55 protein-coding genes (1 of these 55 cut by a window edge) are annotated in these 57,193 nt (G+C 63.4%); 37 read left to right on the forward strand and 18 right to left on the reverse strand.

The annotated features are described in order from the left end of the window. The 4 genes from QMC96_05485 to QMC96_05500 all read left to right on the forward strand — a co-directional run. Nucleotides 1-922, forward strand: a 922-nt coding sequence (locus QMC96_05485; GenBank protein MDI6876207.1) for a PAS domain-containing protein, incomplete at its 5' end; no start/stop codon positions are given. A 339-nt stretch (nt 923-1,261) separates the two neighbouring features. After that, a complete protein-coding gene (locus tag QMC96_05490; protein ID MDI6876208.1) occupies nt 1,262-1,471 on the forward strand; it encodes a hypothetical protein in 210 nt (69 codons plus the stop codon). A 16-nt stretch (nt 1,472-1,487) separates the two neighbouring features. Further along, nucleotides 1,488-1,631 (forward strand): PAS domain-containing protein, encoded by a 144-nt coding sequence (locus QMC96_05495; protein ID MDI6876209.1) that lies wholly within the window; start codon nt 1,488-1,490, stop codon nt 1,629-1,631. Between the two features lie 283 nt (nt 1,632-1,914). After that, complete coding sequence (locus tag QMC96_05500; GenBank protein ID MDI6876210.1) at nt 1,915-2,169, forward strand: histidine kinase dimerization/phospho-acceptor domain-containing protein; 255 nt, start codon at nt 1,915-1,917, stop codon at nt 2,167-2,169. 653 nt (nt 2,170-2,822) lie between these two features. Here QMC96_05500 and QMC96_05505 read toward each other — a convergent pair. Further along, on the reverse strand, nt 2,823-3,767 hold the full coding sequence (locus QMC96_05505) for an MBL fold metallo-hydrolase (GenBank protein ID MDI6876211.1): 945 nt from the start codon (nt 3,765-3,767) through the stop codon (nt 2,823-2,825). Between the two features lie 509 nt (nt 3,768-4,276). Here QMC96_05505 and QMC96_05510 point away from each other — a divergent pair. From QMC96_05510 to QMC96_05520, 3 genes are all read left to right on the forward strand, one after another. Then, nucleotides 4,277-4,639: a hypothetical protein gene (locus QMC96_05510; GenBank protein ID MDI6876212.1), complete on the forward strand. Its 363-nt coding sequence runs from the start codon at nt 4,277-4,279 to the stop codon at nt 4,637-4,639. A gap of 178 nt (nt 4,640-4,817) precedes the next feature. Beyond that, nucleotides 4,818-5,354, forward strand: a complete 537-nt coding sequence (locus QMC96_05515) for a flavodoxin domain-containing protein (GenBank protein MDI6876213.1) — start codon at nt 4,818-4,820, stop codon at nt 5,352-5,354. A gap of 152 nt (nt 5,355-5,506) precedes the next feature. Continuing rightward, nucleotides 5,507-5,653: a hypothetical protein gene (locus QMC96_05520; protein MDI6876214.1), complete on the forward strand. Its 147-nt coding sequence runs from the start codon at nt 5,507-5,509 to the stop codon at nt 5,651-5,653. A gap of 10 nt (nt 5,654-5,663) precedes the next feature. On the opposite strand, the gene QMC96_05525 is transcribed toward QMC96_05520, so the two are convergent. Together QMC96_05525 and QMC96_05530 are read right to left on the reverse strand one after the other, a co-directional pair. Next, nucleotides 5,664-5,834: a hypothetical protein gene (locus QMC96_05525; protein ID MDI6876215.1), complete on the reverse strand. Its 171-nt coding sequence runs from the start codon at nt 5,832-5,834 to the stop codon at nt 5,664-5,666. Nucleotides 5,835-5,955: 121 nt separating this feature from the next. After that, nucleotides 5,956-6,390, reverse strand: a complete 435-nt coding sequence (locus QMC96_05530; GenBank protein ID MDI6876216.1) for a tetratricopeptide repeat protein — start codon at nt 6,388-6,390, stop codon at nt 5,956-5,958. Nucleotides 6,391-6,957: 567 nt separating this feature from the next. On the opposite strand from QMC96_05530, the gene QMC96_05535 reads away from it, so the two are divergent. The 4 genes from QMC96_05535 (at nt 6,958) to QMC96_05550 (ending at nt 9,376) form a co-directional block, all read left to right on the forward strand. Next, a complete protein-coding gene (locus QMC96_05535; GenBank protein ID MDI6876217.1) occupies nt 6,958-7,485 on the forward strand; it encodes a MarR family transcriptional regulator in 528 nt (175 codons plus the stop codon). 653 nt (nt 7,486-8,138) lie between these two features. Next, a complete protein-coding gene (locus tag QMC96_05540; protein ID MDI6876218.1) occupies nt 8,139-8,633 on the forward strand; it encodes a GNAT family N-acetyltransferase in 495 nt (164 codons plus the stop codon). 50 nt (nt 8,634-8,683) lie between these two features. Next, on the forward strand, nt 8,684-8,875 hold the full coding sequence (locus QMC96_05545; GenBank protein ID MDI6876219.1) for a hypothetical protein: 192 nt from the start codon (nt 8,684-8,686) through the stop codon (nt 8,873-8,875). Between the two features lie 201 nt (nt 8,876-9,076). Next, entirely contained in the window at nt 9,077-9,376 is a 300-nt protein-coding gene (locus tag QMC96_05550; protein ID MDI6876220.1) for an AIM24 family protein, read from the forward strand. Between the two features lie 169 nt (nt 9,377-9,545). On the opposite strand, the gene QMC96_05555 is transcribed toward QMC96_05550, so the two are convergent. The 5 genes from QMC96_05555 to QMC96_05575 form a co-directional block, all read right to left on the reverse strand. Further along, nucleotides 9,546-10,124: a YeeE/YedE thiosulfate transporter family protein gene (locus QMC96_05555; protein MDI6876221.1), complete on the reverse strand. Its 579-nt coding sequence runs from the start codon at nt 10,122-10,124 to the stop codon at nt 9,546-9,548. Continuing rightward, the gene (locus QMC96_05560; GenBank protein ID MDI6876222.1) at nt 10,121-10,624 is read right to left on the reverse strand and encodes a YeeE/YedE thiosulfate transporter family protein; all 504 of its coding nucleotides are present in this window, start codon (nt 10,622-10,624) and stop codon (nt 10,121-10,123) included. The genes QMC96_05555 and QMC96_05560 overlap by 4 nt, the downstream gene beginning before the upstream one ends. Before the next feature lie 13 nt (nt 10,625-10,637). Continuing rightward, nucleotides 10,638-11,999 carry a rhodanese-like domain-containing protein gene (locus tag QMC96_05565; protein MDI6876223.1) on the reverse strand — a complete coding sequence of 454 codons (1,362 nt, stop codon included), beginning with the start codon at nt 11,997-11,999 and terminating at the stop codon, nt 10,638-10,640. A gap of 34 nt (nt 12,000-12,033) precedes the next feature. Next, nucleotides 12,034-13,893, reverse strand: coding sequence for an SLC13 family permease (locus QMC96_05570; protein ID MDI6876224.1), 1,860 nt, complete (start codon nt 13,891-13,893; stop codon nt 12,034-12,036). A 139-nt stretch (nt 13,894-14,032) separates the two neighbouring features. Beyond that, entirely contained in the window at nt 14,033-14,587 is a 555-nt protein-coding gene (locus tag QMC96_05575) for a hypothetical protein (GenBank protein MDI6876225.1), read from the reverse strand. 1,032 nt (nt 14,588-15,619) lie between these two features. Between QMC96_05575 and QMC96_05580 the strand changes: the two genes are divergently transcribed. Next, a complete protein-coding gene (locus tag QMC96_05580; GenBank protein MDI6876226.1) occupies nt 15,620-16,207 on the forward strand; it encodes a hypothetical protein in 588 nt (195 codons plus the stop codon). Nucleotides 16,208-16,233: 26 nt separating this feature from the next. On the opposite strand, the gene QMC96_05585 is transcribed toward QMC96_05580, so the two are convergent. After that, a complete protein-coding gene (locus tag QMC96_05585; protein MDI6876227.1) occupies nt 16,234-16,626 on the reverse strand; it encodes a hypothetical protein in 393 nt (130 codons plus the stop codon). Between the two features lie 220 nt (nt 16,627-16,846). After that, nucleotides 16,847-17,014, reverse strand: coding sequence for a hypothetical protein (locus QMC96_05590; protein MDI6876228.1), 168 nt, complete (start codon nt 17,012-17,014; stop codon nt 16,847-16,849). Between the two features lie 761 nt (nt 17,015-17,775). On the opposite strand from QMC96_05590, the gene QMC96_05595 reads away from it, so the two are divergent. The 7 genes from QMC96_05595 (at nt 17,776) to QMC96_05625 (ending at nt 24,145) form a co-directional block, all read left to right on the forward strand. Further along, the gene (locus tag QMC96_05595) at nt 17,776-18,252 is read left to right on the forward strand and encodes a DUF2178 domain-containing protein (protein ID MDI6876229.1); all 477 of its coding nucleotides are present in this window, start codon (nt 17,776-17,778) and stop codon (nt 18,250-18,252) included. Further along, nucleotides 18,242-18,451 (forward strand): helix-turn-helix transcriptional regulator, encoded by a 210-nt coding sequence (locus QMC96_05600; protein ID MDI6876230.1) that lies wholly within the window; start codon nt 18,242-18,244, stop codon nt 18,449-18,451. The genes QMC96_05595 and QMC96_05600 overlap by 11 nt, the downstream gene beginning before the upstream one ends. Before the next feature lie 232 nt (nt 18,452-18,683). Then, the gene (locus tag QMC96_05605; protein MDI6876231.1) at nt 18,684-19,388 is read left to right on the forward strand and encodes a hypothetical protein; all 705 of its coding nucleotides are present in this window, start codon (nt 18,684-18,686) and stop codon (nt 19,386-19,388) included. Nucleotides 19,389-19,650: 262 nt separating this feature from the next. Further along, entirely contained in the window at nt 19,651-20,907 is a 1,257-nt protein-coding gene (locus tag QMC96_05610; GenBank protein MDI6876232.1) for a hypothetical protein, read from the forward strand. A gap of 16 nt (nt 20,908-20,923) precedes the next feature. Beyond that, nucleotides 20,924-21,595 carry an ABC transporter ATP-binding protein gene (locus QMC96_05615; GenBank protein MDI6876233.1) on the forward strand — a complete coding sequence of 224 codons (672 nt, stop codon included), beginning with the start codon at nt 20,924-20,926 and terminating at the stop codon, nt 21,593-21,595. A 1-nt stretch (nt 21,596) separates the two neighbouring features. Further along, on the forward strand, nt 21,597-22,820 hold the full coding sequence (locus QMC96_05620; protein MDI6876234.1) for an ABC transporter permease: 1,224 nt from the start codon (nt 21,597-21,599) through the stop codon (nt 22,818-22,820). Nucleotides 22,821-23,290: 470 nt separating this feature from the next. After that, nucleotides 23,291-24,145 carry a peptidase S16 gene (locus QMC96_05625; GenBank protein ID MDI6876235.1) on the forward strand — a complete coding sequence of 285 codons (855 nt, stop codon included), beginning with the start codon at nt 23,291-23,293 and terminating at the stop codon, nt 24,143-24,145. 23 nt (nt 24,146-24,168) lie between these two features. Here the strand turns inward: QMC96_05625 and QMC96_05630 are convergent, their stop codons facing one another. The 4 genes from QMC96_05630 to QMC96_05645 all read right to left on the reverse strand — a co-directional run bounded on the left by QMC96_05630 (nt 24,169) and on the right by QMC96_05645 (nt 28,535). Beyond that, nucleotides 24,169-24,504, reverse strand: coding sequence for a hypothetical protein (locus QMC96_05630; protein MDI6876236.1), 336 nt, complete (start codon nt 24,502-24,504; stop codon nt 24,169-24,171). Nucleotides 24,505-24,587: 83 nt separating this feature from the next. After that, on the reverse strand, nt 24,588-24,740 hold the full coding sequence (locus QMC96_05635) for a DUF2795 domain-containing protein (protein MDI6876237.1): 153 nt from the start codon (nt 24,738-24,740) through the stop codon (nt 24,588-24,590). A gap of 95 nt (nt 24,741-24,835) precedes the next feature. Further along, nucleotides 24,836-27,409, reverse strand: a complete 2,574-nt coding sequence (locus tag QMC96_05640; GenBank protein ID MDI6876238.1) for a PAS domain S-box protein — start codon at nt 27,407-27,409, stop codon at nt 24,836-24,838. A 622-nt stretch (nt 27,410-28,031) separates the two neighbouring features. Then, nucleotides 28,032-28,535, reverse strand: coding sequence for a restriction endonuclease (locus QMC96_05645; GenBank protein ID MDI6876239.1), 504 nt, complete (start codon nt 28,533-28,535; stop codon nt 28,032-28,034). Nucleotides 28,536-29,369: 834 nt separating this feature from the next. On the opposite strand from QMC96_05645, the gene QMC96_05650 reads away from it, so the two are divergent. The 12 genes from QMC96_05650 to QMC96_05705 all read left to right on the forward strand — a co-directional run bounded on the left by QMC96_05650 (nt 29,370) and on the right by QMC96_05705 (nt 43,148). Beyond that, the gene (locus QMC96_05650) at nt 29,370-30,770 is read left to right on the forward strand and encodes a PKD domain-containing protein (protein ID MDI6876240.1); all 1,401 of its coding nucleotides are present in this window, start codon (nt 29,370-29,372) and stop codon (nt 30,768-30,770) included. Between the two features lie 475 nt (nt 30,771-31,245). Further along, complete coding sequence (locus tag QMC96_05655; protein MDI6876241.1) at nt 31,246-31,956, forward strand: DUF6498-containing protein; 711 nt, start codon at nt 31,246-31,248, stop codon at nt 31,954-31,956. 328 nt (nt 31,957-32,284) lie between these two features. Then, nucleotides 32,285-33,727 carry a saccharopine dehydrogenase C-terminal domain-containing protein gene (locus QMC96_05660; protein MDI6876242.1) on the forward strand — a complete coding sequence of 481 codons (1,443 nt, stop codon included), beginning with the start codon at nt 32,285-32,287 and terminating at the stop codon, nt 33,725-33,727. Nucleotides 33,728-33,749: 22 nt separating this feature from the next. After that, nucleotides 33,750-34,952, forward strand: coding sequence for a type III PLP-dependent enzyme (locus QMC96_05665; GenBank protein MDI6876243.1), 1,203 nt, complete (start codon nt 33,750-33,752; stop codon nt 34,950-34,952). 175 nt (nt 34,953-35,127) lie between these two features. Then, entirely contained in the window at nt 35,128-35,919 is a 792-nt protein-coding gene (locus QMC96_05670) for a winged helix-turn-helix domain-containing protein (GenBank protein MDI6876244.1), read from the forward strand. Nucleotides 35,920-36,250: 331 nt separating this feature from the next. Further along, the gene (locus QMC96_05675) at nt 36,251-37,249 is read left to right on the forward strand and encodes a PAS domain S-box protein (GenBank protein MDI6876245.1); all 999 of its coding nucleotides are present in this window, start codon (nt 36,251-36,253) and stop codon (nt 37,247-37,249) included. After that, on the forward strand, nt 37,191-37,427 hold the full coding sequence (locus QMC96_05680) for an ATP-binding protein (GenBank protein MDI6876246.1): 237 nt from the start codon (nt 37,191-37,193) through the stop codon (nt 37,425-37,427). Before QMC96_05675 ends, QMC96_05680 begins: the two co-directional genes overlap by 59 nt. Before the next feature lie 108 nt (nt 37,428-37,535). After that, on the forward strand, nt 37,536-39,203 hold the full coding sequence (gene kaiC, locus QMC96_05685; GenBank protein ID MDI6876247.1) for a circadian clock protein KaiC: 1,668 nt from the start codon (nt 37,536-37,538) through the stop codon (nt 39,201-39,203). Further along, on the forward strand, nt 39,200-39,514 hold the full coding sequence (locus tag QMC96_05690) for a circadian clock KaiB family protein (protein MDI6876248.1): 315 nt from the start codon (nt 39,200-39,202) through the stop codon (nt 39,512-39,514). The genes kaiC and QMC96_05690 overlap by 4 nt, the downstream gene beginning before the upstream one ends. 18 nt (nt 39,515-39,532) lie before the next feature. After that, entirely contained in the window at nt 39,533-39,889 is a 357-nt protein-coding gene (locus QMC96_05695; protein MDI6876249.1) for a circadian clock KaiB family protein, read from the forward strand. A gap of 25 nt (nt 39,890-39,914) precedes the next feature. Beyond that, nucleotides 39,915-42,125, forward strand: coding sequence for a PAS domain S-box protein (locus QMC96_05700; GenBank protein ID MDI6876250.1), 2,211 nt, complete (start codon nt 39,915-39,917; stop codon nt 42,123-42,125). A 363-nt stretch (nt 42,126-42,488) separates the two neighbouring features. Beyond that, the gene (locus QMC96_05705) at nt 42,489-43,148 is read left to right on the forward strand and encodes an SdpI family protein (GenBank protein ID MDI6876251.1); all 660 of its coding nucleotides are present in this window, start codon (nt 42,489-42,491) and stop codon (nt 43,146-43,148) included. A gap of 176 nt (nt 43,149-43,324) precedes the next feature. Here QMC96_05705 and QMC96_05710 read toward each other — a convergent pair whose 3' ends face one another. Beyond that, on the reverse strand, nt 43,325-43,834 hold the full coding sequence (locus QMC96_05710; protein ID MDI6876252.1) for a YIP1 family protein: 510 nt from the start codon (nt 43,832-43,834) through the stop codon (nt 43,325-43,327). Between the two features lie 247 nt (nt 43,835-44,081). On the opposite strand from QMC96_05710, the gene QMC96_05715 reads away from it, so the two are divergent. After that, complete coding sequence (locus QMC96_05715; protein MDI6876253.1) at nt 44,082-44,246, forward strand: hypothetical protein; 165 nt, start codon at nt 44,082-44,084, stop codon at nt 44,244-44,246. Between the two features lie 240 nt (nt 44,247-44,486). Here the strand turns inward: QMC96_05715 and QMC96_05720 are convergent, their stop codons facing one another. Further along, nucleotides 44,487-45,788 carry a serpin family protein gene (locus tag QMC96_05720; protein ID MDI6876254.1) on the reverse strand — a complete coding sequence of 434 codons (1,302 nt, stop codon included), beginning with the start codon at nt 45,786-45,788 and terminating at the stop codon, nt 44,487-44,489. Nucleotides 45,789-46,603: 815 nt separating this feature from the next. Between QMC96_05720 and QMC96_05725 the strand changes: the two genes are divergently transcribed. The 4 genes from QMC96_05725 to QMC96_05740 all read left to right on the forward strand — a co-directional run bounded on the left by QMC96_05725 (nt 46,604) and on the right by QMC96_05740 (nt 51,417). Further along, the gene (locus QMC96_05725) at nt 46,604-47,515 is read left to right on the forward strand and encodes an ABC transporter ATP-binding protein (protein MDI6876255.1); all 912 of its coding nucleotides are present in this window, start codon (nt 46,604-46,606) and stop codon (nt 47,513-47,515) included. Further along, entirely contained in the window at nt 47,512-48,621 is a 1,110-nt protein-coding gene (locus tag QMC96_05730; GenBank protein ID MDI6876256.1) for an ABC transporter permease subunit, read from the forward strand. The genes QMC96_05725 and QMC96_05730 overlap by 4 nt, the downstream gene beginning before the upstream one ends. After that, entirely contained in the window at nt 48,618-50,045 is a 1,428-nt protein-coding gene (locus QMC96_05735) for an NEW3 domain-containing protein (protein MDI6876257.1), read from the forward strand. Before QMC96_05730 ends, QMC96_05735 begins: the two co-directional genes overlap by 4 nt. A gap of 301 nt (nt 50,046-50,346) precedes the next feature. Beyond that, nucleotides 50,347-51,417, forward strand: a complete 1,071-nt coding sequence (locus tag QMC96_05740; protein ID MDI6876258.1) for a glycosyltransferase family 39 protein — start codon at nt 50,347-50,349, stop codon at nt 51,415-51,417. A gap of 98 nt (nt 51,418-51,515) precedes the next feature. Here the strand turns inward: QMC96_05740 and QMC96_05745 are convergent, their stop codons facing one another. Continuing rightward, on the reverse strand, nt 51,516-52,205 hold the full coding sequence (locus QMC96_05745; GenBank protein ID MDI6876259.1) for an SOS response-associated peptidase: 690 nt from the start codon (nt 52,203-52,205) through the stop codon (nt 51,516-51,518). A gap of 707 nt (nt 52,206-52,912) precedes the next feature. On the opposite strand from QMC96_05745, the gene QMC96_05750 reads away from it, so the two are divergent. Continuing rightward, entirely contained in the window at nt 52,913-54,385 is a 1,473-nt protein-coding gene (locus tag QMC96_05750; GenBank protein MDI6876260.1) for an RNB domain-containing ribonuclease, read from the forward strand. A gap of 620 nt (nt 54,386-55,005) precedes the next feature. On the opposite strand, the gene QMC96_05755 is transcribed toward QMC96_05750, so the two are convergent. After that, nucleotides 55,006-57,193, reverse strand: the 3' portion of a protein-coding gene (locus QMC96_05755; GenBank protein MDI6876261.1) for a PAS domain S-box protein. The gene runs 401 nt beyond the window's last position; 2,188 of the gene's 2,589 nt are visible here — the last part of the coding sequence; its start codon lies off the right edge, out of view; it ends in the stop codon at nt 55,006-55,008.

A 57,193-nucleotide genomic window follows, 5' to 3' on the forward strand; every position in this document is an offset into this window, starting at 1 on the left:
CGCGATGGAACTGGTGGACATGCCCCCCGAGCAGGATATCCACCAGTATATCGCCGATCGGCTCTCCGAACTTATCCCCAGGACACTCATCCAGGTTGTATCCCACGATGAAGTCCAGCAGCAGTTCGCCGTACAGGCAATCCGTGACAGGGAAATTCGAGATGCATTGACGCAGATACTGGGGATAGATCCGGTTGGATTGGCGTATCCGATGACGGATATCTTCTCGCATCCCTCCGGGGGAGGAGCCCTGACCATACGGGATTGGGGCATGCGGAAGTACACTTTCTGGCCGGAGATCGGGCCGGAGGGGATGTCGCTCTACGAGATCTGTTTCCGGCAGATCCCCGAGGAGCTCTGCGACGAGATCTGCCGCACGCTTCCTATCGGAAAGGCTTACTTCGTCTTTCTGGTCTGGGGCGAGCAGCTCTTCGGCAACGTCGGGATCTTCCTGCCGCCGGATCGGGAGCTCGAGGATACACAGGTGGTCGAGTCTTTCCTGCGGCAGGCCTCGATAGCCCTCGCCCGGCGGCAGACTGCGGAGCGGCTCCGCCGCAGCGAGCGGCGGTTCACCGAGGTGATGGATGCGTCCCCGGTCCCGGCGGCCCTGCTCGATCCCGGGGGGCGGCACCTCTACCTCAACCGGGCGTTCACCGAGCGCTTCGGGTACACGCTCGCGGATATCCCCACGGGCCGGGACTGGTTCGAGAAGGCCTTCCCGGATCCCGACCGCCGCCAGGAGGCGATCGCCGTCTGGAAGGCGGACCTGGGGCAGGCGAGCACGGGACCGCTGCCGCCCCGCACCTGTCGGGTGCGGTGCAGGGACGGCGCGGAAAAGACGGTTCATTGCCACCCGGTCCGGCTCTCCGATGGAAACCAGTACGTCACGTACGACGAGATCGCCGCTGAAGCAATCCACTGACACTTAATAAGGGTCTCATGAGCTCTGTCGAAATCCTCCTCGAGGTTGACGGATTTCTGGTATTCTCGGGGGAGGCCGGGATCCATGTCGCACTCTCGAGCGATGGGGAGGATTCTGCGGTATCGGTATTCACAATCAAGACCGGCCTATCGCACATTTTCCCCTCACCACATGGTCGCCCGGGAACCGTCCCTCTGGTGCCGCCCTGCGTCCCCGGCGAGTGTCAAGACGCCTATCCTGTGACCGGGTCATGGTAAATCCAGCGCAGCGCCGCCTCCAGGGTACCGGGGCTGTCTATCGAAACGGCCTTCACGACGGACCGACAACCAAGCCTGCAGCATGGATTTCTTCGAGGAGGTCTACCACGGCACCCCGCCGTGGGATATCGGCAGGCCGCAGCGGGAGTTCGTGCGCCTGGAGGAGTCGGGACGGATCGGCGGCGCCGTGCTGGATCTCAGAAGCGGAGCAGCTCGCTCCGGAACGGATATCGGCGCGGGAGGCAGAAAACGACGCGCTTCAGCGGGAGGTCGCGACGCTCAAACAGGCTGATGCTGATCGCAGGGGAATGGAGGGGGTTCTGCAGAAGAGCGAAGGGAAGTACCGGAAGCTCTTTGAGGAGGATCTAACCGGGGACTCCATCACCACACCGGATGGGCGGATCCTCGCCTGCAACCCGGCGTTCGTGAATTTATTCGGGTTTCCTCCATAGGAGAGGTGTTGCAGACCAATATTGACGAGACCTTTCCCTCTCCCGATGACCGGCGGCTGCTCCTGAAGCTCCTTAACGGGAGGGGGGAAGGTGGAGAATTGTGGCCGACTACGAAAACGCAGTGACGGGAGTCTCATTTACGTTGTGGAGAACGCAGTCGGGGAGTTCGACGAAAGGGGGTTTGATCGAGATCCTCGGATACCTGTACGACGATTCAGCTCGGAACAGGAAGAGAGCGATCTGAAGAGCCTCTCGGGAGGCCCTCGAGCAGAGCAACGAGGATCTGGAGCGGTTCGCCCACGTCTCCAGCCACGGCCTCCAGGAACCCGTGCGGATGGTCACCAGTTATGCCCGGATGCTTGCGCGCCGGAACAGAGGAGAGCTCGACAGCGATGCCGATGAGTCCCCGGGATGCATCGAGCAGAGGGGAAAGCGGATGCACGAACTCATCAACGGTCTGCTGGAGTACTCCCGCATCGCCACCCGCCAGCAGCCCCCGGGCCGACGGATACCGGGCCAGTCCTGGGGGAGGACCTGAAAGACATCGCGATCCCTGTCCAGGAGCAGGGAGCCGCTACCAGCCCCGATCCCCCCGATGGTTTCGGAGATCCCGTTCAGATCGGGCAGGTCTTCCAGAACCTGATCACGAATGCGATTGAGTTCCGAAGGGAAGACCCACCCTGCATCCCCGTATCCAGCGAGATGAAGGCCGGGATGTGGCAATTTTCCGTGCGGGACAACGGCATCGGGGATCGAACCCCAGTACAGCGATCGAATCTTTGCGATCTTCCAGCGGCTGCGCGCACGGGACCGGTACGAGGGAACCGGGACCGCCCTCGCCATCGTCAAGCGGGTCGTCGAATGTTATGGGGTGGGCGGATCCGGGTCGAGTCGGAGCCCGGTGAAGGTTCGACGTTCTCCCTCACGCTGCCCGCTGTGCCATAGGTTGCGAGACAATCTGAAAGGGCATCGGTGCTTTATTACTCCCCGTCCTTCGCTCTCCTGCACGCCAATTGTCTTTTATGGGTAATCGGAACTCTTTTTCCGGCACAATAGTGTCCCCCGGGGAAATCCCATCCACTCTCGATCTGGGAGACCTCCAGAATCTTCTCCCGAATCTCCTCAGGATCCTGCCGCACAGTATCGCATCCAGGCCTGCGTCTTCTCTTCAACCTTCTACCCGCAGCTGACCTATGTCCCCTGGAACGTGCAGGTCGTCCCCACCGTGTTCAGGATGAACCGTTCCGGAAAGGCCCCCGCAAACCGCGTGATTGCGTTCCAGCCCGTGCAGTGCATCGGCACGATCCAGGCGGGGCCGATCGCCCGTATCCCTGCGATCGTCTGCGGGATCACCGGCTCGAAGAGGGGACCGGTGAGGTGAAAGCCCCCGAGAATCGCGTGGACCTGCTCTATCCCGCTCATCTGTTTTGCGTGCTCCACGGTGTTCACGATCCCGGCATGGGCGCAGCCGCTGATGACGACAAGACCCTTCCCTCGCAGGACCGCGACCAGGGCCTGGTCGTCCCGGAACGGATCGACGATCCACCTGCCGTCGATCTCGGCCTCCATCCAGGGGAATCCCTTCTCGTATGGGGTCTTGCGCTCGATCTCTCCCGTGAGGGAGAGGAGACCGCCGGCGAGGAGCGATGCATCCTCTGAAGCCCGTATCTCCGCTCCTGCGCCCTCGAGGGCGCCGCCGTCCAGTCGCGGCATCGGAACCGCTCTCCCGACCATGGGGATGTTCACCTGCCGTTTGAGAAACGCATCCGGGTGGAGAAACAGGGGTATGCTGCCTCCCATTCCCTGAAGCATGGGGATGAGCCCGCCAAAGTGGTCGAAGTGACCGTGGCTCAATGCGATGGCCTCGATATCACCCGGATTGACATTCAGGACTTCGGCATTATGGATGAGGCATACTGGGGATATACCGCCGTCCAGAAGGACAGAGTGTTTCTCGGTCCCGGCATACATCGTCACAAGGCATGCCAGCCCGTGTTCGGCATAGAGGGTCGTGGGTGGAGGGATCATTGCCCGCCTCAGGGTATCCGTCTGCTCCATCAGGAGAATGTCGGCATAATTATCCACAAGGACCGTGACATCGAACCGATCCGCCTCTCGCTGCGAAATCCCGTTCATATGGCACCAGGGCCGATCTCTATCCCGGAGATGATATAACTTTACGGGGCCTTTTCGCCTTTGCCGGGGATCCTGAGCGGCGTGTTCAGAATACTGGCGGATACGATGGGCATGTTTAATCAAAAACAGGAGGCGGATGCTTTTTTTTGCAGTTCTGCCAGCCTGCATGATTGAAAAGTCAGTTTTTCGGGGGCTATCGGTTTGTCTCGCGACGCAGGATTAGACCGCACTCGCCCTCATTGCTGACAACGATACTCCAGCACGCCATATATCCTCGGTCGCTGACAGTGCACGACTGGATCCCAAAAACCAGATCATGAAGTTTACCTACCAGGCTGCACTTTCATGGAGTTTTAGGTTCTTCCCCATACGCGTCCAGCGGCAGCAAGCCTGAAGATGCGGGCATGCTCTACACCTACCGTTCTGCCGGGTGTCTTCCGGGCGATGACTTTTTATGCTGCGGGAACACTGGCATCCCTGCACTCCGCATGGAACGGGAGGTGAGCGGCATGGCAACGCTGAGTCTGATGGTGCTGGATTTCCCCCCCGATGAAGTGGTCCGATTTCTGGAGGACCGGATCGGGGATGTCGGCATAAGGTTCCGTTCTACGGAAACGCCCCATGATGCGACCCTGGCAGGCAGGGTGCAGATCAGTGCCCCCGATGTCGAGGTCATCTACGAGACGGTACTCCCGGCGTTGCTCGCCTACCTGAAGACGAAAGAGAGCGGGCAGATGAGCATACTGGCCGAAGATGGAGCCTCATGCAACGTCGCCCGGGAAGCAGGCGATGAGGAGATCCGCACGGTCGTGGATATCGCCCGGAAGACCCTGGTCTGCTGCATCACCGTCCAGGCAAAGCCGGGAGTATGATGCCCTGTTCCTGCAGACAGATCTATCGCCCCGGGGGGCAGCTTCGGATCGTACAGCCCGCGTGCCGATGGCGACGGCATACACCAGTATCATTACCGCTCAACCCGTCCCATTCGTTAAGGTTATCAGGTGCGGAGGTTCAGATGACTCCGGGAAATATGCGTGAGGGTGACTGTGCATGAGAGCGATCGTCGTCTATGCGAGCAGATACGGTTCCACGAAGGAGATTGCGGAGTTCATCGCCGGGAAGCTCCGGGGGCAGGGAGTGGAGGCGGAGGCTTTCAGCGCCGATGCGGCCCCGAATCCCGGAAACTACGACGCCGTCGTGATCGGGAGTGCGGTCTACATGGAGCACTGGATGGGGGAGGCAACAGAGTACGTGCGGCGGAACCGCACCGCCCTTTCCGGCCGCCCGGTCTGGCTGTTCAGCAGCGGACCGCTGGAGCTCGGGACAGATACCTCGATCGAGGATCCGAAACTGGAGCCCAAAGAGATCGCCGGGTTCCGGGAGACGATCCACCCCCGGGGCCACCGGGTCTTCTTCGGGGCGCTGGATCCCGGCAAACTCGGGTTCATGCACCGCTCGCTGCGGAAACTGCCGGCCGCCCGGGCAATCCTCCCCGAGGGGGACTTCCGCAACTGGAGCGACATCGAGGCCTGGGCCAACGGCATCGCCCGGGAGCTGGCAGGTCATCAAGCCACGCCGCCCGCATGACCTCCTCCCGAAGGTGAGCAGCGCTGCCGCCCATTCCGGGCCTGCCAGAGATCGCGTCGATCCACATGTTTGACATGGACCAATTTATTGCGCAAGACGACGGTATCGAGCCCCGATACTTCGTAAAATATTCGTGATCTTCCAGCGGCTGCATGGCAGGGGCAGCGGTGCAGGAACAGGCATCGGCCTGGCCGTCGTCAACCGCATCCGTGACCGCCACGGAAGGGATCTGGGTAGAGTCCGAACCGTGGAGGGGCATCGACTTTTACTTCACCCTGCCGGAGGCGATTGCCCCCTGAACCCTGCCGCTCAGCGGATGCTGCAGGACTCCTCGTAGGACTGCCGGCAGCCCGGGCATAAGGTCCTGGCCTTCCGCAGTTCGGGATAATTCTCCTCGTCGATCTCCTCGCAGGCGGCCCCGCAGATCTCGCACCAGTACTCCTTTGTCTCCCGTTTATCTTCGCCTTTGATCGTCTTCATGGTCCATCTCCCGCCTGGTGCCGGCATCCAGGGTCAACGCTGCCGGTCTCGGCCGGCACCGTTCATCCCGCATGCCAGATATACCTTCGCCCGGAGAGACCCGGCATGACGGCTTCGTCCCCTAGACGGGGTAGCCTGCCCTTCGGGCCTCCTCGAAGCACTCGTCCGCCTTCGGGCCGTCTCCCAGCCTGCGGTAGATGGCGCCCATGCTGTACCAGGCATCTCCGTCCTGCGGATCGAGCCGGGTGACCTCCTCGTAGCAGGCGATCGCATCCTGATACCTTCCCAAGTAGTTCAATGCCAGGGCCTTGTTCCTCCAGGCATCGACATACCCGGGGTCCGCCGCGATGGCCCGATCGAAGTGCTCGATCGCCTCCTGGTACCGCCCCATGTTCGCCAGGGCCACGCCCCGGCTGGTGTTCGTCACCGCATCGTCGGGGGGAGGCGCGACCGCTGCCATCAGGCTCGGCGCTGACGGCACCCCCGGCACGAACCCGAACAGGTACAGCCCGCCGGCGACCAGAAGGATCAAAACAGCAAACCAGAGAATCCGCATACTAGATAATCTATTGCCATATATTAAACTATGTATATCCAAAAATTTAATTTAAATTTAGATATTTAAATTTCCAGATAATTGAATCGTTCAGTACATGGATAACCGAAGAACTGAGTGTTCCACGGATGCTTCTGCCACAGCTTCTATGCTCCACGACCTGATCTTCAAAGCGGGCTCTCCGCCCGGAACGCTGAGCAGCATCGAGTTCGATTCCCTTGCATCCGATTTCGGTCTTCGTGCCAGAAATGAAACAGGGATCGGAAGATTGCAGGAGACCTTCCCGGGGAAGAGTTGCAGGAGATCCCTGTTCCAATGGACTCTCCGCAACCGAGATGCAGTTCAAAGATACCAGGATCCAATGTCGGGGTAGGGGTGCATCGGATGTTGTCTACAGAGAAAGGCAGTCCTGCAACGATCGGGATCAGCTCTTCACGGGTCCCTGCGGCCATGCCCCGTTCTGGGATCTCAGGTCCCCCTATCCTCCAGGATCCGGCTGTTATAAGGTATCAGAACAGAGCTGGCGAAGATTCACGTAGCCCGGCAGCGAAACAGTTTAATGTATACATGCTAAACCATCACGGACCCCCCGAGGCAGATCCGGCCACCACCGAGATCCTGGACCGCATCATCCGCATCCTGAACCGGGCAGCCCGTATCGAGGCCGAACCCATCGACATCGGCCATGGCATCCTGCTCCACGCCTCCGAGGTGCACCTGATCGACATGGCGGGGCGCTACCCCGGGGAGAACGTGACCCGGATCGCCGCCCGCCTCGGCGTCACCAAGGGGGCGGTATCCCAGCTGGCCAGAAGGCTTGAGGAGAAGGGGTACCTGCAGCGGCTCAACCGGGAGGGAGACCAGAAGACCGTGCTGCTGTGCCTGACGGAGCGCGGGCGGGAGGCCTTCGAGTGGCACCGCAGCTACCACGCCCGGGTGAACCAGAGCATCGCCCGCGAGATCGCCCGCCTTCCTGCGGGAGAAGCGGAGAGCCTCGGGCGGGTCCTCGAACAGATCGAGGCCGTCCTGGAGAAATCCCCCCGCGTCCGTCAGGAACATACACGGGAGTTTGCAGAAGCACTCCGGCGCAGATAACTGCAACGGCATCGGTTTGAAGTTTTTGCGGAAGGGAGGAGGCAGGTACAACCCGGGACAGTTGTCGGCGTTCTTACGCTCCCCTACCATGAAGAATTGGCATACAAGGAGTATACGATCCCTGCACCATACGCTGCCGGCTACCGGAGCGCCCGGGAACGGGGATCTCCAAGCCCAATGGGTGCGTAGTATCGGGCTTGGAGAGAAGCAGGCAGAAGTCCTGGGTGAACGTACCCGGATCGGGTTGAGTCTCTCGCCGAGGGATAGGTTACAGGTCTCTCGGGTATCCCGTTGCCAGGCCTGTCACGCGGGGGTGAGGGGGGGGACGCACCACCCTCCCCCTGGTGCGATAGGGTTTAGAGAGGGGAAACGAAGATTGGCATCGTCCACGGCCCTGGCGGCCCTTTCGTGGTCGATGGGAAGGGATCTTTCGCGGAAACTGAAGCTCTCATGCAGGATAGATGAACCCGTGCACGTCACTGCCACCGTCCTCCTATCGCGCCTATCCCGCATGCGGTGGGGGAAGCCGGGGATACGGACGAACATCGGCTCTATTGCGTCCGAGGGTCGAGAACGGCAGCGATCCAGATCGCAGAACATTTTTATCTGGAGATGGTATAGATACTAAACAATATTCCGTATTGGAGGCTGCCATGCCCGATTACACCTGCACCCCGATCACCCCCGAAGACCGCACCGCCGTCATCGACATCTTCAACTACTACGTCGAGAACTCTTTTGCCGCCTTTCCCGAGCAGAAGGTCCCCTACGCGTTCTTCGATCTCTTCCTGCAGCAGGCGCACGACTATCCCACCGTCGCCGTGCGGGATGCAGAAGGCCGTCTGCTCGGCTTCGGGCTCCTCCACGCCCATAACCCGATGCCCGCGTTCGCCCACACGGCGGAGATCTCCTATTTCGTCCGCCCGGATCGGACGGGTATGGGCGTCGGGAGCCGCATGCTGGAGTATCTCGAGAAAGAAGGGCAGAGACGGGGCATCTCCTGTATCCTCGCCGCCATCTCCTCCAGGAACGAGGGCAGCATCCGATTCCACGCCCGGCACGGTTTCTCCGAGTGCGGCAGGTTCCGCAGCGTCGGGACGAAGAGAGGGGAGTTCTTCGATACCATCTGGATGCAGAAGTTCGTCTGATCTCCCGGGCAGCGTCACCTTCGTATGCCTCGGGTGCTCCTAGCCGCCCGGTGCATACGGATGAACTACGAGATCCTCTACCGCCCCTCCTATCCCATGCTCGTTGCAAACCTCAAGGCGAGAGCATCACGGCCGAGGGCGGGGCGCTGGCCTACATGACCGCGAACTTCGACGTGAAGACCCGGATGCGGGAAATGGGACTCCTCGGGACTCTGATGATCTTCGAGGAGCAGTCGTTGTGAACGACTATATCGCGCGGGACAGGCTGGGAAAGATCGCGTTTCCGCTCCTATCGGGGATGTATACGAACTGCAGCTATCCCCCGACCACGGCTACATCATCCAGAAGGGCGGCTACATCGCCTCGACCCCCGGTCTCGACCTGGACGTGCATGGGAAGGGTTCACAAAAGGGCTCTTCGGCCAGGGGCTCTTCACGATCCGGGTGCGGGGCGAGGGCACGCTGTTCATCAACGCCTTCGGGGCGACCGACAGGCACATCCTGGAGAAGGGGGAGTCCCTGATTGTGGACAACTACCACCTGGTGGCCTTCAGCGACACCTGCAGCTACCGTGTGCAGGAGTTCGGCCGCCGCAAGGGAACGGTGCTGAGCGGCGAGGATCTGGTTACAGAGATCAGCGGACCGGGAGACATCTACATCCAGACCAAAAACCTGCGGGAGTTCGTCGACTGGCTCCGGCCGCTCCTGGAGCCCCGCATTCAGGTGCGTTCGCAGGCCCGCTGAACGCCGGAGTGGGTGCGGGAGGCCCGGCTCTCACCTCTCCTAACAAGAATGCCCGGGGGAGTATCGGAATTCTGCCCGGGCTGCGTGCACGGTCAACTGGCCGGTTCCAGGCGACTCCGGAATCCCGCCAGACTACCGGTTCATCGACCAAAAATGATCCGGGGAACGCTCAGAATCCCAGGTACTCGATCCCCCAGAGCACGGCGACGATCAGGGCGACCATCGGAACAATCACCGCCCAGGGACGGACATTGAGCAGCTCGGGGATGGTCGCGTCGGGAAACGCACCCTTCTGCAGGAGCGATGCGTCCAGGCGCGGGTACAGCGCCGCAAAGATTCCGGCGCCGATGGTGATACCCACCGCTCCGCCGAACAGCGCGTCGAGCGCTCCGGAGCCGACAGCGCCGGCGACCGTTCCCGGACAGTAGCCGAGCACGGCAAATCCGCACCCGAACAGGATCCCGCCGAGCACCGTGGAGCCGACCGAACCGGATTTGGTGTGCAGGCTCGCCAGGCCCCGCCCTTTCAGGAAATAGACGCCCACCATGCCGACGGCCACGGCAGAGAGCATCACCTTAAGGACGGTGAAGTCGGTGAGGAGAAGCTGCCCGATGATGACGTCGTAGCGGGTGACGCCCCCCAGCTGCAGGAAGATGCCAAAAGCAATCCCCATCAGCAGCCCCAGGACCAGCTGCCGGGATCGTTTCCGGTGCAGGGCCTGCAGGGACCCGCTTCCCGTCCTTTTCATAGGCCGATCACCCCGTAGAGGAGAAAGGCGGTTAGGATCCCGCTGACGAAGAAGACGATCACGGCAACCCAGCTGGACACCGCCAGCTGGAGCGTCCCGGAGATCCCGTGCCCGCTGGTGCAGCCACCGGCCCAGCGCGCCCCGATGCCCATCAGGACGCCCCCGATGAGGGCGACCGCCAGCCGGAGCGCAACGCTCGACCCGAATGCCGCCTCGAAGGTGGAAGGGACCCAGACGATGGCGAACTCGCCCAGGAGAACCGCTGCGATAAAGGCCCCGATGACGATACCCAGCACCAGCATCCACTCCCAGTCGACCTGCGGGACGAACTTTCTGTAGTAGGGCTTATCCAGAACGGCATCCCCGCGGACCGCCCTCTCCAGCATGCCGCTCGTCCGCGCGTAGGCCGTCGAGCAGCCGAGAGGGCGGTCCGAGAGGAGGAATGCAAACCAGCTGAGGATGCCGATTCCCGCGCCGGCGATATAGGGCATCCAGTCCATGCGCGATCCCCCTTCAGGAGTATCCTGCGGCGAGGTATCCCGTGATGCCGCCTGCCGCGTTGTAGACCTCGGCAAATCCTTTCTGCTTGAGGATGCTGCAGCCCAGACTCGAGCGGTGCCCTGTGCGGCACATCAGGATGACCGGCTGCGCGGGATCCAGCTCGACATACCGCGTCCTGAGATCCGGGGCCATGATATGGATCGCCCCCGGGATGTGCTGCTCAGCATACTCCTCCGCTGACCGCACGTCGACGAGGGCCGTCTTCCCCTCGCGGAGCCGGGCGTGCGTCTCCTCGGGCGAGAGCTGGCAGACGTGATCGAGGGGGAAGCCCGCCATGGCCCAGGCATGGGTCCCCCCTTCGAGGTATCCGACGACGCGATCCAGCCCGACCCGGCGGAGCTGGACGACTGCATCCCGCACCTCCGCGGGATTGTCCGAGACGAGCAGGATATCCCTATCGGGGGGAAGCACCCAGCCTGCAAACGTGGCGAAGTTCCCGGCAATATCGATCTGGTAGCTGCCCGGGATGTGCTGCCCACCGAAGGCGGCGTAGTTCTGGATGGAGAGCACGATGGTGTCGCCATCTCCTCCCCTTGCCCGGATCTCGTCCGGCTGCATGGGGCGGGCCTCCGGCAGGCTGCGAACGAGGGGGGGACCCTGGCGGTTGATCTCGCTGCAGCGGCTGAAGTGGTCCGGTGCCGGGGGCATATTCTCGGTGAGCGAGCGGATGAACTCCTCGCGGCCGAGGTTCAGAGCCGGATTGAACCTCCGTTCGTAGCCGATGGTGGAGAACCGCATCGCACCCATCGCCCTGCCGCAGAGGGAGCCGGCGCCGTGAGCAGGGAAGAGCAGGCAGGAGTCGGGAAGGAGGAGGATCTTGCCATGCAGGCTCTCGTAGAGGCTTCCCGCCAGCTCGCGGGCTCTTCCGGGGAAGAGATCGGGCCTTCCTACGTCGCCGACGAACAGGGCGTCTCCCGTGAACACGGCGGCCGGTTCCTCGCCGCGGACGAGATCGGTCACGACATAGGTCACGCCGTCCGGCGTATGCCCGGGCGTATCAAAGACTTCGACGCCGATATTCTCGATGGCGAACCGCGTTCCATCTGAAACCGCCACGTGGTCGAAGGCAAGCCTTCCGGATGCCGGCCCGTATATTCTGGCGCCGGAGACCTCGGCAAGGTCTCGGTGTCCGGAGACGAAGTCTGCGTGCAGGTGCGTCTCCAGGATGTGCGTGATCTCGAGACCCAGGCTCCGGGCCGCATCGATGTAGCGATCGATGTCCCGCGCCGGGTCGACGATGGCGCACGTGCTGCCGGCGCCGATCAGATAGGAGCTGTGCGCGATCCCCGGGATGAAAAACTGCTGGACGAACATACTCGAGTCCCCCGGATCTTCGGTATGCTGATGATTACGCGAATACTAGATAAATCCATCCTGTAACAAGGAGAAGGAAGATGACCGTAAGGATGCTGCCGGCCCGCAGGTAGTCCGCATTGCGGTAGCCTCCGGACGACATGAGAAAGGCATTCACATGGTGTGTCGGCAGTATAAACGAGTTCGAGGCGGACAGCCCCACCAGGAGGGCGAGGCCTCGGGGATCGATGCCGCTCTGTGCCCCGACCAGGAGGGCGACGGGGACGAGGATGACGACGGCACCCACGTTGGACATGAAAAGGGTGAAAAAGGTCGTGAGCCCGCCGATGATCAGGATCAGCAGGAGGGGGTGCGCCCCCTCCAGGAACCGCAGCAGCCCATCGGCGATCAGCGCCGCCGTCCCCGTGTTGACCATCGCCGTGCCGAGCGGGATGAGCCCTGCAAGCAGGAAGACGACCTTCCAGTCGATCGAACGGTAGGCCTCGTCGATCTCCAGCACCCCGCCCAGGACCATGACGAGCGCCCCGGTAAAAAGCCCGATGGAGATCGGCACGCCTGTCAGGGTCAGCGCGATCCCGCCGATAAAGCAGAGGAGGGCAAGAGGCGCCTTCTCCTTTCGCACCGCCGCCTCGTCGACGGGAGTGTTGAGGGTGAAGTTCGGGTCGGCGGCCAGGGCGCGCACCCGCTCCCAGGGCCCGAAGCCGACGATGATGTCGGCGGTGGAGAGCGGGACGTCGGCATAGTCCTTCTGCATCTCGACTCCCCGCGAGACGAGCACGATGGGCTCGATGCCGTACTTTTTGCGGAATGCTATCTCGCGGAAGGTCTTGCCGATCACCTCGGCCCGCGGGCGAACCATGATCTCCGCAAAACCGGCACGCTCGCCGCCCACCTCGGCGGAGAACCGCTCCGGATCGGCAATCCGCTCGAGGGAGTAGTCCGCTGCGAACCGTTCCGCGTCGTCCTCTTCCCCGAGGAGCGTGATCACCTGGCCGGCACGGAAGGGCGTATGGCGCCAGGGCGCGTACAGGACGTCTCCGTTCTCCGTGATCGCCAGGAGATGGAGGGCGTACCGGGTCTTCATGTCCGCTTCGTTCCGCTCCAGCCCTGCGAGGGGGCTCGTGCCGGGGATGCGGTAGTGGTGCATGGCGGTGGGAAGCCGCCAGGCATCGGCCAGTATCTCCTGGGCTCCCGGCTTATACGCATCCGGCTTGGCCCTGGGGAGGACGTAGTTGCCCAGGACGATGAAGTAGGCAATGCCCGCCCCGAGGAGGAGAATGCCCAGCGGCGTCACGGCAAAGATGCCGAACGGCTCGAGATCGTTCGTCGCGATGAGGTCGTTGAGGACGATGAGGGCCCCCGACCCGATCATGGTGAGGGTGCCTCCCAGGATGGCGGCAAATCCAAGGGGCATGACGAGCCGCGGCGGGGGGATTCTCGTCTGCCGGGATACCCTCAACAGCGCCGGAAGGAAGAGGGCAACGGTCCCGATGTTCTGCATGAATGCGGAAAGAAAACCGACGATAGCGGAGAATGTTGCAAGGAGCCGCTTCTCGTTTTTCCCGGCAAACCCTACAATGGAGCGCGAGAGCCGGGCGGTGACCCCCGTCCGATCGATACCGGCGCCAAGGATCATGAGCGAGATGATCGCCAGCACCGCATTGCTGGCAAAGCCCGAGAACGCCTCCGCCGCGCTGACGAGACCGAACCAGAAGAGCAGGACGATGACGAGGAGGGCAACCACATCGGCCCGGAGCAGCTCCGTGACCAGGAGGACGATCGTGATCGCGAGAACCAGCAGCATCAGAATGATCTGAGTCTCCATCCCTCCACCCAGCGGCGCAGTGTCCCTATAGAATACCAATATCTGCACGTCCCCTTTAAATTGATGCATGCTGGACGGCAGAGATGCGGAGACCGCGGTCCCTGACGCTCCGCCAATACCCCGCCAGGAGTGCTGCCCGGTACAGGAGGGATCGGCCGCCCCGGTCGGGGGACCGCAGCAATACGTCGGCGGGCCTCGAGCCCTGCATTCAGGTGCGGTCCCGGGCCCGCTGGAAACCGGGCAGGGCCGACAGGGGAGGGAAGGAGACCGCGACGGCCGCATCCAGGTCCAGGGTCGTCTGCCCCGTCCTCTGCCGCAGGGGCGTATACCCCAAAAAGCAGTACACCCGGTCCGCCCTCCTCGCGATCCGGCGGAGGGAGCAGGTGATCCCGGGCGCGTAGAGGATGACGGCCGCGTTCCGGGCCGCCTCCCGCATCGCCATGGAGGCCGGAAAGATCAGCCGCCGCCCCTCCTCGCCCTCGTACAGGCCGGGATCGTGCTCGATGAAGAGGATGGTGTGGGGGGCCTCCTGGAGGATGGTCAGGAGCTGGTATCCCGTGAAGCCCCGCTGGACGTCCAGGTTCTGGCGGGTGCGGTGGATGCCCGAGAGGAGCTGGGAGTAGTTGCCGCTGATGTAGAGGGTGGCGTACTGCTGCAGGGCGTCGCACCCGTTCAGGGCCTCGAGCATCATGGGGAGCGGGGCCATGATCAGCGTGAACGTGCCCGTCTCGACGGCGATCCTGGGGTGCAGCTCGAACTCCATAACGGCATCCGGTAGATGGAGCGGGGGCGGCATATGAAGATACAAAATGGTGGCGCGAAAGTGCCGCTGTATCGCGGCCTGGCAACCCGATCAAAGGGGAGATAGGGCTCCGAGCGTCCATCTCTCCTGGCTCTCCCCTCTGGTATCGTGCTGCAGCAATAGAGGCATGAGGGAGTATAACCAGAGCAGGCCATCCTCACCCCGTTATTGTACGTTGTGGCTTGTCACGGGATCGCACAGACCATCCCCCGTATCATAAGGCTGCATGCAGTACCTCCTCGTGACCCCCTCCCTGAATTGCGATGCGGCCTGTCATAGGGGAATCGAGAGTTCGGGTTGGCATCCCCGCCCGGAGCAAACCGCCCTGACGCTACCGGCGGCGAGGAGATTCTCTTCGGCTAACCCCTGCAGGACCTATCATACTGGCGGGGTGGGGGTACGGGGGGAGGGGGCCCCCTCCCCCTTCGTGCGATAGGGACGTACGCAGATCGAATGCGGCTCTTCGTATCCCGTCCCGGCGATCAGGAGACGGGGCCCTCCGTGCCTCCCGCCAGCGCCAATATCCTGAAGCTGGAGGATGTGCCGTTCTGCAGAGTCGGATCCTTTAATCCCTCCGGCGGCTTTATTCACGTCGGCGGCGTCACTGTACCCCCCTGTCCGGCATCCGCTGAATGATCCCTTTGACCGGCTCGGGGGCATTGTTCCTGCCACCTTGAGGAGCTCCTGCCTGTCGGCGGGCTACTCCACCCCCTGGATCGAGTGCTGCAGTGAGGCGCCGTGACCGTTTGGGGCTCGTTGTTCATGCCTTTCTCGCCTGCTTCTTTTCGGTACGCCACCGTTTCTCCCCCTTGCCGTAATGGCAGCCCGCACCCGCTATATTCGATTTATCGCTTGGCATCCTGGAGAAAATCCGGACAACAAGGCGCTGAGGAGATGTCGGCAAGGGGTAAGAACCCTGCCAAAAAACCGGGTTCGATCGGGACGGCAACCTTAATGCACCTGCAGGGAGCCCGTCTCCCCGGGTGACCACGAATGCACCGCAGACATCTTCTCCTCCTGATCCTCGCCGCCCTCCTGCTGATCGCCGCCGATGCCTCCGCGGCGATCGAGATCGAACCGGAGGGCGGAAAAGTCGCCGGCGATCGGATCGTCATCAACGGCACGACCAACTTCGCGCCGGGCAACCGCGTCCTCGTGGAGGTGACTGCACTCTCCTTTGCCCCCGCCAACAAGACCGCGGCGACAGGAACTTCGGGAGCCTCCGGGATCGCGACCGTAGAGGCAGGGGAACCACGGAACACCTGGACGTTTGCGGTCGACACCACGGGCTTTGCGCCGGGGGAGTACCCGGTGCGGGCGGAGGTGCTCGATCGAAACGTGACGGAGACGGCGACCTTCAGCCTGCAGGAACCGGGAAATGGGACAGCCACGCCGGCACCGCAGACGACGACCGCGACAATCGCCCCCACCGCCAGCCCGACAACGACGGCTCCCGCCCCCACCCAGACACCGCAGGCGGGGATCGGCGCTGCCCGCCGCCGCGATTGTCGGGCTAATCATTCTCTGGGCGATTCGGCGGTGATGCGGGGGATCGAGGGGGCTCTCTCCCGCTCTTCTTAAAAAGGGATTATCCCCACCGCAAGGCGTTATGCCGCGCGTTCCGCCGCGTACTGCAGGCTGTAGCCCACCGCCAGGCTCATGAAGAGGATCATAAAGTAGCGGAGTCCGATCTGGACGACGTAATCGCCCGTTGCCTGCCGAGAGAGCGGGAGGAGGAGGACGAGGTCGAGCAGCCAGTTGATCGCCATCCAGCCGATCCCGGCGATCCATGCCTCGCGTACGTGCCGCTCCCGGATCACACGGAAGTACATGTACAGCAGTATGGCGCCGGTGCCGGATCCTACCACGACCATCAGGGTTTTAAAGAGGTCGTAGTCGATCAGCAGCACTCCCCCGGGGCCGTAGAAGATGAAGCTCACCAGGAACTGGGCGAGCCAGGAGAGGATGCCGTAGCCAATCAGCCTTATTTTGTCGGCCATCTGCTATTCCCTCCCTTCGCCGGAACCCGGCGGCATAGCGCTCCCGTGCCGGGACCCCGGCAGTGCATCGCCTGTCATCCGATACAGGGTTTTGTCTCCGCAGATATTAAGGATCGGAGCTTTCTCCGGGGGACGGCATCGCTTGAAGAGGGATCCCCGAAGATCCCCGGACAGAGGGGAGTCCCGCCGTTGCGATCTGCCTGGCATCCTCCGTCCTGTACTAGAGCGCCTCCAGCATCCTCTTGAGCATCGCCTCCTGGCTCTTGAGCTGTTCGCGGAAGTCCATGCGGTCGGTATTGGAGATCTCCATGCGCAGATCCCCGATATAATCTTCGAGCACACTCCGAAGCAGCGTCGCTTCCGCATCCGTGAGATTCAGCTGGGGCATCGTTCCTTCCTGCCGCTTGCGATCGGCAGGTTTCCATGCTTTCACAGGCTAATTAAACTTATCTCAGACGGCGATATCCGGCAGCGCCGTCATTCCTCCGATTACGGGTGTCTGCACCGCCTGCCAATGGTATGGGCTATTTATCAGTATGCCGGTCGAAAGCCCTGCGATATCGAGGAGAACGCGGCGTGCAGGACCGCTTCGACGGTCCAATGCCCTTAAGATAACGCACCCTTTGTATCCTGGAGGTATCGGCATGGCAGCGCAGGAGAAAGCGAGAATGGTTGTGATGCATATCCGGATCCCGGAAATTTTTCGTTGGGAATTGGCGGTGGATCCGATCGCATGCCGGGCATCTCTGGATGGCAGACGTAGGATCCGTTCCTGCTGGGCATCGCGGTAAGCCTGAGGCATTCGGTCTGCTCCCGAGGGCTGTCTCTCGCCTCTGCCGTTCGTTCCAATTCCCTGCTGCAGCTCGAGTGAAGGCACCATCGGCACGTCGCGGTCCGCTCCCCGCACTAATCGCCGGCATGGTGCCGGTACACGGGTGGGCCAGGAGGTATCCGGGTCCCGGCGATTGCGTGGCAATCCCGTTCCATTCTATCATGGGAAGGGGAGTTCGGCCGGGTGACACCCATTCGCCCCCTTTAACAGACGATCTCCTGCCACTGAAGCGCCTCCGTGCTCGTCTCCTGCTGCAGGCTGCAGAAGAAGTATTTTATCTCGAACAAAATGTACACTTATCCATACACGGGTTCCCGATGAAGCGAAACACGTTCTATATTCTCCTCGGCATCGTCGCGCTCCTCGAGGTCGTTGCCTTCTGGGTCGCGGTGCAGCTGGCGCGGCCGATCGTCATCCAGGTGGCCTTTATCCTCGGCGTTCTCCTGCTCTACGCGGCACGCAGGATGGTGGAAGAGCGGCTGGAAGATGAGCGGACGAACCTGATCACGCAGAAGGCCGCCCTCCGCACCCTCGAGGTCTTCTGGGTGATCTTCTTCGCCGTCAGCCTCGGGAGTGCGGTGCTCGGGTTCAGCCGCCCCCTCGGGCTCCGCGGTCCCCCTCCCCCTGATGGCCAGGTCGTCATCCGCGTGATCCAGGGCGACCCCGCCCTTCCCCACATCGGCTGGTTCGGGATCGGCCAGATGGCGCTGCTCGGGCTGATGATCCTCCTCTATGTCGGATTTCGGATCTACTATGGCCGTAAGTACGGCGGATGGGACTCCGATGAAGAATAGGATCAAGGTCTTTCGGGCGATGCAGGACATGACCCAGGAGGATCTGGCAAACGCCATCGGTGTCACCCGGCAGACGATCCTCGCCATCGAGAAGGGCAAGTACGATCCCTCGCTGGAACTGGCCTTCAAGATCGCCCGCTACTTCAACGTCAATATCGAGGAGATCTTCTTTTACGAGGGGAATGCCCGCCCAAAATAGGGTTCTGAACGCCAGGATTCGGTTCTGCGGCCTCCCCTCTCGCAGCAGGGCATAGACATCCCCCTGCCACGTCGGTATTGACAGTGAAGTGATGGCCAGCTGCCCCATATGTAAATGTGTTGCGACTATTAGAGAATTTTAAATAACAAAATGTAAAATAAATTTTACATGGTCGTCCCGTATGCCCGTCGGGATCGCGGATGACCATGTGGATTTGAGAGGGCTTGGAACCATGAGACCACACAGAATCGCCTTCGGAATCGCAGCAGCGCTCTGCGTTGCAGTATTCCTGGCAGGCCCTGTCAGCGCCGTCTTCGAGGAGCGGAGCTCCAGCGTCCGCGGTCCTGTTGACGGGGGCAGGATGACGGGGCTTCTCGACCGGCTCGAGGAGAAGGGCTATGACGTCAGCGCGGTCCGTGCTGCCATAGAGAACGGAGACAATGAGACCGCTCGTGCCCTGCTGCGGGAGTTCCTGGGGACAAATGAGCTTCCGATGCCCCCCGAGAGAGACCACAGCAGGATGCATGCATCCAGGCTGCTGGAGCGGCTCGAAGAGCAGGGCTTCGACGTGAGCGCGATCCGGGCCGCTGTCGAGAGCGGCGATCGGGAGACTGCCAGGACGCTCCTGCAGCAGTTCCTGGAAGAGCACAAAGACGCGCTCCCGGGGCCTTCGAGGCAAGGAGACCGCACGAGCAACATGACCGTGCTCCTGGACCGCCTGGAGGAACGTGGGCTGGATGTGAGCGAGATCCGCTCTGCCGTCGAGGGCGGCGATGCGGAGACCGCACGAACGCTCCTGCAGCAGGTCATGGAGGAGCGCCAGGTTAAGCCACCAGAGAGATTGCAGAACGGCTGCCGCGATCCGATCGGGAACCAGAGCATGAAGCGGATCGGGGAACGGCATGTCAGAGTTGGAGACCCGCAAAGACCTCGATGACACCCCACCTGCAGCATCCATGGGGAGGACCCCGCCCGGATTGCGGGCGGGATTCATGTCCGGGGCAGGGGCCGATGGCGGGTCTTTTCGCCAGCCAGGACTGCATGCCCCCACCTCACCGCATTCAACGCTGGGCAATGAGAGCCCCTTGCAGGCAAGAGACGAGGAACGAACATTCTACCGGACGGGCCAGGTGTTTTTCGGGAAAATGGCGGAGCGCCGCCCGATCACCCGCGTGTCCGGCCGTACAGCACCGATAACCATGAAACCAAGACTGGCGATTCTCATACTTCTCCTGGCCGCCCTGGGGGGCATCGCTGCTGCCGCGGACACGGCTGCGGCGGCGCAGGCGTCCCCGGACGGCCAGATCACCGTCACCGACTCCTCGGTGAGCCCCGAGGTGCTCATGCGCGGGGATACGGGCACGGTGACCGTCAGGATCATGAACAGCGGGACGGACAACGTGGTGATCAGCCGGGCCCGGCTATACTCGAACGATCTCGCCGTCCTGAACGCCCACACCTACGATGCGGTGGGGACCATCGGTCCGGGAAACACCCTGCAGTTCACCTTTGCTGTAAAAGCCAACAGCCCGGACGGCATCTACTACCCGATGTTCTACCTGGACTTCCGTGACGGCGGGTCGCTGCGCTACTATCTGCCCGTCAAAGTCGAGAGCACCGATCTCCGCATCTCCGTCGTCGACGCCCCGGACACCTTCCCGGCGAACTCGAAGGATACGGTCACGCTCTCGATCGGCAACCCCCGCGAGAACAGCGTGAACGGCGTCACCATCACGCCCCGGGGCGCCGGGATCACGTCGACCCAGTCGAGCATCTTTGTGGGCACCCTCGAGCCGGACGCGCAGAAGAACGTCTCGTTCGATATCGCCGCATCGCAGAATACGGAGCTCGAGTTCGACGTCAGCTACAGGAACGGCATCAACGAGCACCATATCACCCTGACCCTGCCCGTCGAGGTCGGGAAGCGGACGGTGGCGCCGGAGCCGGTGGTGAACAACATCGAGGTGACCCAGAGCGGGGGCGTCTACACGATAGAAGGGGACATCACGAACGCCGGCCTGAAAGAGGCGTATTCGATCCTGGTCAGCGTGGGCAGCCCGGCGAGGGGGGTCGATCCCTACCCGGTCTACGTGGTGGGGGCGCTCGAGCCCGACGACTTCTCCAGCTTCGAGGTCACCTGCACCGCCCCGGGAGCATCCTCGGTGCCGCTTCTCATCCGGTACAAGGACGAGAACGGGAAGGCATTTGAGGAGACCGTGACCGTATCGCTCTCGAACCCCGGATCCTTCGCCGGTAACGTCAGCGGGACTGCGATGATGCGATCCGGCTCGGCGAACCAGGGCATGCGATCGCCCGGCATGTTCGGCTCCTTCGGCAGCGGATTCTCGCGGATCCCGCTGCTGGAGATCGCGATCGTCGCCATCGGCGTTGTCGCGGTTGTCGTCGCCTGGCGTACGGGAGCGGTCGGAAGGATCCAGAAGCGGCTGAGGAGATGAAGCGGAGGCCGGATTCGTGAGCGGCCCGATAATCGAACTGGACGGTGTCAGCAAGATCTACCCCCTGGCGGCAGGGGATGTCGTGGCGCTGGACGCCGTATCCCTGACCATCGAGGAGGGGGAGTTCGTTGCCGTCATGGGAAAATCCGGATCGGGGAAGTCCACCCTGCTGAACCAGATCGGCTGCCTGGATCGCTCGACGGGCGGGAACCTCTACATCATGGGAAGGAACACCAAGGAGATGACGGATGTGGAGCTGACCAATCTGCGGCTCAACGCCATCGGCTACATCTTCCAGAGGTTCAACCTGATCCCCCTCCTGACCGCCTACGAGAACGTCGAGTACCCCTTCATCATGAAGCACCGCCGGAACGATGACACCGGAAGGGTCCGCGACCTCCTCCTCCAGGTGGGGATCGACGAGGCGATGGCCACCCACCGCCCGAACGAGCTCTCCGGCGGGCAGCAGCAGCGGGTGGCGATCGCACGGGCGCTGGTGAACGATCCGGCGATCCTGCTCTGCGACGAGCCGACGGGCAACCTGGACTCCCAGACCGGTGTCCAGATCATGGAGGTGCTCGCCGATCTGAACCGCCGGGGGCGCACGATCATCATGGTGACCCACGAACCGGAGATCGCCCGGTATGCGGAGCGGATCATCACCATCCGGGACGGGAAGGTGGCCTGATATGGGAAACATCACCTTCCAGCTCTCGCTGCGGAGCGTGCGGCTTCATTTCCTCCGCTCCGTCCTCGCCGCCCTCGGCATCGTGATCGGGGTCGTTGCCATCGCCGCGATGGGCATGATGGGCGCGAACATGACCCTCTCGGTCACCGACGAGCTCTCCGACATGGCGAACATCCTGGTCGTCCAGGCCTATACCGGCGGCGGCATGGGAGGCGGCTTCGGGGGGGGCGGCATCCGGATCGCTGGAAGCGCCTCCAGCAGCGACGATGAGAAATTGACCGACAAGCAGTTCCGCAGCATCGAGAAGGTCGTCGGGTCGTCCGGTACGGCGTACCCCGTCTACCGCAAGACCGACACCATCGAGATCGGGGACCGCCGGGGGAGAGCGACGGTGTACGGCCTCCCGACTGACGTGATGCCCCAGATCCTTCCCCTGGCGGACGGGGCCTACCCGAAGAGCACGACCTCGGTCGTCGTCGGGCCGAGACTCGCAGAACGCTTCGGCCTGAAGATAGGGAGCAAACTCGACATCGGGGACCCCGACGAGGGAACCACCACGACGGTGCGGGTCGTCGGCATCCTGGAGGAGCGGGGCATGTCGATGGACCTGAGCACGGACTCGGCGATCGTCGGGGGCGAGAAGCTCTACACGGGCATGTACGGCGGCGAAGGGCAGTACGACCAGGTCAACGTCGTGGTGAAGGATATCGCTGCCGTGGCGACGGTCAAGGGGGCGATCGAGGAGGAGCTGAACAGGAAGGCCGAGGCGGTCACCGTCCAGGACAGCAGCCGCATGCTGGAGTCCATCACGTCGACGCTCTCCACGATGACCGCGTTCGTGATGGCGATCGCCGGCATCTCGCTCGTGGTCGCGGCAGTCTCGATCTTCAACGTGATGATGATGTCCGTTACAGAACGGATCCGGGAGATCGGGATCCTGCGGAGCATCGGCACCCAGAAAAGGGAGATCCTGCTGATGTTCGTCTACGAGGCGGGCATCCTGGGGATCGTCGGGGCAGGCATCGGGGCGGCGCTCAGCCTGGCCATCGGCTATATCGTGGTGCTCGGCATGGTCGGGACGACGGAGTACTTCTTCACGGCAGACAGCCTGGCCTACGTGATCACCGCGATGCTCATCGGAATTGTCGTCTGTGTCGTCACCGGTGTGTATCCGGCCTGGCGAGCATCCAACCTGGATCCGATCGAAGCGCTGCGGGCGGAGTAGGAGGCAACCACTTTTTAAAGGAGCATACATATGGCAGGATCTGTCCGGCGCGGTGCGTCCAGCTCGGCACCACCATTGCCATCGTCATCCTCGCACTCACCGTCCCCTGCAGCTGCGCAGGTGCCCCATCGGGTGCGCCCGCGCCGGGATCGCCTCGGGACAGGAGAGGGCCCGAATCTGCCGCCGGCAGTTACTTCGCCGGGAGCGATCGAGGACGACCCCCCGCGCAGCCCGGCGTCTCTGGAGAGGCGCTGGTGGCTGGCTCAGGCATCCCACATCACGGCATGGCGGCACCAGGGCAACAGCAAGTACCTTAAGACGGAGAAGAACGATGAACATAACACGTCATTCCCGCGGGTTTGGGATTGTGCATGATACCGCCATATCGTGTTTCCCGTGCACCGGGCTGGTCGTTTAGGCCTCGGGATACGGGGTGCGGGCGCTGAGGCGCAGGAAGGGTTGTGATGCAGATGATGGACAGAAGAACCACCAGCACGATCGTTCTGGCAGTACTCCTGATCGCCTCCCTGACCGGCAATGTCTACCAGGCATTTCTGCAGCCGTCCTCTGAAGAGCAGACGATCGCGGACCTCCAGCGGAAGATCGACTCTCTGGACGCCCGTGTGCTCACTCTCCAGAATGCTGCGAACGGATCGCCGGCATCGCGTTCGGCCACCCTGCAGGGACCGGCGGTGCTGCAGAGCATCCAGGCGGACGAGCGCTACCCTTACTGGATGGGGGAAGTCGTCACCCGCGGCGCCATGCTGGACATCTCCGTCGAGATCCAGCCGGGCCAGGGAAGAGTGCTCGTCGAGACCGAGCCCCTCATGGGTATCGTCTTCCAGGACGCGGCCAACACCGCCGTGCGGGTGGCGGAGAACGTGACGGACCGATCGCTGTCTGCAAGCGACGTAATCTTCAGCATCCGCGCTGATGCGGAGGTGCCGGCCGTCGACGGGCCGAGCGCCGGCGCCCTCATGGCAGCGCTCGCTATCGCGGCTCTGAACGGGGAGACGCCGGACTCCTCCGTCACGCTGACGGGGACCATCGATGCGGGCGGGCACGTCGGGGCCATCGGGGGGGTGCTGGAGAAGTCGCAGGCGGCAAAGGAGAGCGGAAAAAGGATCATTCTGCTGCCGCGGGAGAACGCGGAACTGGTGCAGCTTGTGGAGACCACGCAACGGTTCGGGAGGTTCACCCGCGTCTACCAGCAGCCCGTCGTGGTAGACGCAAAGGAGTACATCGAGAGCGAGGTCGGCATCCAGGTCGGTTACGTGGATACGATCGAGGATGTAGGAAGAGCCCTGGGAATACTGTCCGCGTGACGGGCATTCCAGGGAAATATGCTTTAGATCGGCACGATGCAGGTGACGTCGAAGCGGTAGACCTCGCTCCCGTGCTCCCGGAAGAGCCCCCGGGCGACGGTCGAACTCGAGCAGAAGCCGGTGATCGGCCTCTCTTTTCGTTCGACGACCCGCACCGCCGCGATCTGGTTCCTCTCGTAGAGATCTTTATAGATATCGCAGGATTGCGATAACGCTGCCCGCAGCCTGTCGTCTTTTTTGGCGCAGGCGCCGCCGGGCGGGGCTGCCCCGATGGAGCAGTCTGCATCCGCGTCGAGGATGGCATCGACGTCGAACCCGTTGAAGGCCTTCCCGTACCGGGCAAAAAATGTCCCCAGCATATCCTCTGAGCTCCTCTCGCAGTATTGCCCCCCGGAAGGGAGGCCGTTTTGCATTCGTCCGCGGGAAAAAAGAGGTGGATGCCCTACGTCTTCTCGCCAGCGCTCGCAGCGGCATCCTCGGATTCTCTGTCCGGCATCCGGCGGATCATCTCCTTGATCGCCTCGGGCGCCTTGTTCCTCTCTGCCATCTCGAGGAGCTTCTTCCTGTCTTTCGGGACGTCGCTTGGATACTCCATACTCTCCCCCCATGGAATCGTGCGCTGCAATCCCGCCCGGGCAGCCCTTACGCGGTGCATCCGACTTAATAGTTTTGGCAGCGGGATTGCAGGCCCTATCGCTCCGCCGCCGGCAGGGTGAAGTGGAACGTCGAGCCTTTTCCCGGCTCGGACTCGACCCAGATCCTTCCTGCGTGCCGCTCCACGATCCGCTTCACGATGGCCAGCCCGATGCCCGTGCCGGGGTACTGCTCCATGGTGTGCAGGCGCTGGAAGACGACAAAGATCCGATCCCTGTACTCCGGCTCGATCCCGATGCCGTTGTCCGAGACCGAGAAACGCACCATGCCGTTCAAGGGCTGTGCCGAGATGCGAATCTCCGGTCGAATCCCCGGCCTGCGGAACTTGATCGCATTGGTGATCAGGTTCTGGAACACCTGCCGCAGCTGGACCGGATCGGCCACTACTGCCGGGAGAGGATCGTGCGTGATCGCGGCCCCCGTCTCCTCGATCTCGAGGTGCAGGAGGTCCAGGATCTCCTGGATCAGCGTATCTGGAGTCACGGGCTGGAATGCTCTCCCCTGCGTCGTGATCCGGGAGTACTCCAGCAGGTCGTTGATCAGGGCCTGCATCCGCTTTCCGGACGATACGATAAATTCGATGTACTCGGTTGCAGCGGCGTCCAGCTTCTCCCGATACCGCCTCTCCAGCAGCTGGGTAAAAGAGACGATCGTGCGGAGCGGCTCCTGGAGGTCGTGCGAGGCCACGTAGGCGAAGCGTTCCAGATCCTCGTTGCTCTGCTTCAGCCTCCTGGCATACTGCTGGGTCTCCTCCTCCGCCTGCTTGAGCTCGGTGATATCCATCAGCGTGACGATCACGCAGGACCAGGTATTCTCGTATCCGGGGACCATCGCCACTTTCAGCAGCCCGCGGCGGATCTCCCCCGCTGGCGTGCGATACGGCGTCTCGCTCTCGAAGGTCTTCTTCCCCTCCGCAAACGCGGCCAGCTCCCTGCGGAATACGCCATGCGACCCCGGGGCGAAGTGGGCATCGATGCTCCTCCAGAGGTCGGTCGTGCTCCTCATTCCCACCAGACTCTGGGAGATCTTGTTGGCATGCAGCATCCTCACCATGCCGGCGCAGCGGTCCACGTCCTCCGGGTGGTCCTCGAAGTAGCCGGAGATGTCCTGCACCCCGTCACGGCGAAGCGCGTCGATGAAGCCTTTTACCGCGGATAGGTCCTCGTGCCACTGGGGAAGGGGGGCTTCCTCGAAGAGCGTGCGGTAGCGCTCCTCGCTCTCCTGCAGCGCCTCCTCCATCTGTTTCCTCTGCGTGATGTCGCGCCCGTTGATGACGATGCCCCGCACGTCCGGGTCCTGCAGGAGGTTGGTCACATTGGTGTGGATCCAGTGCATCCCGCGGGGGCCGAGGAACCGCGCCTCGAACGTGGCGCTCATGCCGGGGTGCTGCATCAGGTCTTTGAAGAACTCTATCGCCCGGGGGATATCCTCGGGGTAGATCATCTCAAAGGCGCTCCGCCCGACCAGGACTTCGGGCGGGAAACCGTCGATCCACTCGATCGGAGGGCTGATGAATACCATCCTGCCCTGCGCATCCAGGATCATGATGAAGTCCGAGGTCTTCTCGATCAGGGCGCGGAAGCGGTGCTCGCTGGTGCGGAGAGCTGTCTCCGTCTGCTTGTGCACCAGGGCGCAGGAGATGATCTCGCCCACGAGCTTGAGGAGGAGTGCGTCCTCCTCGGTCCAGTCCCGCCGCTGCCGTACGGCGTCGAACCCGATGAACCCCAGTAGACCCTCCCGGGAGACAAACGGCGCCGCCACCAGCGACTGGATCCCCTGGGCCTCCAGGATCTCCCGCTCGCTTGCGGCCTCATCGGGCAGCGCGTGGACCGCGGGGATGCGGATGGTCTCGCCCCGCTCCAGACGCTCCATCCACCAGGGAAACCCGGCGGTGGGCAGATCCTGCAGGCTCGCCTGCTCGGGCTCGACTCCAGAAGCGCACCACTCGGTGGTGTTGCTCATCGTGGCCCTGTCCTCGGAGAAGAGGAAGATGTAGCTCCGGTCCGCCCCCGTGAAGGTGCCGATCGCAGCCATCGTCCTGGCGATCTCAGCATCGATGCTCTCGCAGCTGGCCTGCATGAACCACGCGGTGATATTGGAGATCAGCCGCACCAGATCGAACCGCTCCTGTACGCCCACCTGGCGGTAGAGCCCGTCCGCGACCCCGCTGACCGCATCGGCACGCTTCCGCTTGGTGATGTCCCGCAGCGTGACCAGATTGGCGCTTCTGCCCTGCACGTCGATTCGCGTGCCGAGCCCCTCGATCCAGCGGTCCTCGCCCGAGAGGGTGCGGATGTGGTACTCGTTCAAAAAACCGCCCCGCCCCTGGCGCACCTGCTCCAGGTCCGCCACTGCGGCTGCCACCGAATCCGGGAACAGGTAGTCCCTGACATTCCTGCCGATGGCCTTCCTGGGATCCTCCAGCCCGACCATGGCGGCACCCGCCCGGTTGGTGAACAGGACCGTGCCGTCCCAGTCCAGGATGACCGTCGCGTCGAGGACGTGGTTCATCAGGAACCGGAGGAGATCTGCAGGCCCTGTGCAGGTCTCGCCTGCCGTCCGGTCGTGCGTCTCCATCGCCGCCCAGAATGCATCGATATGCCTCTCCATGCCCGTATGCGTCCGATTGCGCGATTGTACGACTATTTAGGTTATCTGCTCGTTCTGGCGTGAATTTTTATATTCAGAAATTTATTAACCAACAGCAATAATAGTATCTGACACCGCAAAAGGAAAAAGCAATTGCATCCAGACCCTTTCGTGAATCCTGGGCACGGCAGCAGGAGCTGGGGCCTCTCCGGCAGACGGATTCCCGAGCGGGGCGACGGAGGAGATCCTATCCCCTGCACGGGAGGGGCTTTCGTAACGGGCCGCGAGAATGCCAAGGAGGATTATCAACAGCGAGGGCAGCAGCACGCCGATTCCTTCTTAAAGATCCGCCCCTAAAAGCCAGGCAAGAATGGCTGCCGCGCCATCTCCGGGTCGGCTGCAGTTCCCGCCGCAACCGGCAAGCGAAGTTACTCTTTCGTTCCAGCAGGAACTGCAACGCATCCAATAGTTATTGCAATATTTATACCTTCGCTGCCCCTGCCGTCTCCCCGCGCTCCCCAACTCCTCTGCCTGTTCCGCCCCGCAGAGCTCGCCGGATAGGGTCGCGCCGGCCAGCTCTGCCGGACCGGATAGTTCCGGGCCCGGAGTTTAACCGGCGAGCGGACCGGCTGCACCCTCTCCATCAGCCGCAGGAGCCCGTCGCGGTCCACCAGATCACCCGGTTGGAGCGGGCCAGATGGCAGGCCGGTTTTGTGAAGTAGCTGTTGGTGACCACCCGGGCCCGTTCGACCCCATAGTGGCTCCGTGCGGCGGCGACCTCCTGGACGGCAGCCACCCCCGCGCTGGTGATGTAGCGCCTGGCCTGGACGGCGATGATCTCCCTGCCCTTCCGGAGGATCAGGTCCGCCCCGAAGTCGCCTCTGTTCGGGGTGCGCTCAACCGCGTAGCCGCAGCGCTGGAAGAGCAGCCCCGGATAGGCCTCGAACCCGGCGCCCCGCATCCTGTCGATGGTGTCGATGCCGCACCGGAGGCGGCGATCGTCGCACCCCGGCGGATCCTCTCGCACCCGGAGGGCGCCCGGGATGAGCCAGGGGAGGATGGACGGCGGAAAGAGGATGGCTGTCAGGATGGCTCTGATGGGGATCCAGCGGGATCGTTCTTTTGGTCTATCGGGGAAGGGCGGCATTGGCGGCTCCGTTCTGCATGCGAAGGCGCCCTGCCCGCGGCGTGCCGGAATCGGACACCGGTGCGGGCATCCCTGATGTGCAGGATGTATTGCCGTAGTTATGTGGCATCGAATTTATTTAACTATTTTAATAAAAATCCGGTGTTGAACTCGAGGAGAACGCGGAGGAGGCGGATAGGGCTACTCGCATCCCCCGAAGCCGATGCCCTGGCTGTACCAGGGCGGAGGCTGCCTGCTCTCCAGCCTTTTTCAGCACGAAAAGCATGCCAGCACCATGAGGGCGTTGTCCAGTTTTTCTCGAGCCTCGGGTTCCGCCGGGTCTCGTGCTCCCCCGAAGGGCCGGCTCGGCCTTCAGGATATCCGCAGACTGCGGATCAGGCCATAGAGAACGCCCCGGGCTCCGCATAGACCGCCCTGGCGCGGCATGCCGGATGGATCCTGTATACCGAGCGGGCGTGTACCGGAACACCCGCCTGCGCTGAAGAGCGGTCTGATCCGCGGTAGGCCCATCCGCTCGATTTGCCTCGTTTCCCGTTCTTCTGGCCTCCGGAGATCCCGCAATCGCGCAAACGGCACCCGGAGAGGGGGGATGCCGGATGGGTGCCCGCTACAGCTTCGGAGTCTGAACTGAAAGGAGGTATTGGTTTTTTCCTGGATTCCCTCCCTTTTTTTCGTCAATTGCGATATTCACGCCACTGATAGGGTGGATACGTTGGCCTCCCGATCCGAAGATCACCCCGGAGTCCTCCTGATGCAGATTACAGCCGCATATTGTCAATATAATAGTCAATCTATACTAAAGTTCAAATAGAATGTTCAGCGCTTAACTCCACCATGAGCTCCAAGAAACTAGAGTATGCCCTGCTGGCTGCCATGCTGGTGATCATACCGATTGTCCTGATCGCCCCGGCCGTTTCGGCCCCTGCAGAGGGAACATTCACGACGGGAGAACCGGGGATCCCCGGACAGACCGTTTCCCTGGAGATCTTTCCCGACACGGCCGTCCATGCGGACATCTTCGGCCACCGGATTGTCTACCAGGACCGGCGCGAGGGGGATGACTGGGAGATCTTCCTGTACAACCTCACGTCCGGGAGGGAGTACCAGCTGACGAACGACACCATCGACCAGATCGCTCCCGCCATCTCCTGCGACTACGTGATCTACTACGAAGAGACAGATGAAGGATGGGGCCTCGTCCTCTACAGGATCAACGGAGACGAGGCATGCACGGCGATATGCCCCGACTGCGCCGAGATCTACGGCCCGCCCTGTCCTCCGGGAGCCGTCTGCCCGCCGCAGCGGAACTGTCCCGCGGGATTCACCTGCCCGCCGTCCGGCAGACCGTGCGGCTGTACCGCGAACTTCACCTGGACTCCGGACAGCCCCATGGCGAACGGGAGCGTGAACTTCAGCGGAACCTACGACCTCACGGGCACCTGTGCTGATACCGTCACGGTGCGGAACTGGACCTGGGACTTCGGGGATGAGAGCAACGCCACCTTCGGGCAGAACGCCACGCATGCCTTCGAGGAGAGCGGTGTCTACGCCGTCTCCCTGATGGTCACCCTCGGCAACGGCAACACCTGCAACGTTACGAGAAACGTCACCATCGGCGTGGTGCCCTGCAACTGCACGGCCGATTTCACCTGGATGCCGCAGCCGGGGATAGTCAACGAATCGCTCGACTTCAGCGCAGTCGTGAACACCACGGGAACCTGCAACCTGAGCGGGCGCATCCTGAACTGGACCTTCGGCGACAACAGCAGCGGCACGGGAGAGGAGGTCAGCCACACCTACGCGACCGTTGGCAACTATACCGTCGAGCTGGACGTGACCTTCGACAACGAGACCGTCTGCATGGCAACGCATGAGGTCCCGGTGGTCGCGGAAGCCCCCACGGTGTGCAACTGTAGTGTGAACCTCACCTGGAGCCCCGAGACGCCGCAGATCGATAGCGATGTCATGTTCCAGGGCGAGGTGAGCATATCGGAGGGCTGCAACGCCACCGCGGATACGTGGTTGTGGACCTTCGGCGACGGGAATACCAGTGCGGAGCAGAATCCGCTCTATGCCTACAACGCAGCAGGAACCTTCCCGGTCACGCTGGACGTCACCCTCACGGATGGCACGTTCTGCACGGATACGGGAGACATCACGGTCATCGCCGCCCCGCCCGTAGAGACCATGCAAGTTCCCGCCCCGGAGAACGAGACAGGAACGAACACCACGTAATCCCCCACCCTTTTTCAGGGGGATCCAGCTGCAACCGCAGCAGGGGGAGATAGCGGAAGAGGCGGTGCACGATCCGCAGCGGAGGCTGCACGCGGGCCGTCTGCCAGGCGCTCCTGCGGCCAGGCACCCGCAGGATTGCAGCCGCTGCCACGGCGGACGACCGTTCCCTTCGATCCCGATCCTGCACTCCCGGGATCCCTCGCAGTCCCCGCCTTCTGGCCGGAAGGGCATCCCCGGGTCTGCATCGCTGCCCAGCCGGGATCGCCACCCTCCCACCCATGTTCATGCCGACAGTGAGCCCGGAAGCCCATCCACGCCGCCGTTCTGCCCGATAGGATCCGTGGCTGCACCCCGCTCACGTATCGGGACGACCGACGGGAAATTCCTGCATGCCGCCCGTCTCCTATCCAGGATTCGGTCCCGTCACCAGAATGAATCAGGCCGCCTTTTTACCTCCCGCTGCCCACGCTCAGGCATGCCCGCAACCCCCGGGACATTCGCCGGCAGGGAGAGGATGGAGGGGCTGTCCCGGGTCGTCCACACCGTGGACGCCTCCACCGCGGCCCTGATCGTCACCAACATCGGCGTGCTCGCCCTGGCCCTCTACCAGCAGGGGGAGATCGGGACCGTGCTCTGGATCAACTGGTCGCAGAGCGTCATCATCGGCTTCTTCCAGTTCTTCAAGATTCTCTCGCTGCGGCAGTTCACCACCGATGGCATGACCTCGAACGGCATGCCGGTAGCCCCGACGAGACAGTCGCTGCGGAGCCTTGCGGGGTTCTTCGCAGTCCACTACTACGGATTCTTTCACCTGGGCTACATGGCCTTCCTCTGGACCGAGGTCCCGCTGACCGCGGATGTCGCCCCCCTCGTCCTCCCGGGGGGCGCTCCTCTTCTTCTTCAACCACGCCCTCTCCTTCGCCCTGAACTACCGGGCCGACTCCCTCCGCCGGCAGCACCTGGGCCGCGTCCTGCTCGTCCCCTGCGCCCGGATCGTCCCGATGCACCTCGCCATCGTCTTCTCGTTCATCTTCCTGAGCGGGTTCGGGCCCGTCCTCTACATGCTCCTGAAGACGGCAGCCGATACGGCCATGCACCTCTTCGAGCACGCGGGCGGGGAGCAGGAGACACCGGCAGCCTGCCGCGGATCGGTGCGGGTATACCGCCGGTGGCGTTCGAGTCCTGATGCGTGCAGGCCCTGGGCATCTTCGCTGCCCGGATCGCTGCATCTCTGCACCCCCTGCCAAGCACCTTCGGAGGCGAGAGGCGCCAGGCTCCCCGGCGGCCGGGGGAGGTCGGCGTGCGGGGTGCCGCCTGGGGCAGGAGACGCGCCCCCCCCCCGCGGGTCCCTGACACCGCTGCCCGCGCGGCAGCGATCGCCGCCCGGGCGATCCCCGCCCATCCTGCGGCCGGATCCCGGTTCAAGTAATCACATTTTTTCAGGCAATAGAATCCACAGTGATCGGACCAAGATGCAGATTCCATTCCCAACGGTTCGATCCCAGGGGATATCGATGGAATTCAAGTGCCCTGTCCTGATCATCGGCTATGGTGCAGTTGCCAGGTGCGTGCTGCCCCTTCTGCTCAAGCACATCGCAGTACCGTTCGAGAACATCACGATCCTGGACACTCTCGACAAGTCGCAGGAGCTCGGGCCCTGGACCAAGAGGGGCATCCGCTTCTTCCAGCGGGAGATCACGCCGCAGAACCTGGACACCGTCCTCTCCGAGTACCTGGCTCCGGGCGGACTCCTGATCGATCTGGCCTGGAACATTGACTGCGGCGATATCCTCCGGTGGTGCCACGATCACGAGGTGCTCTACGTGAATGCCTCCGTCGAGGTCTGGGATTCCTACAGCGAGCGATTCACTGCCAGCCCCTACGAGAAGTCCCTCTACTGCCGCCACATGCGCCTGCGCGAGATAGCGCGGGAATGGCAGGGCGCCACCACCTGCGTCGTGGACCACGGGGCCAACCCGGGGCTGATCTCCCACTTCGCCCGGCAGGGGCTGATCGACATCGCCCGCAGGATGATCGCCGACGGGATCGCCCGCGATCCCGCATTGCTCGAGGCCTTCATCGAGCAGCGGCGGTTTGCCGAGCTGGCGATGGAGGTCGGGATCAAGGTGATCCACTGCTCCGAACGGGACACCCAGATCTCTCACAGGCCCAAACGGGTGGACGAGTTCGTCGGCACCTGGAGCATCGAGGGGTTGCGCGAGGAGGGCACGGCGCCTGCAGAGTTGGGGTGGGGGACGCACGAGAAGGAGCTCCCGCCCCTGGCGCACGTGCCGCCCGTCGGGCCGAAGAACCAGATCATGCTCGCCCAGATGGGCATGAACACCTGGGTGCGTTCATGGGTTCCGGACTGCGAGATCGTGGGCATGCTCATCCGCCACGGCGAGGCTTTCGGCATCTCCGACCGCTGGACGGTCTGGAACAATGGCACGGCGCTCTACCGCCCGACGGTGTACTACGCCTACATGCCCTCCGATGCCACGATCGTCTCGCTGCACGAGCTGCGCTGCCGCAATTATGAACTGCAGGGCAGCGGGCGGATCATGGACGACACCGAGATCGTCTCCGGCGCCGACATCCTGGGCGCCCTGCTGATGGGGCACCCCTACGGCTCCTGGTGGACGGGAAGCATCCTCACGATCGAGGAGGCGAGGAGGCTCCTCCCCGCGCAGAACGCGACCACGATCCAGACGGCGATCGGTGTGGTCGCTGCGGTGATGTGGATGATCGAGAATCCCCGCTGCGGATTCTGCCTGCCGGACGATCTGCCGCACGAATACGTGCTGAACATCGCCCGCCCCTACCTGGGGGAGTTCAGGAGCGGCCCGTCGGACTGGACGCCGCTGAAGAATCGGGCCGTTTATTTCAGAGAGAATCCTGCAAACAACCCGGATTGCAGAGATATCTGGCAATTCAAAAACTTCATATTCGTGCAGTAAACCACGTTAGAAGGGATCCCCCATGGCTGCAGCCATAAAATCACCCCACAAAGGCGGGCATACCAACGGCGTGCCGCATATCAGCGACGAGCAGAAGGAGCTTCTGCACGATCTGGCCAGAGAATACGGCACGCCGATCTTCGTCATCGACCACGAGAAGATCCGCGAGAACTACCGCGAGTTCAGAGAGCACCTGCCCAATGTCCAGGCCTACTACGCGGTGAAGGCCAACTCCAATCCCGGCATCGTCAAGACCCTCTTTGACATGGGCTGCAGTTTCGATGTGGCGTCCATGCCCGAGTTCATGATAGTCTACGATAACATCAAGAACATGCCCGCCCGGGAGCGCCAGGAGTGGATCTGGAACAGGATCATCTACGCCAATACCATCAAGCCGATCGAGACCCTGAAGGTGCTGGACCAGTACAGGCCGCTCGTCACCTTCGACAACTGCGAAGAGCTCAGAAAAATCCAGCGCTATGCCCCCCATGCCGGGCTGGTGCTGCGGATCCGCGTCCCGAACACCGGCTCCATGGTGGAGCTCTCCTCCAAGTTCGGCGCCCATCCCGGGGAGGCGGTCGACCTGATCCTGGAGGCCTTCAATAGCGGTCTTGTCGTTGAAGGATTGAGCTTCCACGTCGGCAGCCAGTGTATCAATTTCGAGAACTACATCCAGGCCCTGCAGATCTCAAAGGGCATCCTGAAAGAAGCGGAGACCCGTGCTGGTCAGCGGATCAGGATCCTGGATATCGGCGGGGGGTTCCCGGTGAAGTACAACCCGTCGGTGAAGTCGTTCCGCACGCTGGCGCGGAAACTGAATGCCGAGATGAAGCGCCTCTTCGCCCCCGATATGGAGTTCCTGGCAGAGCCCGGTCGGTTCATGGTGGCGAATGCATGCACACTCGTCGCCAAGGTGATCGGCAAGGCGGTCCGCGACGGGAAGCCCTGCTACTACATAAACGACGGGGTCTACCACACCTACTCGGGGCAGATCTTCGACCACTGCCTCTATCCCGTCCGGGCCTTCAAGGATGGCGAAACCAGAATATCCGCCGTCTTCGGACCGACCTGCGACGCCTTCGACACGATCACGCAGAGCGCCGAGCTCCCCGACCTGGAGATCAACGACCTGGTCTTTTCGGAGAACATCGGAGCCTACTCCCACGCCTCCTCGACCTGCTTCAACGGCTTCCCGCCGGCCAAAGTGGTGCACATCAACCAGTAGTTACTACCCGATCGCTGAGACCCGCGCGCCGAAGAGCAGGGCGGTTCGAACCATCCTCTCTCCGCCCTGCCCCTATCGCCGCGGTCGAGCGGTGGTCCTGACGCCGGGGAAGGCAGGACGGATCTTCTCCAGAACCCAAGATTCTTTTAATCCTGCATCGGATACTCATATGGGAATGGGAGACCTTTTACAGATCGTCACATCCTCGGAGAAGCGCAAAGGGCTCCTCCTTCTTCTCCGGTCCGGTCCGAAAACTTGGGAGGAGATAAAGACCTCCCTTGCGGTCACTGCCACCGGTATGCTGCCCCAGATCAAAATCCTCGCAGAGAATCATCTGGTGCAACAGGATGGGAAACGGTACCGGCTCACCGATCGGGGCGAGATCGTCGCCGCGCATCTGGAGCCCCTGATAAAAACCCTGAACGTCCTCGAAAGACTGGGTGCGTTCTGGAATGAGCACGATCACAGTGCCATCCCCCCTCGCCTGCTGGCGCGGATAGGAGAGCTCGGGGATATCAAGATCGTCGAGGGCAATCCCGAAGAGATCTATGAACCCCACCGGGAGTTCCTGGACAACATCCTGCGATCGAGGAGACTTGTCGGGATCGCTCCGTTCGTCCATCCCATTTACCCGGAGTTCTTCCTGCGGCTGGCCGAGAGGGGCATGGAGATCTCCCTTCTGCTCACGGAAGGTGCGTATTCCAAGATCGAGAAAGACTACAGCGATAAACTGATGCGGGGACTGCAGTACGAGAATGCGCACCTCTATGTATTCCCCGATGATATCAGACTGGCATTTGTCGTGACCGACATCTTCTTCTCGGTATCGTTCTTCTTCAGGAACGGCGTCTTTGATCCCAAGCGGGACATCGTCAGCTTCGACCCATCCGCCCGCGCCTGGGGGGAGGAACTCTTCGAGCACTACAGGAGTCTCTCCCGGGAAGTAACGAAAAAGATGCTGTCCTAACGGCGGGATCGCCTTGCCTGGAAATCCGGGTTCTCGATGCAGTGTGCCGGGAGCGGTTCGGGGGCAAACGGTGATCCTATCCTGAATATCTCCGGATCCATAAAATCGCGTTAAAATTTTCAATCTCGTTGTAATTCAACCACCGGATTGTATTAAATCCCGGCACACGATTAAATACTTTTAAAGGATGATATGGGGATCAGCCCCGATGGCTGGAGGTTGCTGTCTCCGCATCAGGGTGCGGTGGGGATGAGGGTCATCGGAAACCCGGAAGCGGGGACGAGAGACGATGAACCGCAACGGGAATAACCTGCATATACTCTGCTCTTTCATGGAGAGGGTAAAGGACGTCTTTATCGCCATCGATAGGCAGGGCTACATCACCTACATCAGCCCCCAGGTCAGGCGATACGGCTACACCCCGGAGGAGATCGTGAACCGCCACATCGGGGAGTTCATTCTTGAGGAAGACCGTGAGAGGGTCCTGGCCGATTTCGAACGGACAATGCTCACCGCCGAAGAGTTCCCCACCCAGTTCCGGTTCCGCGACCGATCGGGGGCGGTCTGGTGGATTGAGGAATACAGTTCGGTCTGCACCGATGAGTCGGGTGCTGTCACCGGCATCAAGGGCGTACTGCGCGATATCACCGATCGCAAAATAGCGGAGGAGGAGCTGCAGCAGATCCGGGTCTACCTGGAAAACCTTGTCCAGGAGCGAACCGCCGGCCTCGTTGCCGCGAACGAGAGGCTTTCGAGGGAGATCGTCGAGCGGAAGGAGCAGGAGAGAAGGCTGGAAGAGATCGCTGCTGCGCTGCGCCAGAGCAACCAGGAGCTGGAGCGGTTTGCCTACGTGGCCTCCCACGACCTGCAGGAGCCGATCCGGGCCATTACCAGCTATGCTCAGCTCATCGCACGGCGGTACCAGGGGAGGCTCGATCCGGACGCCGACGAGTTCCTGCAGTTCATCGTCGACGGCGGGATGCGGATGCAGGCGCTGGTGAACGACCTCCTGGAGTACTCGCGGGTGTCCACGCAGGGAAAACCCCTCGAACCCACGGAGAGCGAGAGTGCCCTGCGGCACGCGCTTGACAACCTGAACCAGACCATCGAGGATCAGGGGGCCTGCATCACGCACGATCCGCTCCCGAGGGTGATGGCAGACAACTCCCAGCTGGTGCGTCTCTTCCAGAACCTGATCGACAATGCCATCAAGTTCCGGAGGGAGGACGAACGGCCGGAGATCCACATCTCCGTGCGACCCTCCGGGGGCGATGGTTCAGTTTTCCGTGCGGGACAACGGCATCGGGATCGATCCCGGATACAGGGATAAGATCTTTGTCATGTTCCAGCGGCTGCACACCATGGAGCAGTACCCCGGCACCGGCATCGGGCTCGCCATCTGCAAGCGGATCGTGGAGCGGCACGGCGGACGGATCTGGGTGGAATCGGAGCCGGGGAAGGGATCGGTCTTCCACCTCACCCTGCCCGCAGTGACGCACCAGCGCTGAAAGGGAGTATGGCAGGGAAACGGCGTTCCGTGCTCCCATGCTGCAGTCCTGCGGGTGTGGGTACTTTTATGCCATCCGGGCGACCATGCATGAATATCGCTGATAACCATGCTCCAGAGAAGAAAGATCGGTCAGTCCCTGCATGCAGAGCTGCAAAAAAGCCCGAGCGGGATCCAGGGCCTGGACGAGATCACGGATGGAGGGCTCCCGAAAGGGCGGGTCTCCCTCGTCGTCGGGAAGGCCGGGTCCGGCAAGACCCTGCTCGGGATGGAATTTCTGCTGCGCGGCGCTCTGGAGTACCATGAGCCGGGCGTCTTTATCTCCTTCGAGGAGACGGAGAGGGACCTCGTCCAGAATTTCGCGTCGCTCGGCTACGATCTGACGGCGCTCATGGAGAAGAACCAGATTGCCATCGATCATATGGACGTGACCCGAAACGACATCATCGAGACCGGCGAGTTCGATCTGGAAGGCCTGTTCATCCGCCTCAACCACGCCATCGACAGCATCGGGGCAAAGCGCGTGGTGCTGGACACCATCGAGTCGCTCTTCTCCGGCCTCACCAATGCCGGCATCCTGCGGGCGGAGCTCCGCCGCCTGTTCTTCTGGTTGAAAGAGAAGGGTGTCACCGCGATCGTCACCGGCGAGAGCGGCGAGGGGGCCCTGACCCGCCACGGCCTCGAGGAGTACATCTCCGACTGCGTCATTGTGCTCGACCACCGCGTCGAGGATCAGATCTCCACGCGCCGCCTGCGGGTGGTGAAGTACCGGGGCTCGACTCACGGCACCAACGAATACCCGTTCCTGATCGACGAGGGCGGGATCTCGGTGCTGCCCATCACCTCCGTCGGGCTCGCCTACACGGTCACGAAGGATAGGGTATCGAGCGGCATCGAGCGCCTCGATACGATGCTCGAAGGACGGGGGTTCTACCGAGGGTCCACCATCCTGCTCGCAGGAACCCCCGGCACCGGCAAGACCAGTTTTGCGGCTGCCTTCGCCGACGCCGCCTGCCGGCGGGGGGAGCGGTGCCTGTTCTTCTCTTTCGAGGAGTCGCCCGACCAGATCATACGCAATGTGCAGTCCATCGGGATCGACCTGACGCCGCACCTGGAGAGCGGTCTCCTGCGGATCCACTCGTCCCGCCCGACGCTGTTCGGCCTGGAGATGCACCTGGTGCTGATGCTCAAGGAGATCCGGGAGGTGCGGCCGCAGGCGGTGATCGTGGATCCGCTCTCCGACCTCATCGCTGTCGGTTCCACGAAGGACGTCAAGATGATGCTCGTACGCCTGGTCGACTACCTGAAGATGCAGCAGATCACCGCGTTCTTCACGCACCTGATCCACACCCGCGAAGCGCTGCAGCCGAGCGATCTCGCCGTCTCCTCCATCATCGACACCCTGATCCATCTCCGGGACATCGAGTGCGGGGGGGAGCACAACCGCGGGATGTTCATCCTGAAGTCGCGGGGGATGGCCCACTCGAACCAGATCCGGGAGTACCGGATCACGGACGGCGGCATCGTCATCGAGGATACCTGCCCCGGCGGCCCGGGCGGAACAGTCCTGGACCGCGCCCGCCACGAGCCGGTTGTGCGGAGGGAGAGGATCGGGACCCGGGAGCGGGAGTCGATGGGGACGCCAATCGCCCCCCGCGAGGCGGGCGTGCAACGGCAGATCCTGCCGGATCGGCGCATCGGCTCGACAGGGAAGACCGATGCCGGAGATGACAGAAACGCACATACGGGCGGAGATGTCATGGAGAAGGACCGATGACAGATGCCATGAGCCGCGAGGCGGATGAGACGGGGGAAATCTGGGTCCTGCGGCTCTATGTCGCTGGCCAGACGCCGAAGTCGCTCGCTGCCTTTGCCAACCTGAAGAAGATCTGCGAGGAGCACCTCGCCGGGCGCTACCGCATCGAGGTGGTCGATCTGCTGGAGCACCCCCAGCTCGCCCGGGGCGACCAGATCCTGGCTGTTCCCACGCTGGTGCGCCAGCTCCCGCCGCCCCTGCGCAAGATCATCGGCGACCTCTCGAATACGGAGAAGGTTCTCGTGGGCCTGGACATCAAGCCGGCGCGGTGAGCACAGGAGCGTGCCAGCATGGACAGGAGAGACGAACCAGATCCTGCGCAGCCATCGATCGCCGATGCCTTCGATCAGGCGGTGCAGAGCCGAACGGGCACGCGGTACATCCTGCGGCTCTACGTCACCGGCATGACCCCCCGCTCGCGTGCCGCCATCGAGAACATCAAGCGGATCTGCGAGGAGCACCTTGAGGGCTGCTACGACCTCGAGGTGATCGACATCTACCAGCAGCCCGAGCGGGCGCGGGAAGCCCAGGTGCTGGCGGCGCCCACACTGATCCGCCAGCTCCCCCTGCCGCTCCGCAGGCTGATCGGGGACATGTCGGATACGGAACGGGTCCTTCTCGGGCTGGACCTGCGGGTGAAGGAGTGACACTGCACAGATTTCGGATGGGACGATGGTGAAAGAGACCCCCTTTGACGCGCGGGAGAAGGAGCTCCTCTTCACGATCGAGAATCTCTCATCCCGCCTCCGCGAAGCCGAAGAACTCTTGGGTGCGATACGGCGCGGTGAGGTCGACGCGTTCGTCATCTCCACCGATACGGGAGCGAAGACCTACACGCTCGAGGGCGCCGATCGGGCTTACCGCCAGATCATCGAGCAGATGCGCGAAGGATCGGCGCTCCTCTCCGAAGACGGGACGATTTTCTACGGCAACGCCAGCCTCGCCGGCTTGCTCCAGATCCCGCTGGAGCACCTGATCGGGCATTCCATCCGGTCGTTCATCTCGCCCGCGGATCGCGAACGGTTCGATGAGCTGCTGATGCAGGACGGCGGGAGCGATGCCGAAATCCATCTCCAGGTGCGCGACGGGTGCCGGATTCCCGTATACATCTCCATCAACCGCCTGCAGGGTGACGAAACGACGGTCTTCTCCGCCGTCATGCTGGATCTGACCGCGCAGAAGCGGGCGGAGGCGGCACTGCGGAAGGCCCGCGACGAACTCGAAGACCGCGTGAGAGCGCGGACCGCCGAACTGGCACAGGCCAATGCCCGGCTCCAGGCGACGACCGGGGAACTGGCGACGGTGAATGAGGAGCTCAGGATCGCAAACGACGAGTTGCTGCAGATCAATGCCACATTAGACCGGCAGAACGCCAAGCTGAACGCCGCGCGGAAAGCGGCTGAAGAGGAGCGGCGGCGCTACTACGACCTCTTCGATGCCGCCCCGGAGGGTTACCTGGTGACGGACCGCAGCGGCACGATCCTGGAGGCGAACAACGCGGCGGCAGCACTCTTCTCGCTCCATAAGGAGAGCCTGGATGGCCGCAACCTCATCCAATTCGTCGCAGAGGAGAGCAGAGAGGAGTTCAAGGCCCGGTTGGGCAGTGCTCTGATCGGAGAACGCCAGCAGGACTTCGAACTGGATCTCCGCCCGCTCCAGAGAGAGAGTGTCTGCGTATCCGCGAGCGTATCCCCGATATTCGGGGAGGAACTCGCCGTCCAATCCCTCCGCTGGATGCTGCGGGACATCACCGATCGCAAGCGGGCAGAAGAGTCGCTGCGGAGGAGCGAGGCGAAGTACCGCAGCCTCTTCGACGACGACATCACCGCGGACTTCATCTGCGACCTCGACGGGCGGATCCTGGACTGCAACCCTGTATTTGCGAAGATGTTTGGATTTGGCTCTGTTGAGGAGGCTGCGTCTGCCAATATCCTGGAGACCTACATCTACCCCCGGGAGCGCGAGGAGATCCTGGGGCGCCTGCGGCGGGAAAAAAGGCTCGAGAATGTCGAACGGTTCCGTAAGCGGCACGACGGGACCCGCATCCATGTCGTCGAGAACATCGTCGGGATCTTCGATGAGGGCGGGAGCCTGGTCCAGACCAAGGGCTACATCATCGAGGACACCGAGCGCCTGCGGGCGGAAGAGGCCCTGAAGCAGTACGCGGTGCGCCTGAAGCGGTCCAACGAGGACCTGGAGCGGTTCGCCTACGTCTCCAGCCACGATCTGCAGGAGCCCCTGCGGACGATCGTGACCTTCACCCAGCTGCTGGAGCGGCGCTACCGCGACCGTCTGGATACCGACGCGAGCGAGTATATCGACTACATCGTGGACGCCGGCAAACGGATGCAGGCCCTGATCACCGATCTGCTCAACTACTCCCGGGTGAGCAGCCAGGTGCACGCCCCGCTGCCCATCCGCCCCGAAGTGGTGCTCGCGCAGGCCCTGCTCGCCCTCGACGGCATCCTGGAGGAGGCGGGGGCGACGGTCACGTACGATCCCCTTCCCATGGTGGAGGCGGACGCCCAGCAGCTGGTGCAGGTCTTCCAGAACCTGATCAGCAACGCGGTGAAGTACCGCCGCGAGGACGAGCCGCCGAAGGTCCATGTCTCGGCGGAGCGCCGCAACGGCTACGTGCAGTTCTCCGTCGCCGACAACGGGATCGGGATCGAGCCGCAGTACTTCGACCGCATCTTCGTCATCTTCCAGCGTCTCCACGGGCGGGAGAAGTACTCGGGGACGGGGATCGGGCTCGCCATCGTGAAGCGGATCGTGGAGCGGCACGGCGGGCGGATCTGGGTCGAGTCCGAGCCGGGGAAGGGCTCCACCTTCCACTTCACCCTGCCGGCACCTCCAGAGTTCTCCTCGGGAGGGGAGGAATGAGAAAAGATGCTTTATCTGCCGATAATTTCGGCGGCGATTCCGTCTAACCGCCCGCAGAAGACCAAAACCATCGGGAGGATCGGCGCGCCGGGAGAGCCTTTCAGCCTTCTGACATGCTCGCGGAGATGCGGCTCCTGAGCCCGAGCAGGGAGCCCTCCGCATCGCGTCCTGTTCCTGGCGCACTCTCGATGGGACCGCCGGCGATCCTGTTCTCTTCCCGTGCGCACAGCGGTCCAGCAGGCTTCGATGTCGCCAGCAGCTCGCGGTCATGCCGTATCGGTCCCGGATGCGTCTTCGCGGGCTCGTGCCGGCATACGGAGACGGCAGAACCCTCATATCCCGTTCCTCCCCATGTACATATACATGAGAGCGGTACGGATCGCCATCATCGGAGTCCTGCTCCTCACCCTTGCAGGGACGATCCTCTCCTATCCATACGTCCCGGACCCCATCGTCTCCCACTGGAACGCGGCCGGGGAGGCGGATGGCACCATGCCAAGACTCTGGGGGCTCTTCCTGCTGCCCTTCCTGATGTTCGGGCTGACAGCACTCTTTGCGGTCATACCCCGCATCGACCCCCTCAGGGAGAACTATGCCCGATTCCATGACTACTACGAGGGTTTCATCCTCGTCTTCGCCGGCTTCATGGCCGTCGTCCAGCTCCAGATCATTCTCTGGAACCTCGGGATCGCGATCAACCCGAACCGGGTGATACCGCTTCCCATCAGCATCCTCTTCGCCTACCTCAGCTACCTGATCGAGCACGCGGAGCAGAACTGGTTCGTCGGGATCCGCACCCCCTGGACGCTCAGCAGCGAGGCGGTCTGGAAGAAGACACACCGCCTGGGGGCCAGGCTCTTCAGGGCTGCGGCACTCCTCGCCCTGGGCGGGCTCCTCTTTCCGGACCTCGCGATCTGGTTCATTCTGGTCCCTGTAGGGACGGTCGCCCTATGTACCGTCGTGTACTCGTACCGCGAGTTCCAGAGGCTGGGCGGGAAGCGGGGCACGGGCGGCGAGGGATGATTGCCGTCCTGACGTTCCCCGGATCCCGCGGCGTCCGATGGGAGGGGCTGGAAGGGTATCACCGCCATCGCGATCGGGATGCATGGCCGGACAGAGGCGCTGGCGCCCCGGGGAAGCACGCCCGGGCGAGGGGGCACGTGGCAGCCCCGCTGTCCTTGGAAGAGAATGCGTGCTCTTTACACGATTCTCGACAGGGAGATCAGCAGTGTCACGAATCCCACGACCACCGCGAACAGCACCACGCCGGCGGACCGTGCCAGGGAGATCCCCTGCAGCTCGCGGATCCCGATCGCCAGCAGCCCGAGCGACCAGAGCACGGGGATCGGCCCGACCATCGGGAACCAGCCGAACAGGAGCCAGGGCGTGGCGGCGTACATCGCCGCTTTACAGGTCGGGGCGAGGCCCCGCCGCCCGCCGAGGAGCATGACCCCGATCTGGAGCACCAGCCCCCCGAGGGCCAGGATGGCGAGCCCGCTCATGATGGGACCATAGAAGGCTCCCGAGAGGCCCGCATCCACCCTCCGCAGGGTCGCCATCACCAGGAGAAAGGAGGCAGCGGCGTGGAGGACGAGGAGGACGGCATAGTACAGGAAGGCCCGAGCGATGCTCGACTGCCTCGACGAGCGGAACGCGGCGACCGGCGAGAGGATGAAGTTCTGTATATCTTTTACAAAAGAGCTGGCCATGCGATCGATACGATCTTCAGGCCGCTCTCATATACCCCTTGCGATTTTGCCGTCGGGATCCGTGATACGCCCTGCCATCCCTGCCAGACCGCGAACTATACGGGTGAGGGGCAGATCGGGCCCCGATCTCCCCAATCCCGCAATGCGAAGCGAGAGAATGCTCCGGAACCGCGGCTATCCCCGGGTCATAGGCATCTATATACGATAGCCCGCCGATTCCTGTACATTCCCCTTCGACGGTGAGAATATGGGTGCTCGAGAGAACCTGGCGGGCGGTTTCGCGTTCTTCATGACGATATTCCTCGGAGTTCTCAACGGCTTCAACCTGGTCTCGGTCGTCGTCGGGTTCCTGATCTGGTATATCATCGGATACACCGGGCTCACGCTCCTTGGAATACCGGATGCAGCGTAGAGATTGCAGAACGGAGCCCCGGCGTTTGAAGCGGATTCGAGGGGGGATACCCGAACACTCCTCTCCGAGAGAGTGCAGGCCCGATCGTCCCGGGTCACAGCAGGAATGTGCCGCAGATCCCGGGATAGAATACCGCCGACCCCGGCTGACGCACTCATACCGCTAACCGCCACGGCCTCTCACCGGGTGGCGGCCGTCCCGAGGGGTAAAAATATCCCTCGGCAGGATGTGCCCCGGGGATCAGCTGCCCGGGTCTGCAACCCGCCCGATGAACAGGATGGCGCCGCTCTCGTTCTCCTGGATCAGGAACAGGAACGGATGGTCGGCGCGGAAGACCGGTATCTGCTCTTCGGGGGAGGGGGCCATCAGCACCCGCATGACCACGCCCGTCGCCGCCGCCGCCTCGGTGCCCTCCTCGTTCACGTCGACGAACGCCTTGTGCACGACGTCGCTGATATACAGGTCCTTCGTGCCGTCCATCCCCGAGAAGTCCGCCGCGCCGGGGGCGAACGCCGTCGGCATCCCCATTGCCGCGAGCGTTCCGGGCAGGCGGTACTCCGTCTCGAGCCGGAACTTCGGGAAGAAGACGTCGACGCGCCGCGATACGAGCGACTGCCGCAGTGCCGACAGATTCTCCGCGTCGAGCGCCGCCTCCGCCGCCGTCAGGTTATCCTCTCTCGGCAGGAGGACGAGCATGGACAGCGCCCGTCCTCCATCGCGGACATAGGGCATCTCGAGCACCTGCAGGGCGTCGGTCTCCGTGTAGTTGTAGATCGCCTCCTCGTCGGTCCTCTGCATCATCGGGATCCACACGGCAGCACCGGAGGCGGTACGGAACTCCTCCTCCCGGGTGCTGTTCGTGTCGAACTGCTTGACCCAGGTGCCCTCGAAGTAGATCGCGTTCGTGATGACGAGCCGCGTCAGCGGATCGATCGAGCCCGCCGGCAGCAGGTCCCGGATCCGCTCCTCGGTCTGCTCCTCCACCCAGGCGTTGATCGCGATGCGCGAGGGTTCGGGCGCGTTTATGAAGTCGAGGTTGGTGACGTTTGCCGCGTAGTAGCGACCGGCGATATCGATGTAGCCGGGCAGGAACGGATACGTCTCTTCCGCCCAGAGGGCGTTCGCCGTGCGCAGGGTGTAGTTGCGATCGCCGCTGTTGATACCTGCGTAGATCGCCGCGAAACCCTCCCTTCGAATAGTTTCATTCTCCGGAAAGCCAAACACCGCCCGGATCTCCTCCGCCGTCTCGCCGCGGGCGCCCTCGAGGGTGATCGCCAGGGCCGACGAGAGGCTGAAGGGCGAGAAGAAGATGTTGCCGTCCGCATACCGCGGATCGTCTGCCAGTTCCCGGTAGAGGTCGACGGCGAAGCGATTGTTCCCCGCCACCACGCCGCCGGCATCGGTCGGGGTGGCGTTCGCCTGCCCTCCGGATGATCCCGGCTGGACCGATGTCGTGTCCGTTGCACCCAGGCACCCCGCCAGGAGGATGCCGAGGGCGACGACGGACACCAGGACCAGAGTTCCACGGATCGTCTTCTGCATGGCCGGGTATTGGCACCCGGATAATTTAAAGCATTAACTCCGACTATTTTCGAACCTATCGGGCACGGGAGCAGGTGTTCGGCTCTGCGGGCCCCGGTCTCATACCCGTCGATCCGGCCCGGATGCCTGCACGCCGGCAGGCCGCGTCCGCCGCGACGGAGGGGGGTGCCCGCGAGAACGCGAGTGCCTGAACGGGAAGAACGTGCGAGGCCCGGCAGAGAGGCTCTGTACAATGTGCGGCGGGACCCGGGAAATACGCCATAGGTACCGCCACCCCGGAGTTGGCAGAAGTTCTCCCCGTTGGTACGACGGCAAAATTCTGCCGCTCCCCGGATATCCCGTCCCTGCCGGCACATCGCCATCCTTTTCTTCCGGCATATCCTGCGCGGGATTGCCCCGGGCGCGATCCACACTCGACGCCGCCGTGTGGAATCCTGCCGTTCGCCAGAACGGGAGCGGCGGGCACGCCCACGACGTGTATACGATTGCGACAGAAATGGTATATGCCATGGCGTTGACCGTTCACCTGCAGGGGGGCCGGCCGCATGCCCGCCCGCAGGCCCGATCGACGGAAAAATTGTCGCCTTCCAGCGGAACTCCGCCGTTCTTCGCCATCGGAGCGGTCGATCTCCGCGTAACTTCGAAAATATTCGAAGTCTAAAGAAGGTACTTAAGGATACCTGCCGAAATAACCGGTATCGCATCCCGCCTGCATCCTCCGGGATCTTCCCCGCGGTGCGGGTGCGCAGGCGGAGAGCGGACACTTCGCCGCTACGGCCGCTCTGCCGCGGGAATTCTATAAAAGGTGTGTTGAATTGATACAGACGCAGAATCTCACGAAGGTTTACAACGGGAAGAGAGCCGTCGACGCCCTGAACCTCGAGGTGGCGAAAGGCGAGATCTTCGGCTTCCTGGGCCCCAACGGGGCCGGGAAGAGCACGACGATCCTGATGCTCGTCGGCATGATCGAGCCCACCGAGGGGAGCTGCCACATCAACGGCATCGAGGTCGCCACAAATCCCATCCAGGTGAAGGAGATCGTCGGCTATCTGCCTGAGGACGTCGGGTTCTATGGCAACATGACCGCCGAGCAGAACCTGGACTACTTCGCCCGCTTCTACCGCATGGACGCCGGGGAGCGGAAGAAGCGGATCCGCGAACTTCTGGAGCTCGTCCACCTTGACGGCGTAACCCAGAAGGCCGGGGAGTACTCCCGCGGGATGAAGCAGCGGCTCGGTCTCGCCCAGGCGCTGCTCAACGACCCCCTGGTCCTCTTTTTAGACGAGCCGACGGCGAACCTCGACCCCGAGGCGATCGCGGAGTACCGCGACCTGGTCCACCGCCTCTCCCGCGAGGGGAAGACGATCTTCGTCTCCTCCCACATCCTCTCGGAGGTGACGCAGGTCTGCACCACCATCGGGATCCTGCGGAAGGGGAGACTGATCGCGCAGGGCACGCTCGAGGAGGTCAAGACCGCGCTCGATCGCTCTGGCACCGAGAGCGTGAAGATCTACGTCGAGACCGCCGGCCCGATCCCCGAGATCGCCCACGCGGACATCCTGAACGCGGAGTACGACGGGCACTGGGCCGTGATCGAGTCCCGCTCGGACATCCGGGACGCCGTCGCCGCGTCGCTCCACGAGAGCGGCGCGCGGATCCGGGAGCTGAAACGGGTGCGGCCAAGTCTGGAAGAGGTCTTCCTGTCCGTCTACCGGGGTGAATCATGACTGTCGCCGGTCTCTTCAACGTCGCGAGGAAAGAGTTCGCCGACCACCTGACCAGCCGCCGGTTCCTGGTCATCCTCGGCCTCTTTCTGATCATCTCCACGATGGGGCTCTACCAGGGCATCCAGAACTACAACCAGCAGCTGGAGTCCTACGCCGAGCAGATGGCCCGGCTGCCCGCCGGGGAGGATATCGGCTGGATGCCCGAGAGGCCGTCCGTCCTGAACGTCTTCATGTTCATGGCGAGCGAGATCGGGACCCTCGGGGCGATCCTGGGCATCGCGATGGGGTTCGATCTCATCTCGCGGGAGAAGGAGACGCGGTCGCTCAAATCCCTCCTCTCGCATCCGGTCTACCGCGACGAGATCGTCAACGGCAAGGCGCTCGGGGGAGTGCTCGCCCTGGCGTTCGCCATGGGCGCCGGGTTCCTCGTCTCCCTGGCGGTGCTGCTCATCTTCAGCATCGTCCCCGGCATCGGCGAACTCTCGGCGATCGCCCTACTGGGGGCGGTATCCGTCGTCTACCTCCTCTCGTTCTTCGCCGTGGCGCTGCTGATGTCCACGGTCTCGAGCGAGAGCGGGAACGCCCTGATCTACTCCCTGGTGATCTTCTTCACGCTCGCGGTCCTGATGAGCCTGGTCGGGGGCACCCTCACCACGGTGATCGTCGGAGACCCGCCAGAGCCGCCGGATACGCCCTATCCCATGCCAATCCCCATGGAGCGGGTCGTGTATGCCGGCCAGGGTGCGGCGAGTTCGACCGTCGTCGAGAAGGTGGAGACTATCATCGAAGACAAGGGCGAATGGCAGCGCTACGAGGAGGAGATGCGGGCCTACTGGGAGAAGCGGAGGGCGATCTCCGATGCGGTCAACCTGGTCTCACCCCAGGTGAACTACATGACGATCGCGATGGCGATCATGAACCCGCGCTACATCACCTACATGGACGGCGCCACCATCCTGCCCGCCCCCATGCCCGGCGGGGAGAGCGAACCTGACCTGATGGAGGTGCTCGGGAAACTGTGGAAGAACATCGCGGCGCTCTTCGTCTTCCCGGTCGTCTTCTTCGGCGTCGCCTACGTGAAGTTCATGCGGATGGATGTACGATGACGGCAGCACGCGTTTCCCGGGGCCTGCTGGCCCTCGTCCTCCTGACCGCCCTCCTCGCCGCACCGGCGCTCGCCCAGACGATCGAGCAGCGGGTCGAACTGCGCTGCGACTTCCCCGGCCAGGTGGTGGACGCCGGGGATACCGCCACGTTCGAGATCACCATCTTAAACCGCGGCCCGACCGCCACCTACAACCTGATCCACCAGGTCTACTCGAGGTCGACGGACTGGGAGTTCGCCTTCAAGGACGGCAGCCAGGAGGTCTACAAGGTGCTGCTGCCCGAGGGGGCGTCCCGCACCGTGACGCTGGAGGTCGGAACACCCGGGGATGCCGGGATCGGAGAGTACCGGGTGCTCGTGAAGGTGGGCGACGACAGCCTCTGGCTGTACGTGAAGATCGACGAGACCCACAGCGGCGAGAAGGGGACGCTCGCCTTCACGGTCGTGGACAAGGAGGGCGGAGCCGTCAAGGGTGCCATGGTCACCGCTTACCGCGGCACCACGATCGTGGACCAGATGCGGACGACGGCGGAGGGCAAGATCAGCATCGACCTGCCCAAGGGAGTCTACCGCGTGGCCATCGAGCAGGCGGGCTACCGCAGCTGGGAGGATAAGGACGTCGAGATCCGCGTCGGCAAGACGACGGATCTCGGGCTGATCGCCCTCGATAGGGAGATGTACGCCGCCGAGTTCGTGGCCAAGTCCCCCCTGAAGACCGTCATGGTCGGGAGCCGCCCGCTCTTCGAGTTCCGCATCCGCAACATCGGGAAGACCGACGACACCTACCGCCTGGGTGTCGAGGGGCTTCCCGACGGCTGGTATGCGGGCTACAAGGAGAGCGCCGGGGAGACCGGGGGGCTCTCCGAGATCTTCTTGAAGTCCGGCGAGGAGAAGACGCTCTACCTCGAGTTCATCCCGCCCTACGGCGTCGCAACCGGGGAGTACAACTTCACCGGCGTCGCGCACTCCTCCACGCAGGACTACGGGCAGAACCTGACCCTGAAGGTGCGGGGGAGCCTGGAGATGCAGCTCTCCTCCCGCGGATACCGCTACGAGCTGGAGCGGGGAAGCACCGTCTCCTTCGACGTCACGGTCACGAACGCCGGGACGGGCGGCGCCCTGACAAACGTCAGCGCCGAGGTGAGCGCCCCGCAGGGGTGGCGGGCGAGCATCAGCCCGGAGTCCGTCGCCAGCCTCGAGCCGGACCAGCGGAGGACGTTCTCCATCCAGCTGGTGCCCCCGGCCGATATCGTTGCCGGCGAGTACAAGGTGGCCGTGAAGGTGAGGAGCGAGCAGGCGGAGAAGGCGGACGAGTTCCGGATCGTGGTGAAGGAGAACAGCAACATCGCGATCTACGGCATCCTGATCCTGGGTGCGGTGATCGGGGGACTGTGGTACGTCTTCAAGAAGTACGGGCGGCGGTGAGGGGAGCGCCAGAGGCCCCTGCCCGAGGATGCCGATACCACACCTCTTTCCCGGCCCGACCGGCGGGCGGCGGTTGCGATGCGCCCGTCCGGATCGGCAGTCTTGTGAGGGATGGGCGACAGATCCCATGGGGCAGGACCCTGGCACCCCGACCGCTGCAGGCCCCGTGTTCCGGCGGCAGTCGCCGTGCCGGGAATCATCGGCACGGGCCGGTCGAAAACGATCCCCCGAGAGAGACCCGTCGTAAGAGTTGAGATGCCGGTGCGATCCTGCAGATTGGAGAGCAGTCCTGGAGCCAGAGATGCAGCCGGATAGATCACGCGACCTCAACCGCAGTGCCCCGCTATCAGTTCTTCGGGAGGGCTGGAGCCGCCTGCAGGGGAAGAAGGCCGAGACGGCGGTCGTCTGCGGGACCTACGTCCTCGTCGCCGCCATTATCGCCTACCTGATCCTCACCCTGCACCTCGCGGACAGCCCCTGGGCCTCGTTCGACGCGGCGCGGTTCCACTCCATGGCCGAGGCGATCATCGCGGGGCTCGCGCCCTACGTCGACTACGTCGATCCCAAACCCCCTCTGCTCTACTTCGCCGTGGCGCTCATGGATCTCATAGCACCGGCGGGCTCCATCGACATCCCCGTCATGGCCGGTCTCAACGTGGCGTCCGCCCTCCTGATCTGGCGGATCGGGAGGGAGGACTACGGATCCGCCGCGGGATACTTCTCCGGCCTGCTCTTCCTGGTGGCATCGGTCTTCGTCCAGGGCTACTTCCTCTTCGCCGAGCAGTTCGGCGTGCTCTTCCTGCTCTGCGCCTACATCTCGGCGCGTAAGTCTAACTACGCCCTCGCCGGCCTCTTCGTCGGGCTCGCCGTCGGGTTCAAGCAGTATGCCGCCCTCGCCCTGATCCCCCTCCTCTACCTGATGCATGCGCGGGGGGAGCGACGGTACCACCGCCTGGTGCTGCCGGCGGTCGCCGCCGTGGTCGGCACGTTCGGCATCCTCTACCTCGCCTACGGGATGGAGGCGACTGCCGCCGCCCTCCACTGGACGTTCTCGATCGGGCCGGGCTACCTGCTGGACGACGGCGTCCCCGGAATCCCCAACTACCGCCCGACCGACCCGATCGGGTTTGCCGCCAACCTCGTCGGCAGCGTCGCGATGGTGCTGCCGACGCTCGTCTTCGCGGCGGGCAGCGCGGTGAAGAGCGGGTTCCGCTCTCCTGAAGAGCGGACGCTGGGGCTCTTCGTCCTCGCCTTCCTGGGCACGCTCCTCGTCCGCCAGTACCTCCACTACTGGCTCCTCCTGCTCCCCTTCCTGGCGCTCATCGCCTGCCGGGAGTTCGGGCGGACGCCCGATCGACGCCCCGGCTCGTGAACGGATGAGAATACGGGGAAAAAATTGCCGATTGTAGTTTCGTAATAATAATCTGAGGTGGATTGGCCCTCTTCGGCAGCTCCGACCCCCGCTCGATGCTATCCGGAAATGAGTCCTGGCGCCCGGGCGATCAGGTCGGGGCCTTCGTTCGCGGGATTATTTACGGCTGGCGAGACCGGATAGGCCTCGAGTTCGTGAGAGGGATACGGCGCCAGCAGGCGCTCGAGTTCGTCCGGCTCGAGCGTCCCGCCCCGCATCCATGCGTCCTCGTTCTCCCGGGAGAGGATGACGGGCATCCGGTCGTGAATGGGTGCGATCAGGTCGTTTGCAGCCGTCGTGATGATGGTGAAGGTCTTTACCGGTTCTCCCCCGGCATCCCTCCAGATGTCGTACAGCCCGGCGAAGGCAAAGAGCGAGTGGTCTTTCCGGTCGATGTAGTAGGGGACTTTTCGGGACCCTGCCTGTTTCCATTCGTAGAATCCGGTCACCGGCACGAGGCAGCGGCGGCGTTTCAGCGGGGACCGGAACGCCGGTCTGTCGGCAAGCGTCTCGGCCCGGGCATTGATCATGCGGTAGCCGGCGCGGGCGTCCTTCGACCAGGAGGGGATGAGGCCCCACCGCATCGGGACGATCTCGCGCTCTGCGGGGTTCTCGGGGTCGCCGGCAACGACGGGGACGTCCTGGGAGGGGGCGATGTTGTAGCGGGGGCGGATCTCGAAGGGCGGTCTCTTCGCCCCGAACCGATCCTCGATGCCGACCGTGATCGCGATCGCGAACCTGCCGCACATGCCGGTGCATTGGTGTGTACACGAATTTAATGGTTCCCGATTTCAAGAGTCTACCGAACACCGTCAACTCCTTATTCTGGATTCCACTCCCCGATATGTGATGGAGAGCAGGACATCCCGATTCGCCATCCTCACTCCTGTGTTATGACAGAGCCCCGGGGATGGTGCAAAGAACCCTTTTCTTCGGGGAAAGGGTTCAGGTCATGCCTCTTGCAGAAAATTTCGATCCCTGCTTCCCATATACAAGTCCTATCGCACTGATGGGGGGAGGGGGCGCACCCTCCCCCCAACCCCCCGCCATCACGATAGCCCGTTAAACTATGACGATCTGGATAGGATGACCTGCACGAGACGGACTCTCCCCCGATCGCCCCCACCCCTGCATGCGATAGGGCCTGTACCAGAGTGACGGGCATCCATTCCAGGAGAAGGGTTTCAGTTCGACCGGGGTCCGAATGCTCATGCATCCCCTCCGCCCTACCGTTTCTCTGACGACACTGCTCCAAATATCCGGGCCCACCGTACGGGGAAAGAGCGGATCGAGAGGGATCCCCCTGCCGCCGGTTCCCTGCCGTGTTGGGGACCGTTATGCAATCGCCCGCGATCCCCGCGGAATATCCTGTTCCACTCAAAGAGACTTCGAGGATCCCGTGGGCCGATGGGCGGCGGTATTTATGCCTGGAGACGAATCTCTATGCAGTTGCAGAATGCCTGCGAACGATATCGACCTGGAGGCCATCGCCCGGGACGCGATGGGCCGCTACGGCTTCCTGCCCGAGTTCCCCGAACCCGTCATCCATGAGGTCGGCGCCCTCGATGCGCAGTTGCTGAACAGCCAGAACCACGGGCGGGACCTCCGCTCGCTCCTCTGGTCCTCGGTCGACAACATCGACTCCCTCGACCTCGACCAGCTGGAGTACTGCGAGCCGGGCCCGCACGGCGAGATCCTTGTCAGGGTCGCGATCGCCGATGTCGACCTCTTCATACCGAAGGGCTGCCCGACGGACCGCCATGCCGCCCACAACGGCACCTCGGTCTACACCGGCGTCCTGACCTTCCCCATGCTCCCCGACCGTCTCAGTAAAGGCATCTCCTCCCTCCTGCCCGCCCGGGACCGCAGTGCGGTCGTGATCGAGTACGCAGTCCTGCAGAACGGGGATGTCCGCAGCGGCGCCATCTACCGGGCGCTGGTGAACAACAAGGCCAAGCTGGTCTACGAGGAGGTCGGGGCCTGGCTGGAAGGGTCCGGCCCGATGCCCGCCGCCGTTCGGGAGATCCCCGGGCTCGCAGAACAGCTCCTCCTCCAGGATACGGCCGCCCGCCGCATGCGGCGGCGACGCATGGAGCAGGGGGCCCTCGACCTCGAGACCATCGAGGCCGAACCGCGGATGGAGGACGGTCGCGTGCGGGACCTCGTCATCCAGCGGGAGAACGCCGCCCGGCACCTGATCGAGGAGTTCATGATCGCCGCGAACGGCGTCATGGTCGCCCGCCTGGGGGCTGCCGGCGTCCCGATGATCCAGCGGGTCGTGCGCACCCCCAGGTACTGGGAGCGGATCGTGCAGAAGGCGGCGGAGTACGGCTGGACGCTTCCCGCGAGAGCGGACGTTCGGGCGCTCGCGAAGTTCCTCGACCACAGACGGGACGCCGATCCCGAACGGTTTCCGGATCTCTCCCTGACCATCGTCAAACTGCTGGGCCCCGGCGAGTACATGGCCCTCGGGCCCGACGAGGACCCGACGGGCCACTTCAGTCTCGCCGTCACCGACTACACCCACGCCACGGCCCCGAACCGCCGCTACGTGGACGTGATCAACCAGCGGCTGATCAAGGCGGTCCTGGACGATGCACCCCTCCCCTACACGGCCGGCGAACTGGCCGAACAGGCCGCCCGGCTCACCGGGCGGGAGAAGGCCTCCAAGAAGGTCGAGCGGTTCGTGCGCAAGGCGGCGGCCGCGGTGCTCCTCCGGGACCGCATCGGGGACGTCTTCGAGGGGCTGGTCACCGGCGCAGCCGAGAAGGGGACATACGTGCGCCTGATCGCGCCGCCCGTCGAAGGGAGGGTGGTGCGGGGCGAGCGCGGGCTGCAGGTGGGGGACAGGGTCCGCGTCCGCCTGCTCGGAACGGATCCCTGCAACGGCCACATCGACTTCGCCTGCGCCGGGAGGATGGCGGACTGACACTCATCGCGCGCTGGAGAAGGCAGGCAGGCCTTGCTGCAGGCTGCCAGACCGGAGCTACGCACCGTTTCCGGCGGACAATTCCCCCGGCGAACGGGCAGTGAGAAGCCGTCTGCCGCTGCTCCGGGCCGTCCCGACTCCGGAAACGCCCTTACCCCCAAGGGATGGCGATGCGGGAGCGTTCCTGCGATGCCCTGCAACTCCTTCTCGTTCAGACTTCTGGCGATCGGTATGCCACTCCGTGATCAATCACACGGTTGCCCCCTGAGGAGCCGTTGCATGCAGGGCGGATCGCGGGGACGCGGACGATCCTGCAGCATCGCGGGCTGCAGGATCGGTGGCGGATGCATGCCCGCCTGACAGGGTTCCCCCCGCCGCTCGTGGAGCCGCGGAGGGGGGGTAGCGGGGGCGATGCAGACCTGCGAGAAGGGCTGGTTCCGCGAGGTCGAGATGACGCCGCAGGCGATGCGGGCGGAGTTTGCCTCCCGACGGGGAGACGATCCGTATCCACCTCGCGGGCCGCAGGCACCGGATACATGCCTGGTGACACTGCCGGGGAGCGCACGGACCGCTGATGCCGTTGCCCCGCCGGAGCCCGGCGGATCCCCTGCAGCCCTCGTTCAGCGGAGGCAGTGCTGCTCCGCCGCCGGCAGCGTGAAGTGGAAGGTGGATCCCTTCCCGGGCTCGGACTCGACCCAGATCCGCCCGCCGTGCCGTTCGACGATCCGCCTGCAGAGAGCGAGCCCGATCCCGGTCCCCTCGTACCGATCCTGCCCGTGGAGCCGCTGGAAGACGACGAAGATGCGGTCGAAGTACTGCGGCTCGATCCCGATCCCGTTGTCGGAAACCGAGAACCGCCACATCGTGCCCTCCCGCTCAGCCGCGATCCGCACCCGTGGCCGCTCCTCCGCTCTCCGGAACTTGATCGCGTTCTCGATCAGGTTCTGGAAGACCTGCCGCAGCTGGTGCGGATCGGCCAGCACAGTCGGGAGGGGGCTGCTGCTGATCTCCGCACCGCTCTCCCCGATCGGGAATCGCAGATTCTCCAGGGCCTCCTCCAGCGGCTTCCCTGCGGGAATCGGCTCCAGAGGGCGGGCGCGGGTGCTCACCCGGGAGTACTCCAGCAGATCGGTGATCAGCGCCTGCATCCGCCGCCCGCCCTGCTCGATGAACCCGATGAACTCGTCGGCATCCGCATCCAGCTTCCCTCTGTACCGCCGCGCCAGCAGGCGGGAGTAGCTCGTGATCGTCCGCAGGGGCTGCTGCAGGTCGTGGGAGGCGGCATACGCGAACCGCTCCAGGTCCTCGTTGGACCGGCGGAGCTCCGCCGCATACTGCTTCATCGCCTCTTCGGCCTGTTTGCGATCCCGCATGTCGATTCCGACCCCGATCTGGGTCTCGTCACGTAGGCGGATGTTCGCCCAGGAGCTCGCCACGACGCTGCCGTCTTTTGCGGTCACCCGGAAGTCCCGCCACCCCGGTTCCAGGGACTGCATGAAGCGCGACACTTCCTGGCGGTACTCGGGATCGGGATAGCAGCACGCCATGAGCCCGCCATCGTCCGCATCCTCCTCGGACCAGCCCAGAACGCGCCGGAACTCCCGGTTGACCCGGAACGACTGGAGGTGGGGATCGTAGATGGTGATCATCACGGGGATCGTGTCGATGATGCCCTGGAGGAGCTCGTGCCCTCGCATCAGCTCCTCCTCCGACCGCTTGCGGTCGGTCACGTCGGCGAGGGAGAGGACAAGTCCCCGCACCCGCCCGTCCGCCTCCCGGACGGGCACCAGGCTCCAGTCCCAGTAGGTCACGCCCCGTTCGGGCTGGTTCTCGTAGACGAACTGTCTGGCCCTGAACCGTACCGGCTCCCCCGATTCCCGCGCCCGCTCGAAGATCGCCTGGTTCTCGGCGTTCGGGAAGAGGTCGAAGTGGTTTTTCCCCAGCAGCTTCTCCTGCGAGTATCCGGAACCGGCGGCGTAGGCTGAGTTCACGCGGACGAACCGGAACTCTGGATCCAGGTAGGCCAGGTGGATCTCGGTGTTCTCCATGATCGTGTCGAGGAGGTCCCGTTCCTCTTTCAGAGACTGCACCAGGTCCCGGTTCGCCTCCAGAAGTTGCTGCAGCCGCTCTTCCGCCTCCTTCCTGTCGGTGATGTTGTGGGAGACGACGAGGGCGGAGGTGACGGTGCCGTCCGGGTTCCGGAACGGCACGAGGATATGCTCCATCCAGCGGTCACCCGCGGCAGCGGGATACCGCACCTCCCGGCGGAGCGGCTCCCGTGTCGAGACAACCTTCTGCACGTCCTCCATGAAGGGCACCATCATCGCGGGATCGAGCCCGGCCTCCTGCCATGTCTTCCCGAGCACCTTCTCCGCCCGTACGCCGTGAGCAACTGCAGCCCGCCGGTTCATCCAGAGCCAGCGCCCGTCCTCGCTCCATATGCTGATGTGGTGGGGAAGGGTGGATACGACCGCGTCGATCAGCTCCTTCTGGTAGGCGAGTTCCTGGGTGAGAGTGGCAAGCGAGTCCGTATAGGCCTGGAGCTCTTCCGTCTGCCGCCGCAGCCGATCGTTCGCCGCGATCAGGCTGCGGTTGAACGCCTCCAGGTCGCGGCTGTTCTGCTGGACCTCCGCAAGCAGTCGATCGCGGGCGTGCTCCGCCTCACGCTGGGCGGTGACGTCCAGATTGATCCCGGCCCAGCGGACGATCCTTCCCCTGCTGTTCCGAATGGGGACGCCACGGCTCAGGATGGTGCGGTACTTGCCGTCTTTCCCAAGGATGCGGTACTCATAGTCCCAGAACTCCCCC

It is taken from the genome of Methanomicrobiales archaeon (assembly GCA_030019205.1).
Taxonomy (GTDB): Archaea; Halobacteriota; Methanomicrobia; order Methanomicrobiales; family JACTUA01; genus JASEFH01.

Excerpts from the sequence above, each read along its gene's own strand:
- QMC96_05490 (MDI6876208.1), top strand. The coding sequence starts at position 1,262 with ATGGATTTCTTCGAGGAGGTCTACCACGGCACCCCGCCGTGGGATATC.
- QMC96_05495 (MDI6876209.1), top strand. The coding sequence starts at position 1,488 with ATGGAGGGGGTTCTGCAGAAGAGCGAAGGGAAGTACCGGAAGCTCTTT.
- QMC96_05505 (MDI6876211.1), bottom strand. The coding sequence starts at position 3,767 with ATGAACGGGATTTCGCAGCGAGAGGCGGATCGGTTCGATGTCACGGTC.
- QMC96_05510 (MDI6876212.1), top strand. The coding sequence starts at position 4,277 with ATGGCAACGCTGAGTCTGATGGTGCTGGATTTCCCCCCCGATGAAGTG.
- QMC96_05515 (MDI6876213.1), top strand. The coding sequence starts at position 4,818 with ATGAGAGCGATCGTCGTCTATGCGAGCAGATACGGTTCCACGAAGGAG.
- QMC96_05520 (MDI6876214.1), top strand. The coding sequence starts at position 5,507 with ATGGCAGGGGCAGCGGTGCAGGAACAGGCATCGGCCTGGCCGTCGTCA.
- QMC96_05525 (MDI6876215.1), bottom strand. The coding sequence starts at position 5,834 with ATGAAGACGATCAAAGGCGAAGATAAACGGGAGACAAAGGAGTACTGG.
- QMC96_05530 (MDI6876216.1), bottom strand. The coding sequence starts at position 6,390 with ATGCGGATTCTCTGGTTTGCTGTTTTGATCCTTCTGGTCGCCGGCGGG.
- QMC96_05535 (MDI6876217.1), top strand. The coding sequence starts at position 6,958 with ATGCTAAACCATCACGGACCCCCCGAGGCAGATCCGGCCACCACCGAG.
- QMC96_05540 (MDI6876218.1), top strand. The coding sequence starts at position 8,139 with ATGCCCGATTACACCTGCACCCCGATCACCCCCGAAGACCGCACCGCC.
- QMC96_05555 (MDI6876221.1), bottom strand. The coding sequence starts at position 10,124 with ATGAAAAGGACGGGAAGCGGGTCCCTGCAGGCCCTGCACCGGAAACGA.
- QMC96_05560 (MDI6876222.1), bottom strand. The coding sequence starts at position 10,624 with ATGGACTGGATGCCCTATATCGCCGGCGCGGGAATCGGCATCCTCAGC.
- QMC96_05565 (MDI6876223.1), bottom strand. The coding sequence starts at position 11,999 with ATGTTCGTCCAGCAGTTTTTCATCCCGGGGATCGCGCACAGCTCCTAT.
- QMC96_05570 (MDI6876224.1), bottom strand. The coding sequence starts at position 13,893 with ATGCATCAATTTAAAGGGGACGTGCAGATATTGGTATTCTATAGGGAC.
- QMC96_05575 (MDI6876225.1), bottom strand. The coding sequence starts at position 14,587 with ATGGAGTTCGAGCTGCACCCCAGGATCGCCGTCGAGACGGGCACGTTC.
- QMC96_05580 (MDI6876226.1), top strand. The coding sequence starts at position 15,620 with ATGCACCGCAGACATCTTCTCCTCCTGATCCTCGCCGCCCTCCTGCTG.
- QMC96_05585 (MDI6876227.1), bottom strand. The coding sequence starts at position 16,626 with ATGGCCGACAAAATAAGGCTGATTGGCTACGGCATCCTCTCCTGGCTC.
- QMC96_05590 (MDI6876228.1), bottom strand. The coding sequence starts at position 17,014 with ATGCCCCAGCTGAATCTCACGGATGCGGAAGCGACGCTGCTTCGGAGT.
- QMC96_05595 (MDI6876229.1), top strand. The coding sequence starts at position 17,776 with ATGAAGCGAAACACGTTCTATATTCTCCTCGGCATCGTCGCGCTCCTC.
- QMC96_05600 (MDI6876230.1), top strand. The coding sequence starts at position 18,242 with ATGAAGAATAGGATCAAGGTCTTTCGGGCGATGCAGGACATGACCCAG.
- QMC96_05605 (MDI6876231.1), top strand. The coding sequence starts at position 18,684 with ATGAGACCACACAGAATCGCCTTCGGAATCGCAGCAGCGCTCTGCGTT.
- QMC96_05610 (MDI6876232.1), top strand. The coding sequence starts at position 19,651 with ATGAAACCAAGACTGGCGATTCTCATACTTCTCCTGGCCGCCCTGGGG.
- QMC96_05620 (MDI6876234.1), top strand. The coding sequence starts at position 21,597 with ATGGGAAACATCACCTTCCAGCTCTCGCTGCGGAGCGTGCGGCTTCAT.
- QMC96_05625 (MDI6876235.1), top strand. The coding sequence starts at position 23,291 with ATGATGGACAGAAGAACCACCAGCACGATCGTTCTGGCAGTACTCCTG.
- QMC96_05630 (MDI6876236.1), bottom strand. The coding sequence starts at position 24,504 with ATGCTGGGGACATTTTTTGCCCGGTACGGGAAGGCCTTCAACGGGTTC.
- QMC96_05635 (MDI6876237.1), bottom strand. The coding sequence starts at position 24,740 with ATGGAGTATCCAAGCGACGTCCCGAAAGACAGGAAGAAGCTCCTCGAG.
- QMC96_05640 (MDI6876238.1), bottom strand. The coding sequence starts at position 27,409 with ATGGAGAGGCATATCGATGCATTCTGGGCGGCGATGGAGACGCACGAC.
- QMC96_05645 (MDI6876239.1), bottom strand. The coding sequence starts at position 28,535 with ATGCCGCCCTTCCCCGATAGACCAAAAGAACGATCCCGCTGGATCCCC.
- QMC96_05650 (MDI6876240.1), top strand. The coding sequence starts at position 29,370 with ATGAGCTCCAAGAAACTAGAGTATGCCCTGCTGGCTGCCATGCTGGTG.
- QMC96_05655 (MDI6876241.1), top strand. The coding sequence starts at position 31,246 with ATGCCCGCAACCCCCGGGACATTCGCCGGCAGGGAGAGGATGGAGGGG.
- QMC96_05660 (MDI6876242.1), top strand. The coding sequence starts at position 32,285 with ATGGAATTCAAGTGCCCTGTCCTGATCATCGGCTATGGTGCAGTTGCC.
- QMC96_05665 (MDI6876243.1), top strand. The coding sequence starts at position 33,750 with ATGGCTGCAGCCATAAAATCACCCCACAAAGGCGGGCATACCAACGGC.
- QMC96_05670 (MDI6876244.1), top strand. The coding sequence starts at position 35,128 with ATGGGAGACCTTTTACAGATCGTCACATCCTCGGAGAAGCGCAAAGGG.
- QMC96_05675 (MDI6876245.1), top strand. The coding sequence starts at position 36,251 with ATGGAGAGGGTAAAGGACGTCTTTATCGCCATCGATAGGCAGGGCTAC.
- QMC96_05680 (MDI6876246.1), top strand. The coding sequence starts at position 37,191 with ATGGTTCAGTTTTCCGTGCGGGACAACGGCATCGGGATCGATCCCGGA.
- kaiC (MDI6876247.1), top strand. The coding sequence starts at position 37,536 with ATGCTCCAGAGAAGAAAGATCGGTCAGTCCCTGCATGCAGAGCTGCAA.
- QMC96_05690 (MDI6876248.1), top strand. The coding sequence starts at position 39,200 with ATGACAGATGCCATGAGCCGCGAGGCGGATGAGACGGGGGAAATCTGG.
- QMC96_05695 (MDI6876249.1), top strand. The coding sequence starts at position 39,533 with ATGGACAGGAGAGACGAACCAGATCCTGCGCAGCCATCGATCGCCGAT.
- QMC96_05700 (MDI6876250.1), top strand. The coding sequence starts at position 39,915 with ATGGTGAAAGAGACCCCCTTTGACGCGCGGGAGAAGGAGCTCCTCTTC.
- QMC96_05705 (MDI6876251.1), top strand. The coding sequence starts at position 42,489 with ATGAGAGCGGTACGGATCGCCATCATCGGAGTCCTGCTCCTCACCCTT.
- QMC96_05710 (MDI6876252.1), bottom strand. The coding sequence starts at position 43,834 with ATGGCCAGCTCTTTTGTAAAAGATATACAGAACTTCATCCTCTCGCCG.
- QMC96_05715 (MDI6876253.1), top strand. The coding sequence starts at position 44,082 with ATGGGTGCTCGAGAGAACCTGGCGGGCGGTTTCGCGTTCTTCATGACG.
- QMC96_05720 (MDI6876254.1), bottom strand. The coding sequence starts at position 45,788 with ATGCAGAAGACGATCCGTGGAACTCTGGTCCTGGTGTCCGTCGTCGCC.
- QMC96_05730 (MDI6876256.1), top strand. The coding sequence starts at position 47,512 with ATGACTGTCGCCGGTCTCTTCAACGTCGCGAGGAAAGAGTTCGCCGAC.
- QMC96_05735 (MDI6876257.1), top strand. The coding sequence starts at position 48,618 with ATGACGGCAGCACGCGTTTCCCGGGGCCTGCTGGCCCTCGTCCTCCTG.
- QMC96_05740 (MDI6876258.1), top strand. The coding sequence starts at position 50,347 with ATGCAGCCGGATAGATCACGCGACCTCAACCGCAGTGCCCCGCTATCA.
- QMC96_05745 (MDI6876259.1), bottom strand. The coding sequence starts at position 52,205 with ATGTGCGGCAGGTTCGCGATCGCGATCACGGTCGGCATCGAGGATCGG.
- QMC96_05750 (MDI6876260.1), top strand. The coding sequence starts at position 52,913 with ATGCCTGCGAACGATATCGACCTGGAGGCCATCGCCCGGGACGCGATG.